Origin of the sequence: Streptomyces sp. NPDC026589 (genome assembly GCF_040638385.1) — a bacterium.
Taxonomy (GTDB): Bacteria; Actinomycetota; Actinomycetes; order Streptomycetales; family Streptomycetaceae; genus Streptomyces.
In genome coordinates this window covers 64032-120394 of sequence record NZ_JBEZYG010000022.1, presented here as the reverse complement: position 1 = coordinate 120394, position 56363 = coordinate 64032, and the positions used below count along the sequence as shown (strand labels likewise).

Annotated in this window: 51 protein-coding genes, 2 tRNA genes, 1 pseudogene and 1 riboswitch (1 of these 55 only partly in view); of the genes and pseudogenes, 34 read left to right on the top strand and 20 right to left on the bottom strand. The window is 71.1% G+C overall.

Going from position 1 to position 56363, the window contains the following annotated elements:
- The 3 genes in view from AB0F29_RS31345 to AB0F29_RS31335 are tightly spaced (at most 19 nt apart) and all read left to right on the top strand, a layout consistent with a single transcriptional unit that may run on beyond the window.
- Positions 1–1376 carry the 3' portion of a TerD family protein gene (locus AB0F29_RS31345; RefSeq protein WP_361879132.1) on the top strand. It extends 259 nt beyond the left edge of the window, so only the last 1376 of its 1635 coding nucleotides appear in the window; the start codon falls outside the window, past its left edge; the stop codon is at positions 1374–1376.
- Positions 1377–1387: 11 nt separating this feature from the next.
- On the top strand, positions 1388–2068 hold the full coding sequence (locus AB0F29_RS31340; RefSeq protein WP_018959169.1) for an AIM24 family protein: 681 nt from the start codon (positions 1388–1390) through the stop codon (positions 2066–2068).
- A gap of 19 nt (positions 2069–2087) precedes the next feature.
- Positions 2088–2843: an AIM24 family protein gene (locus tag AB0F29_RS31335; protein WP_361879129.1), complete on the top strand. Its 756-nt coding sequence runs from the start codon at positions 2088–2090 to the stop codon at positions 2841–2843.
- A gap of 75 nt (positions 2844–2918) precedes the next feature.
- On the opposite strand, the gene AB0F29_RS31330 is transcribed toward AB0F29_RS31335, so the two are convergent.
- A complete protein-coding gene (locus AB0F29_RS31330; protein WP_361879126.1) occupies positions 2919–3458 on the bottom strand; it encodes an NUDIX hydrolase in 540 nt (179 codons plus the stop codon).
- Positions 3455–4921 (bottom strand): zinc-dependent metalloprotease, encoded by a 1467-nt coding sequence (locus AB0F29_RS31325; protein WP_361879123.1) that lies wholly within the window; start codon positions 4919–4921, stop codon positions 3455–3457. Before AB0F29_RS31325 ends, AB0F29_RS31330 begins: the two co-directional genes overlap by 4 nt.
- 190 nt (positions 4922–5111) lie before the next feature.
- On the opposite strand from AB0F29_RS31325, the gene AB0F29_RS31320 reads away from it, so the two are divergent.
- From AB0F29_RS31320 to AB0F29_RS31310, 3 genes are all read left to right on the top strand, one after another.
- Positions 5112–6263 carry an SDR family oxidoreductase gene (locus tag AB0F29_RS31320; protein ID WP_361879120.1) on the top strand — a complete coding sequence of 384 codons (1152 nt, stop codon included), beginning with the start codon at positions 5112–5114 and terminating at the stop codon, positions 6261–6263.
- Positions 6264–6369: 106 nt separating this feature from the next.
- The gene (locus AB0F29_RS31315; protein ID WP_361879117.1) at positions 6370–6831 is read left to right on the top strand and encodes a molybdenum cofactor biosynthesis protein MoaE; all 462 of its coding nucleotides are present in this window, start codon (positions 6370–6372) and stop codon (positions 6829–6831) included.
- A gap of 399 nt (positions 6832–7230) precedes the next feature.
- The gene (locus tag AB0F29_RS31310) at positions 7231–8346 is read left to right on the top strand and encodes a PDZ domain-containing protein (RefSeq protein ID WP_361879114.1); all 1116 of its coding nucleotides are present in this window, start codon (positions 7231–7233) and stop codon (positions 8344–8346) included.
- 48 nt (positions 8347–8394) lie between these two features.
- On the opposite strand, the gene AB0F29_RS31305 is transcribed toward AB0F29_RS31310, so the two are convergent.
- The gene (locus tag AB0F29_RS31305; protein WP_032752853.1) at positions 8395–8955 is read right to left on the bottom strand and encodes a PPA1309 family protein; all 561 of its coding nucleotides are present in this window, start codon (positions 8953–8955) and stop codon (positions 8395–8397) included.
- Between the two features lie 135 nt (positions 8956–9090).
- On the opposite strand from AB0F29_RS31305, the gene AB0F29_RS31300 reads away from it, so the two are divergent.
- The 4 genes from AB0F29_RS31300 (at position 9091) to AB0F29_RS31285 (ending at position 14695) form a co-directional block, all read left to right on the top strand.
- Positions 9091–12126 carry a UPF0182 family protein gene (locus AB0F29_RS31300; protein ID WP_361879194.1) on the top strand — a complete coding sequence of 1012 codons (3036 nt, stop codon included), beginning with the start codon at positions 9091–9093 and terminating at the stop codon, positions 12124–12126.
- A gap of 42 nt (positions 12127–12168) precedes the next feature.
- Positions 12169–12242, top strand: a tRNA-Met gene (locus tag AB0F29_RS31295).
- A 225-nt stretch (positions 12243–12467) separates the two neighbouring features.
- Positions 12468–14537, top strand: coding sequence for a tetratricopeptide repeat protein (locus AB0F29_RS31290; protein ID WP_361879111.1), 2070 nt, complete (start codon positions 12468–12470; stop codon positions 14535–14537).
- 84 nt (positions 14538–14621) lie between these two features.
- Positions 14622–14695 (top strand) — tRNA-Met (locus AB0F29_RS31285).
- Positions 14696–14800: 105 nt separating this feature from the next.
- On the opposite strand, the gene AB0F29_RS31280 is transcribed toward AB0F29_RS31285, so the two are convergent.
- A complete protein-coding gene (locus tag AB0F29_RS31280; protein WP_026290746.1) occupies positions 14801–15220 on the bottom strand; it encodes a Fur family transcriptional regulator in 420 nt (139 codons plus the stop codon).
- Positions 15221–15391: 171 nt separating this feature from the next.
- On the opposite strand from AB0F29_RS31280, the gene AB0F29_RS31275 reads away from it, so the two are divergent.
- Positions 15392–16861, top strand: a complete 1470-nt coding sequence (locus AB0F29_RS31275) for a catalase (protein WP_361879107.1) — start codon at positions 15392–15394, stop codon at positions 16859–16861.
- Between the two features lie 90 nt (positions 16862–16951).
- On the opposite strand, the gene AB0F29_RS31270 is transcribed toward AB0F29_RS31275, so the two are convergent.
- Both AB0F29_RS31270 and hisN read right to left on the bottom strand, forming a co-directional pair.
- Positions 16952–17350 (bottom strand): CBS domain-containing protein, encoded by a 399-nt coding sequence (locus AB0F29_RS31270; RefSeq protein WP_018959157.1) that lies wholly within the window; start codon positions 17348–17350, stop codon positions 16952–16954.
- Between the two features lie 213 nt (positions 17351–17563).
- Positions 17564–18364 carry a histidinol-phosphatase gene (gene hisN / locus AB0F29_RS31265; RefSeq protein WP_018959156.1) on the bottom strand — a complete coding sequence of 267 codons (801 nt, stop codon included), beginning with the start codon at positions 18362–18364 and terminating at the stop codon, positions 17564–17566.
- Between the two features lie 124 nt (positions 18365–18488).
- Between hisN and AB0F29_RS31260 the strand changes: the two genes are divergently transcribed.
- A complete protein-coding gene (locus AB0F29_RS31260; protein WP_361879102.1) occupies positions 18489–19106 on the top strand; it encodes a TetR/AcrR family transcriptional regulator in 618 nt (205 codons plus the stop codon).
- On the opposite strand, the gene AB0F29_RS31255 is transcribed toward AB0F29_RS31260, so the two are convergent.
- The 4 genes from AB0F29_RS31255 to AB0F29_RS31240 form a co-directional block, all read right to left on the bottom strand.
- Positions 19063–19386: a multidrug efflux SMR transporter gene (locus tag AB0F29_RS31255; protein WP_010061553.1), complete on the bottom strand. Its 324-nt coding sequence runs from the start codon at positions 19384–19386 to the stop codon at positions 19063–19065. The two genes, AB0F29_RS31260 and AB0F29_RS31255, sit on opposite strands and share 44 nt — an antisense overlap.
- A gap of 158 nt (positions 19387–19544) precedes the next feature.
- The gene (gene rsgA / locus AB0F29_RS31250) at positions 19545–20561 is read right to left on the bottom strand and encodes a ribosome small subunit-dependent GTPase A (protein ID WP_361879094.1); all 1017 of its coding nucleotides are present in this window, start codon (positions 20559–20561) and stop codon (positions 19545–19547) included.
- Between the two features lie 3 nt (positions 20562–20564).
- Positions 20565–21917 (bottom strand): 3-phosphoshikimate 1-carboxyvinyltransferase, encoded by a 1353-nt coding sequence (aroA, locus tag AB0F29_RS31245; protein ID WP_361879091.1) that lies wholly within the window; start codon positions 21915–21917, stop codon positions 20565–20567.
- A 104-nt stretch (positions 21918–22021) separates the two neighbouring features.
- Positions 22022–22735, bottom strand: a complete 714-nt coding sequence (locus AB0F29_RS31240) for a M50 family metallopeptidase (RefSeq protein WP_361879088.1) — start codon at positions 22733–22735, stop codon at positions 22022–22024.
- Positions 22736–23181: 446 nt separating this feature from the next.
- On the opposite strand from AB0F29_RS31240, the gene AB0F29_RS31235 reads away from it, so the two are divergent.
- From AB0F29_RS31235 to AB0F29_RS31215, 5 genes are all read left to right on the top strand, one after another.
- Positions 23182–24156: a hypothetical protein gene (locus tag AB0F29_RS31235; RefSeq protein ID WP_361879085.1), complete on the top strand. Its 975-nt coding sequence runs from the start codon at positions 23182–23184 to the stop codon at positions 24154–24156.
- A 196-nt stretch (positions 24157–24352) separates the two neighbouring features.
- Positions 24353–25453: a hypothetical protein gene (locus AB0F29_RS31230; RefSeq protein ID WP_361879083.1), complete on the top strand. Its 1101-nt coding sequence runs from the start codon at positions 24353–24355 to the stop codon at positions 25451–25453.
- A 21-nt stretch (positions 25454–25474) separates the two neighbouring features.
- Positions 25475–26197 (top strand): hypothetical protein, encoded by a 723-nt coding sequence (locus AB0F29_RS31225; protein ID WP_361879080.1) that lies wholly within the window; start codon positions 25475–25477, stop codon positions 26195–26197.
- Positions 26198–26207: 10 nt separating this feature from the next.
- A complete protein-coding gene (locus AB0F29_RS31220) occupies positions 26208–26972 on the top strand; it encodes a hypothetical protein (protein WP_361879077.1) in 765 nt (254 codons plus the stop codon).
- A 92-nt stretch (positions 26973–27064) separates the two neighbouring features.
- A complete protein-coding gene (locus AB0F29_RS31215; protein ID WP_361879074.1) occupies positions 27065–28153 on the top strand; it encodes a M14 family metallopeptidase in 1089 nt (362 codons plus the stop codon).
- A gap of 101 nt (positions 28154–28254) precedes the next feature.
- Here the strand turns inward: AB0F29_RS31215 and AB0F29_RS31210 are convergent, their stop codons facing one another.
- Positions 28255–29499 carry an ATP-grasp domain-containing protein gene (locus tag AB0F29_RS31210; RefSeq protein ID WP_361879071.1) on the bottom strand — a complete coding sequence of 415 codons (1245 nt, stop codon included), beginning with the start codon at positions 29497–29499 and terminating at the stop codon, positions 28255–28257.
- Between the two features lie 104 nt (positions 29500–29603).
- A complete protein-coding gene (locus tag AB0F29_RS31205; protein ID WP_361879068.1) occupies positions 29604–30929 on the bottom strand; it encodes an MFS transporter in 1326 nt (441 codons plus the stop codon).
- A gap of 563 nt (positions 30930–31492) precedes the next feature.
- Here AB0F29_RS31205 and AB0F29_RS31200 point away from each other — a divergent pair.
- The 13 genes from AB0F29_RS31200 (at position 31493) to AB0F29_RS31140 (ending at position 44153) form a co-directional block, all read left to right on the top strand.
- Positions 31493–32803 (top strand): hydroxyacid-oxoacid transhydrogenase, encoded by a 1311-nt coding sequence (locus tag AB0F29_RS31200; protein WP_361879065.1) that lies wholly within the window; start codon positions 31493–31495, stop codon positions 32801–32803.
- A 36-nt stretch (positions 32804–32839) separates the two neighbouring features.
- Positions 32840–34309 (top strand): aldehyde dehydrogenase family protein, encoded by a 1470-nt coding sequence (locus AB0F29_RS31195; protein ID WP_361879062.1) that lies wholly within the window; start codon positions 32840–32842, stop codon positions 34307–34309.
- Between the two features lie 88 nt (positions 34310–34397).
- Positions 34398–34919 (top strand): LuxR C-terminal-related transcriptional regulator, encoded by a 522-nt coding sequence (locus AB0F29_RS31190; protein WP_361879060.1) that lies wholly within the window; start codon positions 34398–34400, stop codon positions 34917–34919.
- Between the two features lie 62 nt (positions 34920–34981).
- A complete protein-coding gene (locus AB0F29_RS31185; RefSeq protein WP_361879057.1) occupies positions 34982–35953 on the top strand; it encodes a helix-turn-helix domain-containing protein in 972 nt (323 codons plus the stop codon).
- A gap of 35 nt (positions 35954–35988) precedes the next feature.
- On the top strand, positions 35989–37035 hold the full coding sequence (locus tag AB0F29_RS31180) for an aspartate-semialdehyde dehydrogenase (protein ID WP_361879054.1): 1047 nt from the start codon (positions 35989–35991) through the stop codon (positions 37033–37035).
- Positions 37035–38222 (top strand): hypothetical protein, encoded by a 1188-nt coding sequence (locus tag AB0F29_RS31175; RefSeq protein WP_361879051.1) that lies wholly within the window; start codon positions 37035–37037, stop codon positions 38220–38222. The genes AB0F29_RS31180 and AB0F29_RS31175 overlap by 1 nt, the downstream gene beginning before the upstream one ends.
- Before the next feature lie 120 nt (positions 38223–38342).
- Complete coding sequence (locus AB0F29_RS31170; protein WP_361879049.1) at positions 38343–39158, top strand: SOS response-associated peptidase; 816 nt, start codon at positions 38343–38345, stop codon at positions 39156–39158.
- Between the two features lie 67 nt (positions 39159–39225).
- A complete protein-coding gene (locus AB0F29_RS31165) occupies positions 39226–39867 on the top strand; it encodes an alpha/beta family hydrolase (protein WP_361879046.1) in 642 nt (213 codons plus the stop codon).
- A 353-nt stretch (positions 39868–40220) separates the two neighbouring features.
- The gene (locus AB0F29_RS31160) at positions 40221–40877 is read left to right on the top strand and encodes a sigma-70 family RNA polymerase sigma factor (protein ID WP_007458152.1); all 657 of its coding nucleotides are present in this window, start codon (positions 40221–40223) and stop codon (positions 40875–40877) included.
- Positions 40874–41194, top strand: a complete 321-nt coding sequence (rsrA, locus tag AB0F29_RS31155; RefSeq protein WP_361879043.1) for a mycothiol system anti-sigma-R factor — start codon at positions 40874–40876, stop codon at positions 41192–41194. The genes AB0F29_RS31160 and rsrA overlap by 4 nt, the downstream gene beginning before the upstream one ends.
- Positions 41195–41492: 298 nt before the next feature.
- Positions 41493–42488: a hypothetical protein gene (locus AB0F29_RS31150; RefSeq protein ID WP_018959149.1), complete on the top strand. Its 996-nt coding sequence runs from the start codon at positions 41493–41495 to the stop codon at positions 42486–42488.
- A 115-nt stretch (positions 42489–42603) separates the two neighbouring features.
- Entirely contained in the window at positions 42604–43242 is a 639-nt protein-coding gene (def, locus tag AB0F29_RS31145; protein ID WP_018959148.1) for a peptide deformylase, read from the top strand.
- 173 nt (positions 43243–43415) lie between these two features.
- Positions 43416–44153 carry a D-Ala-D-Ala carboxypeptidase family metallohydrolase gene (locus AB0F29_RS31140; protein ID WP_361879038.1) on the top strand — a complete coding sequence of 246 codons (738 nt, stop codon included), beginning with the start codon at positions 43416–43418 and terminating at the stop codon, positions 44151–44153.
- Between the two features lie 58 nt (positions 44154–44211).
- Here AB0F29_RS31140 and AB0F29_RS31135 read toward each other — a convergent pair whose 3' ends face one another.
- On the bottom strand, positions 44212–45192 hold the full coding sequence (locus AB0F29_RS31135) for a helix-turn-helix domain-containing protein (RefSeq protein WP_361879035.1): 981 nt from the start codon (positions 45190–45192) through the stop codon (positions 44212–44214).
- Positions 45193–45273: 81 nt separating this feature from the next.
- Here AB0F29_RS31135 and AB0F29_RS31130 point away from each other — a divergent pair, with 81 nt between their 5' ends.
- Positions 45274–45489 (top strand): hypothetical protein, encoded by a 216-nt coding sequence (locus tag AB0F29_RS31130; RefSeq protein ID WP_361879032.1) that lies wholly within the window; start codon positions 45274–45276, stop codon positions 45487–45489.
- Positions 45490–45513: 24 nt separating this feature from the next.
- Here the strand turns inward: AB0F29_RS31130 and AB0F29_RS31125 are convergent, their stop codons facing one another.
- The 7 genes from AB0F29_RS31125 to AB0F29_RS31095 all read right to left on the bottom strand — a co-directional run bounded on the left by AB0F29_RS31125 (position 45514) and on the right by AB0F29_RS31095 (position 54283).
- The gene (locus AB0F29_RS31125; protein ID WP_361879029.1) at positions 45514–46530 is read right to left on the bottom strand and encodes a ribonucleotide-diphosphate reductase subunit beta; all 1017 of its coding nucleotides are present in this window, start codon (positions 46528–46530) and stop codon (positions 45514–45516) included.
- A complete protein-coding gene (locus AB0F29_RS31120) occupies positions 46530–48944 on the bottom strand; it encodes a ribonucleoside-diphosphate reductase subunit alpha (RefSeq protein WP_361879026.1) in 2415 nt (804 codons plus the stop codon). The genes AB0F29_RS31125 and AB0F29_RS31120 overlap by 1 nt, the downstream gene beginning before the upstream one ends.
- A gap of 135 nt (positions 48945–49079) precedes the next feature.
- A riboswitch (cobalamin riboswitch) is annotated at positions 49080–49216 on the bottom strand.
- A 52-nt stretch (positions 49217–49268) separates the two neighbouring features.
- On the bottom strand, positions 49269–49778 hold the full coding sequence (locus tag AB0F29_RS31115) for a GNAT family N-acetyltransferase (RefSeq protein WP_361879023.1): 510 nt from the start codon (positions 49776–49778) through the stop codon (positions 49269–49271).
- Between the two features lie 97 nt (positions 49779–49875).
- Positions 49876–50556 carry a hypothetical protein gene (locus AB0F29_RS31110; RefSeq protein ID WP_361879020.1) on the bottom strand — a complete coding sequence of 227 codons (681 nt, stop codon included), beginning with the start codon at positions 50554–50556 and terminating at the stop codon, positions 49876–49878.
- A gap of 133 nt (positions 50557–50689) precedes the next feature.
- A complete protein-coding gene (locus tag AB0F29_RS31105) occupies positions 50690–50893 on the bottom strand; it encodes a YbdD/YjiX family protein (RefSeq protein ID WP_361879017.1) in 204 nt (67 codons plus the stop codon).
- Complete coding sequence (locus AB0F29_RS31100) at positions 50890–53115, bottom strand: carbon starvation CstA family protein (RefSeq protein WP_361879011.1); 2226 nt, start codon at positions 53113–53115, stop codon at positions 50890–50892. Before AB0F29_RS31100 ends, AB0F29_RS31105 begins: the two co-directional genes overlap by 4 nt.
- 175 nt (positions 53116–53290) lie before the next feature.
- Positions 53291–54283: a LuxR C-terminal-related transcriptional regulator gene (locus tag AB0F29_RS31095; protein ID WP_361879008.1), complete on the bottom strand. Its 993-nt coding sequence runs from the start codon at positions 54281–54283 to the stop codon at positions 53291–53293.
- Positions 54284–54764: 481 nt separating this feature from the next.
- Here AB0F29_RS31095 and AB0F29_RS31090 point away from each other — a divergent pair, with 481 nt between their 5' ends.
- The 3 genes and pseudogenes from AB0F29_RS31090 to AB0F29_RS31080 all read left to right on the top strand — a co-directional run.
- Positions 54765–55175: a hypothetical protein gene (locus tag AB0F29_RS31090; RefSeq protein ID WP_361879005.1), complete on the top strand. Its 411-nt coding sequence runs from the start codon at positions 54765–54767 to the stop codon at positions 55173–55175.
- A complete protein-coding gene (locus AB0F29_RS31085) occupies positions 55172–56173 on the top strand; it encodes a glycosyltransferase family A protein (protein WP_361879190.1) in 1002 nt (333 codons plus the stop codon). The genes AB0F29_RS31090 and AB0F29_RS31085 overlap by 4 nt, the downstream gene beginning before the upstream one ends.
- Positions 56170–56363, top strand: a pseudogene (locus AB0F29_RS31080) (hypothetical protein); the annotation flags it as partial. The gene AB0F29_RS31085 and the pseudogene AB0F29_RS31080, both read left to right, overlap by 4 nt.

Genomic DNA, 56363 nt, shown 5'->3' with positions numbered 1-56363 from the left:
TTCCGGCAGCCATCCAGAAGCTCTCCTTCACCGCGACGCTCGACGGTTCCGGTCAGATGTCGCAGATCGGCCCGGGATACATCCGGATCGTCGCGGGCGGCGAGGAGGTGGTGAGGTACGCCTTCACCGGGTCGGAGTTCACCACCGAGCGCGCCGTGATGCTCGGCGACTTCTACCTGAAGGACGTCTGGCGCTTCGCCGCCGTCGGCCAGGGCTTCGACGGCGGACTCGACGCGCTCCTGAAGAACTTCGGGGGCGAGGTCGCCGAGGAAGAGGCGCCGCCCGCCGCCGCGCCGGCCGCCGCTCCGGGATTCGCCCCGCCGGCCCAGGCCGCAGCGCCCCCCGCCTTCGGCGCGCCGCCCGCGGCCCCGGCCCCGCAGCCCGCACCGGCCTTCGGCGCCCCGTCCGTGCCCACGCCGCCGCCCGCACCGCAGCAGCCGATGCACGCGGCACCGACGATCGCGGCCCCGCTCGCTCCCCAGGCGCCGTCCCCGTACGGCCAACCCCAGCAGCCGCAGCAGCCCCAGTTCGGCCAGGTCCCCGGCCAGGGCGCGCCGCCCGCCGCTCCCTTCGGCCAGCAGGCCCCGGCTCCCTACGGTCAGCAGGCCCCCGCCCCCTACGGTCAGCCCGCGCCGGCCCCGTACGGCCAGCAGCCTCCCGTCGGTATGCCGCCGGGTGCCCCGCAGGGCGTGCCCCAGGGAGTGCCGGCCACGGGCGCGGGTCTCCAGGCGGCTCTGCAGCCGTACAAGGAGACCGCGACCGGGCAGCGCTGGACCCCGCAGAACCAGCAGCTCATGCGGGTCGACCTGACCATGGGCGGATCCGGGGTCCTGGCGCGCCAGGGCAGCATGGTGATGTACCAGGGCAAGGTGGACTTCGGATACAAGAGCGCCGGATTCGTCGGCCGCGCCGTGGGCAACGCCACCGGCCAGGAAATGCAGCTGATGCGCTGCACGGGCCGCGGCCAGGTCTTCCTCGCCGAGGAGGGCTCGCACCTGCATCCGATCGAGCTGCAGGGCGATGCCATCTGCGTCTCCGCCGAGAGCGTCCTCGCCTTCGACGAATCCCTCCACTACGAGGTCCGCAGGGTCGAAGGGCACGGCATCCCCGGCGGCGCCCTGTTCACCATGCAGTTCCAGGGCACCGGCACCGTGATCGTGAAGACCCACGGCACCCCGGTCGTCCTGCCGGTCACGCCCACCACGTTCGCCGACTGCAACGCGGTGGTCGCCTGGTCGGCAGCCTCCCAGGTGATCGTCTCCAGCCAGGTCCGGCTGCGCCGCAACGCGTACCCCGGACACAGCGGGGAGACCGTGAACCTCCAGTTCCGGGGAGCGCCCGGCAACTTCATCGTCGTCCAGCCCTACGAGGTCTGAGGGAGCCCGTCATGAACCAGCAACTCGCGGGCTTCGCCCCGACCCCTGTCACGGCCCGTATGGAGAACCACGGCAAGACCATGCTCAAGGTCGCCATGGCCTCCGGGCAGGACCTCTTCGCGCGCACCGGCTCGATGGTCGCGTACGAGGGCTTCATCCAGTACGAGCCCAACCCGCCCGCCGCCCGGCAGATCGCCTCCCAGTGGATCACCGGCGAGGGCGCGCCCGTCATGAAGTGCTCCGGCGACGGACTGCTCTACCTCGCCGACTACGGCGCCGACGTGGTCGTCATCAACCTCGACAACGACTCCATCTCCGTCAACGGCTCCAACCTCCTCGCGTTCGACGCCCACCTCACCTGGGGCGTCGAGAAGGTCAAGGGGCTCGCCAAGTTCGCCGGACAGGGCCTGTGGAACGTCGTCGTCCAGGGCACCGGATGGGTCGCCGTCACCTCGCGCGGCACGCCGATCGTCGTCGACTGCGGACGCGGTGAGGACGAGACGTACGTCGACCCGGACGCGCTCGTCGCCTGGTCCCCGAACCTCAAGGTGAAGGGCAAGCGGAGCTTCAAGGCCGGCTCGCTGATCGGCCGCGGCAGCGGAGAGGCGTACCAGATGGCCTTCTCCGGCCAGGGCATCGTCGTCGTCCAGCCGAGCGAGGACAGTACGGACCGGCTGCGGATCCGGAACTGACGGGGAGGGAGAACACATCATGCAGAGTCCGCTTTTCAGCCACACCGAGCAGCAGACCCAGGACCGTTACGCGATCCAGAACCCGCAGCTCCTGCGGGTCTCGCTGACCGGCCACGACGACGTCCTCGCCCGCAAGGGCGCCATGGTCGCCTACCAGGGTCTGATGGACTTCGACGGGGAATACCAGTCCCAGGGTCAGCGCCGCGCCCGCGCCAACACCGGCGAGGGCCTCGACCTGATGCGCGTGTCCGGCCAGGGCACCGTCTACCTCGCCAACCTCGCGCAGTACATCCACGTCGTGGACGTCGACCGCGAGGGGATGACCGTGGACAGCTCCTACGTCCTCGCGCTCGACTCCTCGCTGCACACCGAGGTCATCGCGGTGGACAGCCAGTACGGGATCTCCGGCAGCGGCAAGTACCAGCTCAACATCTCCGGCTCGGGCAAGGTCGCCCTCATGACCTCGGGCCAGCCCCTGATGATGCAGGTCACGCCCGAGAAGTACGTCAACGTCGACGCGGACGCGATCGTCGCCTGGTCCAGCTCCCTGCGTGTGCAGATGCAGGCCCAGACGCACTCCTCGGGTGTCCTCAGGCGTCGCGGCAACACCGGAGAGGGCTGGGAGCTGAGCTTCCTCGGCCAGGGCTTCGCCCTGGTCCAGCCGAGCGAGGTCATGCCGCCGCAGAACGCCCAGATCGGCCAGGGCGCCCGCGCCCAGTTCGGCGTGGGCCAGCAGGGCTCCCACGGCCAGAACCAGAACAACGCCTGGAACTGACCCGCACCCGCAAGCCAGAGCGGTAAGGGGCGGCCTCCAGCGGCCGCCCCTTACGCACATCCCTGCGACCTGCCGCTACGACCGGGACCGCGTCGCCTCCAGCAGGCGCACCACGGACGCGTCGGCCACCCCCGGCACGTCCGCGTAGCCGAACCAGCGCAGCTCCAGGGACTCCTCGCTGATCCGCTCCGCCGCTCCGGGCGGGGCCAGCGCGGCGTACTGCACATCGAGGTGCCAGTTGCAGGGAGCCGGAATCGGGTGCCGGTCCAGCCGGACCGGTCCGCCGGGCAGCAGGGTGAGCCCCGTGATGCCGGACTCCTCCGTCGCCTCACGGAGCGCCGCCGCCTCCAGGGTGACGTCCCGCTCCTCGCAGTGGCCGCCCATCTGGAGCCACATCCGCAGCTTCCGGTGCAGGGTCAGCAGAACCCTCTCCCGCTCCGGATCGATCACCAGGGCGCTTGCCGTGACATGCCCGGCCCCGCACGCCTTCCACATGCCGTCCTCATGCTGTGCCAGGTGATCCAGATAGGCCTGACGCAGCTCCGCCTGGTCACCGGCCTCGTCCTCAGGGGCATAGCCCTTCAGCACGAGAACGGCGTCGTCGCGCAGGGTCACTGGTCGCGGCCGTCCTTGCCCTCGCCCGTGCCCTCGTCGCCGTCGTCCTCGCCCTCGACGGGCTTCGGCTTCGGCTCGTCCTCCGCCGCGGGCTTCCGTGAGCCCTTCGCCGCCTCGCCGAGCATCTTGTCCAGCTCGGAGAAGTCGGCCTGCTCGTGATGGACGAAGCCGTCCGGGTCGTCCAGGTCGTGGGCCGTCGGCAGCATGTCCGGGTGGGCCCAGAGCGCGTCCCGGCCCTCCAGACCCCGGGCGTCCGTGAGCGAGGCCCACAGGCGCGAGGCGTCCCGGAGCCGGCGCGGGCGCAGCTGGAGACCGATGAGCGTGGCGAACGTCTGCTCGGCCGGTCCCCCGGAGGCGCGGCGCCGGCGCATCGTCTCGCGCAGCGCGTCGGACGAGGTCAGCCGGGACTTCGCGGCCTCGTGGACCACCGCGTCCACCCAGCCCTCCACCAGCGCGAGAGCAGTCTCCAGACGGGCCAGGGAGGCTTTCTGCTCGGGTGTGTCCTCCGGCTGGAACATGCCCTGCTGAAGGGCGTCCTGCAACTGCTCCGGCTGGGAGGGGTCGAACTGGCCGACGACGTCCTCCAGCTTGCTGGTGTCGACCTTGATGCCGCGGGCGTACGCCTCGACAGCACCGAACAGATGCGACCGCAGCCACGGCACATGGGCGAAGAGCCGCTGGTGAGCGGCCTCGCGCAGGGCCAGATACAGCCGCACCTCGTCCTGCGGGACGCTGAGGTCCTTGCCGAACTTCTCCACGTTCAGCGGGAGCAGCGCGGCCTTGCCCGCCGGTCCCAGCGGCAGCCCGATGTCGGTGGAACCGACCACCTCACCGGCCAGCACGCCCACGGCCTGCCCGATCTGCTGGCCGAACATGGCGCCGCCCATCGACCGCATCATGCCGATCAGCGGGCCCGCCATGGCCTGCATCTCCTCGGGCAGCACATCGCCCATCGCCAGGCCCACCCGCTCGGCCACCGGGTCGACCAGCTGCTGCCAGGCCGGCAGCGAGGCCTCGACCCACTCCGCGCGGCTCCACGCCACGGTGGAGACCGAACCGGACGGCATCGACGTCACGCCGTCCAGCCACAGGTCCGCCAGCCGCAGCGCCTCGTCGACCGCAGTGCGCTCGGACGGGCCCACACTGGCGTCCTTGGAGCCGTCCGGGGCGCCCTGCGAGACCGTCTGGCGGGCGATCTGCTTGGCCATGTCCCAGTTCACGGGACCGCCCTCATAGCTCAGCATCTGACCGAGCTGCTGGAAGGCCGCACCGAGATCGTTCGGATTCATCGAGCCGAACATTGCGGCGAACGGGTTGTCCCCGCCCGCTCCCGGCCCGAATCCGAACGGGCCCCCGGGCCCGCCAGCGCCCTGCCCACCTTCGGTGGGGTCCTTCTTCTTGCCCTCGTCGCCGTTCTCCGGCTCCTCCGGCGGAAGGCCGAATCCGAATGGGGTGTCACTCACGGGTTTCCTCGGCTCGTAGGGCCGCCGGCTCGAACCGACGGCGACTGCCCGACATCACCATCCAGCGTAGACACCACGCCCGCTTCGGGCCTCAGTGCTCCGCCGACTCCCGGCCTGCGGCAGGATGGACGCCACCTGGTACGTACGCGTCATTCGGGTACGTACTGAAGACAACCGCTGGAGACGCCCGGTGAGTTCCCCAGATCCGCAGGTTCGCGCAGCGCGAAACCTGACCGACCCCTCGCCCGAGAGCACACCCGAGACGAAACGCCCCAGGACCCCCAGAAACCGGGGCCCCGTCGTCGCGGTCACCGGCGCGGCCACCGGCATCGGCGAACTGCTGACCGCCCATCTCGCCGCATCCGACGCGATCAAGCAGGTCATCGCGATCGACGAGCGCCGGGGAGAGGTGTCCGAGGCGACGTGGCACATCCTGGACGTACGCGATCCGGCGATCGCCGAGAAGCTGCGCGGCGCGGACGTCGTCGTCCACCTGGCCCTCGACCTCGACCTGGAGACCGACCCCGCGGCCCGCACCGCGTACAACGTACGTGGTACCCAGACCGTGCTCACCGCCGCGGCGGCCGTCGGGGTCCACCGGGTCGTGCTGTGCACCTCGGCGATGGTCTACGGGGCGCTCGCCGACAACGATGTGCCGCTCTCCGAGGACGCCGAACTGCGGGCCACCGCCGAGGCCACCGGCGTCGGCGACCTCCTGGAGATCGAGCGGCTCGGCCGCCGGGCCCCACGCGCTCACCCCGGGCTCCATGTCACCGTCGTGCGCCCCACCGTCCTGGTCGGCGGCACCGACACCGCCCTGACCCGCTACTTCGAGTCACCGCGCCTCCTGGTCGTCGCCGGATCGCGCCCCACCTGGCAGTTCTGCCACGTCGAGGACCTGGTGACGGCGCTGGAGTACGCCGCCCTGGAGAAGATCGACGGCGAGTTCGCGGTCGGCTGCGACGGCTGGCTGGAGCAGGAGGAGGTCGAGGAGCTCAGCGGTGTGCGACGGATGGAGCTGCCCTCCGCCGTGGCGCTCGGGGCCGCCGCCCGGCTGCACCGGATCGGCCTCACCCCGTCCCCGGCCGGTGACCTGGCGTACACGATGCACCCCTGGGTGGTCAGCGTCAGCAGGCTGCACGACGTGGGCTGGCGGCCGAAGTGGACGAACGAGGCGGTGCTCGGAGCCCTCCTCGAAGAGGTCGAGGGCCGCCACACGCTCGCCGGGCGCCGCCTCGGGCGCAAGGACGCCACCGCCGCAGGAGCCGCCGGAGCGACGGTCGCCCTGCTCGGCGCGGCCGCCGTGGTGCGCCGCGCCCGCAAGGCCCGTCGCCGCATCTGACCGCCCAACGGCGCCCGAGGCCCTGTAGGAGGCTCCAAAGCGGCCGGCCGGCCGCCGGAAGAACAGGCAATTCCGGGATGTCGGAGCCGTACGGCACGATGGGAGCATGGCACCCACCCACGACCATCCCGGCGAGCACGCGGCGGCCGACCCCATCCGGCTGCTGGCGATCCGGGACACCCCGCTCTCCGTCGACGAGGTCTTCCGCGCGGTCGGCGACGACGCGGCGGGCGGCATCGCGCTCTTCGTCGGCACCGTGCGCAACCACGACGCGGGACAGGACGTCGGCGCGCTCGGCTATTCCTGTCACCCCTCGGCCGGGGACGAACTGCGCCGAGTGGCGGAGAAGGTCGTCGCCGACCACCCGGTCCGCGCACTGGCGGCCGTCCACCGAGTGGGTGAACTGGAGGTGGGCGACCTGGCCGTGGTCGTCGCCGTCGCCTGCCCGCACCGCGCCGAGGCCTTCGACGCCTGCCGCAAGCTCATCGACGACCTCAAGCACGAGGTTCCGATCTGGAAACACCAGCGCTTCTCGGACGGCACGGAGGAGTGGGTCGGAGCTTGCTGAGCGCAAACCGGACCGGAGCGCATCCGCCCCGATTTGCGTAACGGCACCCCCGCCATGAGCGTTGGTCTTCCGGATCGTTAATCTGCTGATCGGGCATCCGGTCGCTCATGGGGTAGGGAGGTCGTGATGGCGGCACTCGCTTGGCTGTTGATTCCACTTTTCGCTGCTGTCGGTGGTGCGATATGGGCGAGTTGGGCTGCCCGCAATCGCACGACCGGCGATGTCACCGAACTCGCCGGCTACGCCAGGTTCCGTGACGCGATGGAGAAATCGCACTCCGGTTCCGGGGCTCTCTGAAGACCGACGCACGCCGCGTGACCACCTTCCGCCGCGTTCCGGTCTCCCCGTACGGACCGGCCCCGGCGGTGCACTGACAGGCCCTTCCCGTACTGTCGTTCCATGCCACGCAGCACCGCGACGATGCTCGCCTCCGCCCTCGTCCTCATCGCGCTGCTCTGCGCAGGCGTGCTGGTCAAAGTGCCGTATTCGGAGATGTCCCCCGGACCGACGGTGAACACGCTGGGCGACGCGCGTGGCGAGCCCGTCCTGCAGATCTCCGGTCGCAAGACGTACCCGGCATCCGGGCACCTCAACATGACGACGGTCCGCGTCACCGGGGCGGACTACCGGATGAACATCTTCGAGGCGGTCTACGGCTGGCTGGCACACGACAGCGTCGTGGTGCCGCACGACACGCTCTACCCGGACGGCAAGACCGAGGAGCAGTCCACCCAGGAGAACGCCGAGGAGTTCAGCCAGTCCCAGGAGAGCGCCAAGGTGGCCGCCCTGAAGGAGCTGGACATCCCGGTCGCCACCCAGGTCGTGGTCTCCACGGTGGTCAAGGACAGCCCCTCCGAGGACAAGCTGCACGCGGGCGACGTGATCAAGGCCGTCGACGGCACCGCGGTCAAGGAGCCCGGCGACGTCGCGAAACTCGTCACCAAGCACCAGCCCGGCGAAGACGTCACCTTCACCATCATCCCGGCGAAGACCGCCGCCGCGGCCGAGAAGGCCGGGCGCGCCCCCGAGGGCGGCGAGGAGATCACCATCAGGACCGCGAAAGCCCCCGCCGCCGAGGGCGACGGCGAGGCGGGCGGGAAGGACCGGGCGATCGTCGGCATCAGGGCCGGGACGGACCACACGTTCCCGTTCGAGATCGACATCAAGCTCGCCGACGTCGGCGGGCCGAGCGCCGGCCTGATGTTCTCCCTCGGCATCATCGACAAGCTCACCCCCGGTGACCTGACCGGCGGCAGGTTCGTCGCGGGCACCGGCACCATCGACGACGCGGGCGCGGTCGGCCCGATCGGCGGCATCAACATGAAGCTGGTCGGCGCCCGGAACGCCGGCGCCCGCTACTTCCTCACGCCCGACGACAACTGCGCGTCGGCCGCCGCCGACACCCCCGACGGGCTGACCCTGGTGCGGGTCAAGACCATCGAGGACGCCACGAAGTCGATGGAACAGATCCGCAACGGGAAGACCGCGGGTCTGCCGAGCTGCTCGACCGGCTGACGGCCGCGCCGCCCGGGAACCGTACGACGGCCCCGGGCAGCGGCCCGATCAGGACTCGAACGTCGCCGCCAGCGCCTCGGCGAGGCCGGGCACCAGACCGGCGCCGGTCAGCACCTCGGTGGGGGAGTCCTTCTCGCGCAGCCGTACGGCGGACTCGCGGGCCCCGTCCCGCAGGACGGCCACGGTCATCCGCACCTCCTGCCGGTCGGGGTGCTTGGCGACCCACTGGGTCAGCTGCTTGTCGTTCAGACCGTCCGGCACGGAGGTCTCGGCGGACGGCGGCAGCATCAGCCGCTCCACCGTCATGGCGCAGCCGACCACGGCGTCGGGCCAGGCGATCGTGCCGAGGAAGTCGTCGAGCGCGGTGCCCGGCGGAAGTTCGTCCTGCTCGATCGGGGTGAGTGCCGCGACGGAGGAGCTGGGGTCCTCAAGGCCCAGCTGACGGGCGAGGCCGGGCTCCTGGACCCGCAGCTGGGCGGTGTCGACCAGGGCGAACAGCCGGGCGGGCTGGTCCCAGCCGAGGTTGGAGGCATAGGCGTCGATTTCGAGGACGGCGACGGTGAGCGGACTCGCGGCCATCGGGGGTCCTGCGGGGGAAACGTTGGGCATGGGTAATATCCTGCCTCCTTCCGCCCCCGGAACGGGAACTAGGTAAAGCCTCAGTAAGTTGCATAGGTGGGCTCCAGGATCGCTGGGCCCGTCCACACGACCGCGAACTACGAGGTGCGCACGTTGGCTTTCCAGATGCCGGACCGCGGCGGAGGCCCGACCGGGCCACGGATCAGAGTCGGCCGCCCGTCCCGGCGCGCCCGTACCCTGCTCATGACTTTGGGTGTCCTGGCGGTTCTCGCCATGGCCTTCGTCATGTTCGCCGGGTTCTGGACGGACTGGCTCTGGTACAGGTCGGTCGCGTATTCATCCGTCTTCACCACCACCCTGTGGACCAAGATCGGGCTGTTCCTCGTCTTCGGACTGCTGATGGCGGTCGCCATCGGAGTGAACATCTGGCTCGCGCACCGGCTCCGGCCGCCGCTGAGCGCGATGTCCCTGGAGCAGCAGAGCCTGGACCGCTACCGGATGAGCATCGCCCCCTACAAGAAGTGGGTGCTGCTCGCCGTCACGGCGCTCGTCGCGCTGATCGGCGGAGCTTCCGCCTCCGGTCAGTGGCGTACGTGGCTCCTGTACGTCAACGGCGTGCCGTTCGGGCAGAAGGACCCCCAGTTCCAGCTGGACGTCGCCTTCTTCGCTTTCGACCTGCCGTGGTACCGCTTCATGCTGGGCTTCGGCTTCGCGGCGACCGTGCTCTCGCTGATCGCCGCCGCGCTGACCCACTATCTGTACGGTGGGCTGCGCATCACCAGCCCCGGCGCCCGCGCCACCGGGGCGGCCACCGGCCACCTCTCGGTGCTGCTGGGCATCTTCGTCTCCCTGAAGGCCGTGGCGTACTGGCTCGACCGGTACGGGCTGGCGGTGAAGTCCAGTGACTTCAAGGCCGCGGACAACTGGACGGGCCTGCGGTACGTCGACGCCAACGCCTACCTCCCGGCGAAGACCATCCTGTTCTGCATCGCGGCCATCTGCGCCGTGCTGTTCTTCGCGACGCTGTGGCGCCGCACCTGGCAGCTCCCGGTCATCGGCTTCGGCCTGATGGTGCTCTCGGCGATCCTGATCGGCGGGCTCTACCCGGCGATCGTGCAGAAGTTCCAGGTCCAGCCGAACGAGCAGGCCAAGGAAGCCGAGTTCATCCAGAAGAACATCAATGCCACACGCGACGCGTACGACATCGATGATGCCAAGGTGGACGACTACGACGGCCAGGCGACCACCAAGGACGACACCAAGTTGCGGGCCGCGGCCAACACCGCCGCCAGCTACCGCGTGATGGACCCCAACGTCGTCTCCCCGGCCTTCCAGCAGCTCCAGCAGCGGAGGAACTACTACCAGTTCCCCAAGACGCTGGACGTCGACCGCTACAAGGACAAGGACGGCAAGGAGCAGGACACCGTCATCGGTCTGCGTGAGCTGAACATCCAGGGCCTGCCCAAGCGGAACTGGATCAACGACCACTTCACGTACACCCACGGCTACGGCGCCATCGCGGCCCGGGGCACGACCACCGGGACGAATCCGCCGGGGTCTCCGGACTTCAGCGAGTCGGGGCTGCCCACCACCGGTGAGCTCGGCAAGTACGAGCAGCGGATCTACTACGGCGAGAACACCCAGCAGTACTCCATCGTCGGCGGGCCCCAGAAGGAGCTCGACTACGAGGAGGACGGCGAGAAGACCACCAGCTACAAGGGCGACAGCGGGGTCAACCTCTCCAACACCTTCAACCGTGCCGCGTACGCGGTCTCGTTCAGCGAGCCGCAGATCATGTACTCGGGAGCCATCGGTGAAGGCTCGCGGATCCTGTACAACCGCACGCCCAAGGAGCGCGTCGAGGCGGTCGCCCCGTGGCTGACCATCGACGGCGACGCCTACCCGGCGGTCGTCGACGGTCGGATCCAGTGGATCGTCGACGCGTACACCACGAGCAACGGCTACCCGTACGCGTCCCGGACCACGCTCGGCGACACCACGGCCGACTCGCTGACCACCAACCAGCGCGCGGTGGTCGCCCAGCAGAACCAGGTCAACTACATCCGCAACTCGGTGAAGGCCACCGTCGACGCCTATGACGGCAAGGTCAAACTCTACGAGTGGGACACCAAGGACCCGGTTCTCAAGACCTGGCGCAAGGCGTTCCCGGGAACGGTCGAGTCCCGCGGGGAGATTCCGCAGGAGCTCATGGACCACCTGCGGTATCCGCAGGACCTCTTCAAGGTGCAGCGCGAGCTGCTCACCCGCTACCACGTCGAGGACCCCGCGCAGTTCTACAGCGGCAGTGACGCGTGGCAGGTGCCGGACGACCCGACCAACAAGGAGCCCGGCTCGGTCCCGCCCTACTACCTGAGCATGAAGATGCCGGGCCAGGACGAGCAGCAGTTCTCGCTGACCACCACGTTCACTCCCCGAGGGCGTCCCAACCTGGGTGCCTTCATGGCGGTGAACGCGGACGCGGCCAGCAAGGACTACGGCGAGATGCGGCTGCTACGGGTGACCTCCACCGTGAAGGGCCCGGGCCAGGTGCAGAGTGAGCTCAACGGCAACGACGACGTCGCCGAGTTCGTGAGGAACCTCAAGGGCACCGACTCGGACATCGAGTACGGCAACCTGCTGACGGTTCCGCTGGAGGGCGGGTTCCTCTACATCGAGCCGGTCTACACGCGCGGTGGCAACCAGAACTACCCGCTGCTGCGCAAGGTGGCCGCCTCGTACGGTTCGAAGATCGTCTTTGAGAACAGCCTCGGGGAGGCGCTCAACGCCGTCTTCGGGGTCGAGGACGACGGGGCCACGACGCCGCCCGACCCCGATGTGCCGCCGGGCGAGACCGATGAGCCGCCGGCCACCGGCAGCGCGGCGCTCAAGAAGGCCATCGCGGACGCCCAGAAGGCGTACTCCGACGGTGAGAAGGCGCTGCAGGAGCAGGACTGGCCGGCCTACGGCAAGGCTCAGGAGGCTCTTCAGGACGCCCTGGAGCGAGCCGCCGCCGCGCAGCCCAAGGCGGGCAGTGAGGGGGACAAGGCCGACGGCGCCGAGAAGCCGGCGGGCGATGCCAAGCCGGACAGCTCGGCCGAGCCCGCGAGCGCCGGTGAGCCGGCGGACGCGGACAAGGGGGATCCGGCGAGGAAGCCGGATGCGGCCGAAGGGGCCGACAAGGGCTCCGACCAGGGCAGCTGAGCAGAGTCCATCCCGCGTCGTGGTACGGTTTGAACACAACGACGCGGGGTGGAGCAGCTCGGTAGCTCGCTGGGCTCATAACCCAGAGGTCGCAGGTTCAAATCCTGTCCCCGCTACTGAAAAGACGAAGGCCCGGATCCCAAGGGATCCGGGCCTTCGTCGTGCCTGTTGTGCGTGCAGCCGTGTCGGTCCCAAGCTGTGGGCGTGAAGTGCGTTTCGCTGGGCAGCAGTTGCTTCCGAACGTGTTTGACTTGTCTCTCTGTGGGCATGTCGACAAAACGCTGTAGTGACCTCACTGGCCGCGATATACCAGGTGTACGCGGGTTACAGGTGGTGCGACGATGGTATTTATGGGGGACAGGGCAACTCTGTTGGAGACAGGGCGGTTTGTGCAGCGGCGCGGCCAAGATGGGGAAAGCGCGGTAGACGCGGCTTTCGCTGCTGCCATCGCCGGGGCGGGCGCACCGGTCCAGCGGACCGGCGCCATCGACGCGAGCGCCACCGCGACCGCGTCCGACGAGGACACCACGGACGCGGTCGACGCCGCGGACAGCGCCGAGAGCGAGGCGCGCCACCGGCGCGCCGCCGACGCGGGGGACACCGCGTCCATGAGCGTCCTGGGCGCGCTGCTGCTGCGCCGCGGCGAGCTGGACGGCGCCGAGCGGTATCTGCGCGCCGCCACCGCCGACGGGGACCGCGCCGCCGCGAACAACCTGGGCGTCCTGCTGCACCAGCGCGGCTACCCGGACGAGGCCGCCGGCTGGTGGCGTATCGCCGCCGTGGCCGGATCCGCCGCCGCCGCGCATGCGCTCGGCCGGCACTTCCGCGAGCGTGGCGACGAGCCCGGCGCGGAGTACTGGCTGCGCCAGTCCGCCGAGCAGGGCCACGCGCTGGGCGCGTACGCGCTGGCCGACCTGCTGGAGCACCGCGGCGACGTCGGCGCCGAGCGCTGGCTGCGCGCCGCCGCCGAACAGGGGCACCGTGAGGCCGCCTACCGGCTGGCCCGCGCCCTGGAGCGGAAGGCCGTCAAGGACCCGCACGAGGCCTTCGGCCTGGGCCGAGGCCCCGCTTCCGGGCGAACCGGAACGGGCCTCGGCCTGCCGGGCGACCCGCCCGCATCCGCTCGTGGCCGGGCGGCGGGCCCCGCGGGCGTCAGGAACGCGGCCGACGGCGACAGCCCCGTGGCGGGACCCGCCGCCGGCCGGGTCGGCGAGGCCGAGCAGTGGTACCGCCAGGCCGCCGCCCGGGGCCACCGGCGCGCCGCTCTGCACCTCGGCGCGATCCTGGAGCAGCGCGGCGAGCTCAAGGAGGCCGGACGCTGGTACCTCACCTCCGCCAAGGACGGCGAGCCGCGCGCCGCCTGTGCGCTCGGGTTCCTGCTGCGCGACGCCGGCGACGAGGAGAGCGCCGCCGTGTGGTGGCTGCGCGCCGCCCAGGACGGTGACGGCAACGCCGCCAACGCGCTCGGCGCGCTGCACGCCGCACGCGGTGAGCAGCAGACCGCCGAGCGCTGGTACCGGGCCGCCATGGACGCGGGCGACGTCAACGGGGCGTACAACCTCGGCCTGCTCTGTGCCGCCCAGGACCGCACCCCGCAGGCCGAGCAGTGGTACCGCCGCGCCGCGTACGCCGGACACCGCGAGGCCGCCAACGCGCTCGCGGTGCTCCTCCTCCAGGCCGGCGACCACACCGGGGCCGAGCCCTGGTTCTCCAAGGCGGCCGAGGCGGGCAGCGTCGACGCGGCCTTCAACCTCGGCATCCTGCACGCCGGACGCGACGAGGACCGTACGGCGCTGGGCTGGTACGAGCGCGCCGCGGCGGCCGGGCACACCGACGCCGCGCTCCAGGTCGGCATGGCCCTGCTGCGCGACGGCGAGGACCGGGAGGCCGAGCGGCACCTGCGCTGCGCCGCGGGCGGCGGCAGCGCCGAGGCCGCGTTCCGGCTGGCCGGAGTGCTGGACGCACGCCAGCCGCCGCCGGGACCGCCCGCGCTGGGCGAGCCGATGCCGGAGAAGACCGAGTGCGAGGAGTGGTACGAGCGGGCCGCCCAGCAGGGTCACCGCCGCGCCCAGGTCCGGGTCGGCATGCTCGCCGCCGCCCGCGGGGACGTGGAGAGCGCCGCCCACTGGTACCGGGAGGCCGCCGAGGCGGGCAGCCGCAACGGGGCCTTCAACCTCGGGCTGCTGCTGGCCCGCGAGGGCAGCGAGCGCGAGGCCGCCCTGTGGTGGAGCCGTGCGGCCGCCGCCGGGCACGGCCGTGCCGCACTGCGCCTGGCGCTCCTCGCCGCCCGCCGGGGCGAGCTGACCGAGGGGCAGCGCTGGTGCGCCCGGGCGGTGGAGCTGGGCCCGGCCGAGGTGGCCGAGCGGGCCGCGCGGCTGCGCGAGGCGCTGCACCAGGAGCTGACGGCGTAACCCGGTGTAGCCCCGTCGGGCCCACGGACCGGCGTGAATGAATTTGCGCCGCCCGACCTGCTGACGTAATGTTGCATTCACCGACGCGGGGTGGAGCAGCTCGGTAGCTCGCTGGGCTCATAACCCAGAGGTCGCAGGTTCAAATCCTGTCCCCGCTACTGAAAAGACGAAGGCCCGGATCTCATGGAGATCCGGGCCTTCGTCATGTCCGGCGACCTGAGAAGCAGGGCCCGCCCGGAGGCGGGCCCGAAGAAGCGTTCGGGTCAGGCGGTGGCGGCGCAACTCGGGCAGATGCCGCGGTACGTCACCTCGACGCCGGAGACCATGAAGCCGTAGCGCTCGTCCGCCGGCAGGTCTGCCAGCGGGTTGCCCGCGGGGTGTACGTCCCTGATGGCGCCGCACCGGGCGCATACCAGGTGATGGTGCGGGTGGTGCGCGTTCGGGTCGTAGCGCTTGGCCCGGCGGTCGGTGGAGACCTCCAGCACCTCACCGAGGGACACCATCTCGCCGAGGGTGTTGTAGACGGTGGCGCGCGAGATCTCGGGCAGCCGGGAAACGGCCCTCGCGTGGACCTCGTCCGCCGTCAGGTGTACGTGGTCCCCGTCGAGGACCTCGGCCACGACGCGCCGCTGTGCCGTCATACGCCAGCCGCGTCCACGAAGTCGTTCCAGCAGGTCGCTCATGGAGCCCAGCCTAACAGTGGGGGAACCGAGTCCCGATCGGGTGTGACTTTGGATGTTCACTTGACTTGGACAATGTCCATTGTAGGATCGAGACCGGCATACGCCAAGGGACAGGCTGTGCGGAACATCGGACCGACGATCGAGGTCGGCCGATCCCGGAAAGTGCAGGACATGACGCAGGAGGCGCACGTGACGCAGGGACCGCTCACTACGGAGGCCGGCGCGCCGGTAGCCGACAACCAGAACAGCGAGACCGCTGGCGTCGGCGGTCCGGTTCTCGTCCAGGACCAGGCGCTGCTGGAGAAGCTCGCCCACTTCAACCGCGAGCGCATCCCGGAGCGGATCGTGCACGCCCGCGGCGCCGGCGCGTACGGCACCTTCACGCTGACCCGCGACGTCTCGCAGTGGACCCGGGCGAAGTTCCTCTCCGAGGTCGGCAAGCAGACCGAGACCTTCCTGCGCTTCTCCACCGTCGCGGGCAACCTCGGCTCGGCCGACGCCGCGCGCGACCCCCGCGGCTTCGCGCTGAAGTTCTACACCGAAGAGGGCAACTACGACCTCGTCGGCAACAACACCCCGGTGTTCTTCATCAAGGACGCCATCAAGTTCCCCGACTTCATCCACACCCAGAAGCGCGACCCGTACACCGGCTCGCAGGAGGCGGACAACGTCTGGGACTTCTGGGGTCTTTCGCCCGAGTCGACGCACCAGGTGACCTGGCTCTTCGGCGACCGGGGCATCCCGGCCACGCTGCGCCACATGAACGGGTACGGCTCGCACACGTTCCAGTGGAACAACGAGGCCGGCGAGGTCTTCTGGGTCAAGTACCACTTCAAGACCGACCAGGGGATCAAGAACCTCACCACCGAGGAGGCCGTCCGGCTCTCCGGTGTCGACCCCGACAGCCACCAGCGCGATCTGCGCGAGTCGATCGAGCGCGGTGACTTCCCGTCCTGGACGGTGCAGGTCCAGATCATGCCCGCGGCGGACGCGGCCGGCTACCGCTTCAACCCGTTCGACCTCACCAAGGTGTGGCCGCACGCGGACTACCCGCCGATCGAGATCGGCAAGCTGGAGCTCAACCGCAACCCGCAGAACATCTTCGCCGAGGTCGAGCAGTCGATCTTCAGCCCCGCGCACTTCGTGCCGGGCATCGGCCCGTCCCCCGACAAGATGCTCCAGGGCCGGCTCTTCGCGTACGGCGACGCCCACCGCTACCGCGTCGGCATCAACGCCGACCACCTGCCGGTGAACCGCCCGCACGCCACCGAGGCGCGGACCAACAGCCGGGACGGCTTCCTCTACGACGGCCGTCACCAGGGCGCCAAGAACTACGAGCCGAACAGCTTCGGCGGCCCGTCCCAGACGGACCGCCCGCTGTGGCAGCCGCTCCCGGTCACCGGCACCACCGGTAACACCGAGGCCCCCGTCCACGCCGAGGACAACGACTTCGTGCAGGCGGGCAACCTCTACCGGCTCTACTCGGAGGACGAGAAGACCCGGCTGATCGAGAACCTCGCCGGTTTCATCGCCAAGGTCTCGCGCGACGACATCGCCGAGCGCGCGATCAACAACTTCCGCCAGGCGGACGGCGACTTCGGCAAGCGGCTGGAAGCCGCGGTCCAGGCCCTCCGCGGCTGACCGGACGCCTGCCGTCGACGGTGGGCCGGATCCCCTCGCGGGGTCCGGCCCACCGGTCGTTCCCGCGCCGACCGCACGCCGGGCGAGCGGTCAGCCGGCGGCCGCGACCGTACGCCGGACGGGCGCCCAGCAGCGGATGATGTCGCGCACCGACACGATGCCCACCGGCCCGTCGCCGTCCAGCACGATCAGATGCCGGAACCCGCCGTGCGTCATGGCCTCCGCGGCCTCCTCCAGCGTCCAGGCCGGGGCGGCGAACACCACGTCGGTGGTGGTGTGGGCGGACGCGGTCTCCCGGTCGGGGTCCAGCCCCGATCCGAGCGCGTCGAGGATGTCGCGCTCGGTGATGATGCCGAGCCCGCAGGTGTCCGGATCGTGGACGACAGCTGCCCCGATGCGGCGGGCCGACATCAGCCGGGCCGCCTGGCGGAGCGTATGCGTGGGGCCGATGGTGAGGACCACCGTGCTCATGGCGTCACGGACGAGCATGTAACGAGCCACCTCCTCGGCGAGCCGACTCTGTGAGTCGATTCACAAGTTCACAAGTGGGGGGACTCTCAGAGTTGCACCCTTGGGGCGGGTCGACAAGGGGTGGGTGAAGCGTGGGGAGGGCGCCCGAAAAGCACACAACGCGCCCCCGGCACGTCTTGCGGACCGTACAGTTGCGGACCGTACGGTTTCGGACAGACCCGAAAGGGGCGGTCAGTACCGCTGGTTCAGATAGCCCAGCAGCTCGTCGTGGAGCGGCCCGTTGGAGGCCGCCGCGTTTCCGCCGCCCGGACCGTCCACCCCGTCCAGCGAGGTGAACCGGCCGCCCGCCTCCTGCACGATGATCGCGGTCGCCGCCATGTCCCACAGCGAGAGCTCCGGCTCCGCGCAGATGTCCACGGAACCCTCGGCGACCATCATGTACGGCCAGAAGTCCCCGTACCCCCGCGTCCGCCAGCAGGCCCGGGTGAGGTCCAGGAGGCCGTCGAGCCGGCCCTGCGCCTCCCAGCCGGCCAGCGAGGAGAACGCGAACGAGGCGTCGGCGATCCGCTCCACCTTCGACACGTGCATCCGGGTCGCGGAGGTGAGGCTGCGGCCGGTGAAGGCGCCCGCGCCCTTCGCCGCCCACCAGCGCCGGTTCAGCGCCGGCGCGGAGACCACGCCCATCACCGGCTGGAAGCCTTCCTCGCCCGCCTCCATCAGCGAGATCAGCGTCGCCCACACCGGCACGCCGCGCACGTAGTTCTTGGTGCCGTCGATCGGGTCGATCACCCAGCGCCGCGGTCCGCTGCCCTCGATCCCGTACTCCTCGCCCAGGATCGCGTCTCTCGGGCGGGCCCGCTGCAGGTGGCCCCGGATCAGCTCCTCAGCGGCCTTGTCGGCCTCGCTCACCGGCGTCATGTCCGGCTTGGTCTCCACCTTCAGGTCGAGAGCCTTGAACCGGTCCATCGTCACCGCGTCGGCGGCGTCCGCCAGTACGTGGGCCAGGCGCAGATCATCGTGGTAGTCGGGCATGCCGTCACAGTATCCAGCGCCGCCGGGCGCGGGCTACAGCGCCCCCGTGCCTCCCGGGACCCTTGACAGCCCACGGGAGCGCGTCAACTCTGAACCGCAGGGTCCCGGGGCCGGGGAGGCGACGATGCCGACAGCGCGGCAGGCACTGCTGGACGCCGCCCTCAGGGCGCTGGACGAGGGGCCCTGGCGCACGGTGCGCATGGTTGACGTCGCGGCCCTGGCAGGAGTCTCACGGCAGACCCTCTACAACGAGTTCGGCACGAAGGGCGGACTGGCCGGGGCCCTGCTGCGACGGGCCGCCGACGGCTATCTCGCCGGGGTGGACCGTGCCCTGACCGCCCCCGTCCCCGACCGTCCGGCCGCCGTCGCGCTCTGGACCGTGCGGGCCGCCCGCCAGGACGCGCTGGTCAAGGCGCTGCTCACGGGGTACTGGGCGGAGGGGCTGCCCCGCCCGGAACATCTGCCGGGCCCCGGGGGAGGTACGGGCGGGAGACCGCCGCCGGCCCCCGGGGAGCTGCTCGCGCTCGTACGGGACCGGATGGTGGCGGTGTCGCCCGGGGCCGCCGCCGGGCGCTGCGAGATCGCGTTACGTCTCGCGCTGTCCTGTGTGATCGTTCCGGTGCCGGGCGACGACGCCGCGGACAACCGTGCGCTCGGGCTCGTACGGGAAGGGGCGCGGGCCGCGGTTCCGGTGGGCCTCAGTGGGCCGAGCCGGACAGCTGGAGGCCGATCACCCCGATGATCACCAGCGAGATCGACACCAGCTTCAGCGTGGAGACCACGTCACCGAGGAAGATCATGCCGTAGATCGCCGTCCCGGCCGCCCCGATCCCGGTCCACACCGCGTACGCCGGACCGACGTCGAGCTTCTTCAGCGCCAGGGTCAGCAGACCGAAACTGCCCAGCGCGAACGCGGCGAACGCGATCGTCGGCCAGAGCCGGGTGAATCCGTGGGAGAGCTTCAGACACACGGCGAAGCCGGTCTCCAGCAGTCCTGCGACCACGACCAGCAGCCAGGGCATCGTGAGTTGCCTCCCGCGTAGGTGACCGGCATCGGTTCGGGAACGTACCCGGTGGGCGGCAAGATGCACCGCCCGCTCGGTGCGATTATGCCTTTACCAATCGTTGAAGCCCGCAAACATGCCCGCGCCGCCCCGGCCGAATCCGGACGGACGCGCCGTCAGTCGCCCTCGCGCCGTTCCCGGGTCGCGAGCAGCCGGCGCAGGGAGTCCAGGCGTGCCGGGTCGGCGTGTCCCTCCGCCACCCAGGCGTCCAGCGCGCACTCCGGCTGGTTCTCGTCGTGGGTGCAGCCGCGCGGGCAGTTCTCGGTGCCCGGTTGCAGGTCCGGGAAGGCGTTGATGACCCGGGACGGGTCCACGTGGTGCAGCCCGAAGGAGCGCACTCCCGGGGTGTCGACCACCCAGCCCCGGTCGCCGGGCAGCGGCAGCGCGAGGGCCGAGGTGGTGGTGTGCCGCCCCCGGCCGGTGACCGCGTTGACGATGCCGGTGGTCCGTCGCCGCTCCGGCGGCACCAGGGCGTTGACCAGCGTCGTCTTGCCGACCCCGGAGTGCCCGACGAAAGCGGTGACGCGGTCGTTGAGGAACTCGCGCACCTGGTCCGCCGCGTCCCCGCTCTCCAGCTCCTCGCGGCTGGTCACGATGTACGGGACGCCCAGCGGGGTGTACGCCTCCAGCAGCTTGTCCGGAGACGCCAGGTCCGATTTGGTCAGTACCAGGAGCGGGGTGAGGCCGCCGTCGTACGCCGCCACCAGACAGCGGTCGATCATGCGCGGGCGGGGTTCCGGGTCGGCCAGCGCGGTGACGATCGCCAGCTGGTCCGCGTTGGCGACGACCACGCGCTCGTACGGATCGTCGTCGTCCGCCGTGCGGCGCAGCACCGTGCGACGCGGGGCGATGCGCACGATCCGGGCCAGGGTGTCCTTCTCGCCGGAGAGGTCGCCGACGATGGAGACGGTGTCGCCCACCACGGCGGCCTTGCGGCCCAGCTCGCGGGCCTTCATCGCCACCACGGTCCGGCCCTCGACGAGGCAGGTGAGCCGGCCGCGGTCGACGGTGAGGACCATGCCGTCCTCGGCGTCCTCGTGCTTGGGCCGGATGTGCGTACGCGGCCGGTTGCCCTTGCGGTTGGGGCGGACGCGGATGTCGTCCTCGTCGGGGTTCTTCCCGTAACGGCGCATCTTCTAGGCCCCGAGCATTCCGGTCCACATGTCCGGGAAGTCCGGCAGGGTCTTGGCGGTCGTGCCCACGTTCTCGATCTCCACGCCCTTCACCGCCAGGCCGATGATCGCCCCGGCGGTGGCCATGCGGTGGTCGTCGTACGTGTGGAAGACGCCGCCGTGCAGCGGGCGCGGGCGGATGTGCAGCCCGTCGGCCGTCTCGGTGACATCGCCGCCCAGTTCGTTGATCTCCTTGGTCAGCGCGGCCAGCCGGTCCGTCTCGTGCAGCCGCAGATGGGCGACGCCGCTCAGCGTGGAGGGGGAGTCGGCCAGCGCCGCGACCGCCGCGATGCCCGGGGTCAGCTCGCCGACCTCGCCGAGGTCCACGTCGATGCCGTGGACACGGCCCGTGCCGGTGAAGGTCAGGCCGTGCTCGGTCAGTTCGCAGCTGCCGCCCATCGCGGTGAAGATCTCGCGCAGCGCGTCGCCCGGCTGGGTGGTGCGCTCGGGCCAGTCGGGGATCGTGACCCGGCCGCCGGTCACCAGGGCCGCGGCCAGGAACGGCTGGGCGTTGGACAGGTCCGGCTCGATCGTCAGGTCCCGGCCGAGCAGCGCGGAGGGGGAGACCCGCCACACATTCGGCTCGCCGCCCGTCTCCGGTTCGTCCACCTGCGCGCCGACGGCCCGCAGCATGTCGACGGTCATCCGGATGTGCGGCATCGAGGGGAGCGTGGACCCGGTGTGCCGGACCTCCACGCCCTGGTTGAAGCGCGGTCCCGACAGCAGCAGCGCCGAGACGAACTGCGAGGAGGACGAGGCGTCGATCGCCACCGCGCCGCCCTCCAGCGCCCCGCCGCCGTGCACGGTCAGCGGCAGCGCCCCGCGCCCGTCGTCGTCGATCCGCGCGCCGAGCGCCCGCAGCCCCTCGATCACGCCGGTCAGCGGGCGCTCGTAGGACCGGGGGTCGCCGTCGAAGCGGACCGGGCCGTCGGAGAGTGTGGCGACGGGCGGCAGGAAGCGCATGACCGTGCCGGCGTTGCCGACGTCGACCGCCGCCGGGCCGTGCAGCCCCGCCGGGATGACCCGCCAGGCCTCGCCCGAACTGTCCGGGGAGGCCGCGGCGGACGGGCTGGAGGCGGACGAGGAGGAGACGGTCTCCTCGATCCCGACGCCCATGGCGCGCAGCGCGTCGGCCATGAGCAGGGTGTCGCGGGAGCGCAGCGGGCGGCGCAGCCAGCCCGGCTCGGCGGACAGCGAGGCGAGCACGAGCGCGCGGTTGGTGACCGATTTGGATCCGGGCACGGCGACGGTCGCGTCGACGGCGCCGCTCGCGTGGGGGGCGGGCCAGAGGGCGGGGTGCACGGAACTCTCGGTCATGGCCATCACTTTAGTGGCTTCCCGCCGACCTGGATCCTGATCAAAAGGGCGGAAACCGTCCCGTAGTGAAGGAGTGGTGCGGACCGCTGCGGCCCAACCCGCCCTCACCGCCCCAGCAGCCACCGCCCGCCGCCGATCAGCGAGCACAGCGACACCGCGTGGAAGAGGAACAGCCACAGCACCGCCGGGGCGTGGGTCAGCCGGGCCAGCTGGTCCGCGTCGGAGTCCGGGGCGCCGCCGTGGCGCCGCTTGGACTGGAGCTCGAACGGCGGCCGTACGCCGCCCAGCAGCAGGAACCACACCACCGCGTACGCGAACGCCGACTGGACGTCCGAGGAGGCCAGCCAGGACACCAGCAGGAACGCGGTGCCGGTCAGGATGACGGTGAGGGCCCCGTACACATTGCGGATCATCACCAGCATCACCGCGAGCAGGGCCGTCGCCACCCACAGCAGGAGGGTGATCCTGCCGTTGGTCAGCAGCCAGGCACCGCCCAGGCCCAGGAGCGAGGGGGCCGTGTAGCCGGCTGCCGCCGTGAGGATCATGCCGATCCCCGTCGGCTTGCCGCGGCTCACGGTCAGGCCGCTCGTGTCCGAGTGCAGGCGGATGCCGGAGAGCTGCCGCCCGGTGAGCAGCGCCACCAGACCGTGACCGCCCTCGTGCGCGATGGTGATGGTGTTGCGCGCGAGCCGCCATATCGGATTCGGCACGACGGCGATGAGCGCCAAGGTGGCCGTCACCACCACCAGCCACTGCTCGGGAGCGGACTGGGTTCCGGTGACGCGATCCCACAGATCGCCCAATTCGGTGCTGTTCATCGGACGGGCGACTCCTCGCGGTCGGGGCGGGCGGTCGTGGCAGTCTGGCATCTACGCGCGGACGGTGTCGTGGACGTCCTGGCAGCGCTGTCCCGCGGGGGTGACCGTTCCTGGTCCGGGGGGTGCGCCGTGCGGCCCCCGGCGAGCTGCGGGCGATCAGGGATCGGCCTTCTCGTCCAGGACCTAGCGCCGGCTCCGCGGGACCCGGCCCAGCCGTGACGCGGCCGCTCCCGGGTCCGCCCCTGGCGGCGGGGCCCGGAGCGGGACCATCTTCCTATAGCCCGTCCACCTTTCCGCACGACATATTGGTGACCACGGCGAGGGAATAGCCGGAAGCCGAGACGGGAGTGATCGTGTCCGCACGGATAACCATTGATCCCAGCCGCTTCAGCCAATTCGGTGAAGCCACTGGTAGTTCCTTCTGCCTGATCACGAATTCTGATCTGGTGGGTCAGCTGGAAGTCGCCGGAACTGCTTCCTACCGAGAATTCCTCACCATCACGATGGATGCCGGAGATCACTTCGAGGACATCCTCGACAAGCAGATTCCGGAGCCGGCTCACGTGCTGGTGATCTCGCCGGGAAGATTCTTCGAGTCACCGGATCCCGATCTGGTCGGGCAGCGGAAGATCATGGGAATGGCGTGCAACTCGACGCCCACCACCGCTGAGGAGATCCGTCACTTCCTCGGTGTGATGGAGCGGACCTCGGCGGCCGACCAGGCCGCGTTCTGCGACACCTTCTTCGAGCTCGCCGAGGACGCGGAACACCTGGCGTACGTCGATACCGTCCACGGGACCCGTGCCACCCTCGACCACCTGCGCGACGGCCTGGTGTGGAACCAGCAGGCCGGACCGCTGGACTGGGGCGACCAGCAGATCGTCCCCTCCGGCGAGATCAGTGTGCTGCCGGTGGAGATCAGGGAGTTCGACGAGGCCCTGAAACTGCCGCTGGAGGGCGAGATCACGCTGCGCGGCTACCCGATCCTGCACAGTGGCACCCCCTCCTTCTCCCGGGCGGACCAGGCTCGCATCCATGCCCAGCTCTGGGCGATGCACGACAGTGCGATCAAGGCCACCGTCGAGGACGGCAGGATCAGACGCCTGGAGGCCCTGGACGCCGGTGCGGCGCCGGCCGTGGCGATGCTGGAGCAGATGTTCGCCGTGGACTCCCGCTACCGCATCGTGTGGGAGATCGGGCACGCCCTCAACACCTCCCACGACATCCTGCCCGGCAACCACGCCATGAACGAGGTGTACGGCGGAGACGAGGGGTGCCTGCACGTCGGCCTCGGACTCACGCCGTACACCCAGTACCACCTGGACATCATCCTGCCCGACACCCGCGTGCTGACCAGCAATGGAGTCGCGGTGATCGGCCACCCGGACCACCCCACGGTGGAGAGGATCGTCTCCGCATAGCGGATGTACGAATCCCTTCCCCCCGGGGTGAACGCAAGGAAATAAAACAAACAGGAGGTGACTCGTCATGAAGAAGATCAAGGTGCAGAAGAACCGTAACTACCTGGGCACGCTCCTGGGCTGATCGCCGACCCGGGGCGGGGCATGTCACATGCCCCGCCCCGGGGTACCCCATCATGTCCTAGGGAGGGCTCCCGTGTCGCCGCTGGAAATCACGACCAAGGACTTCGAGCAGTTCGGTGAGCCGGTCGGGACGTTCTGCCTGATCACGGGGGAACCGCACGGCGAACAGTACGGCGAGATACTTTCCCCGATTTCCGGCGAGGGATATTCGCACGTACTCCACCTGACCCTTCCGCCCGGCACACGCCTGGGCGAGCTGATCGCCCGGGACGTCCCCGCGGACGCTCACGTGCTGGCGGTCTGCCCCGGGCGGTTCCTCGACTCGCCGACCGAGCGGGAACTGGGCGGGCGCAAGCTGGCCGTGCTGCCGGCCGGGTCCACGCCGCTGACCGGCGAACACGTCCGGTACCTCCTGCGTACCGCTGCCCGCACCGACGTCGCGCGGCACAGCCGGGTGGCCGAGGAGTTCTTCGACCTGGTCGGCGGCAGCGACCGGCTGACGATCGTCGACGACGACTCCGGTACCGAGGCGGAATTCGACCACACGGTCGGGGACTGCGTCTGGAACCAGCAGGCGGGTGTTCTGGAACCGGGCGATCAGCAGATCTTCCCCTCGGGCAAGCTCAGCGTCACCGCCGCGGAGATCACCACCTTCGCACCGGAGGCCCGGCTGCTCGGCCTGAACGGGGACCTGACCCTGCGCGGATGGCCGGTCGTGCACCGCCACGAGGACCCGGCCGACGGCGAGGACCAGCAACGGCTGTTCGCGGCGCTCGCGCCGCTCGTCTCCCACCCCGTGACGCTGCGCGTCGCCGCCGGAAGGATCGAGGCGCTCTCCCCGGGGACGCCCGCCGCGACGCCGGTCGCCACGGAGCTGGAGAAGCTCCTCACCGACGACCCGCGCTACCGCGTCATCTGGGAACTCGGCTTCGGCATCAACACCACCACGGAGATCATTCCGGCGAACTGCGGCCCCAACGAGGTGTACGGCTCGACCGACGGCGTGGTGAACATCGGGCTGGGGATCACGCCGGCCACGCGCTTCGCCCTGGCCTTCCTGTGCCCTCGCAGCTCCCTGGTGACATCGGACGGGACCCCTGTCCTCGGCGCCCGGAAAGCGACCCCCCGCGGCAGGATGCGGCGCGTTTCCAGCGCCGGTTGCGGCTGTCACTGACCCCAAGAAGGGAAGCACGCCATGACGACCGAACTGCGCACGAAGGTCGACGCGATACTCGACACCTTCATCAAGGACTTCTACGAGACGGTCCCCTACGCCCAGCACCAGAGGAACGCGTCCGAGCTGAATCTCGACTACTACAAGCGCCACAACATCGAGACGATCCTGCGGCTCCGCCGCAAGCGGACCGTGGACGCGCTGGCCATCAAGTACTTCACCAAGGTGGACCCGGTACAGGCCAAGGCATGGGCGCACTACACCGACGACGAGATGCTGCACGACCGGCTGTTCGCCGCCGACCTCGCCAAGGTCGGGGTCACCAAGGACCAGATCTACTCCACGGAGCCGCTGCTCTCCACCAAACTGCTCACCGGATACCTGCAGTACGGAATGGAGTTCGAGGACAGCCCGCTGGCGCTGATCACCAGCGTGTACTTCGTGGAGTACGTCACCACACGGACCCAGCCCGAGTGGCTGGACAACCTGGGCGACGTCCTCGGCGAGGAGCACGTCAAGGGCGCCCGCGCCCACGTCAACACCGACCTCGACGACGACCACGACGACTTCGTGTGGCGGGTGCTGTCCACGCTGATCGCGTCGGACGCCGACGAGCGAAAGGTCGTCGAGCACCTCGAACACGTCTACTGGCTGTGGAAGCTGTACTTCGTGGAACTGCACCAGCTCACCGTCCTCGGCAGGAGCGACGCACAGATCCCGCTGCCCACGGCGACCGAGGGCTGAGCGGGAAGAGGTGACCGAAGACCGCATCGGGCGGCCCGACGGGCGGCGGGGGGTGGAGCTCCTGGCCCTGCCGCCCGGCCGGCTCCTGCCGGCCGACACCGAGAAACGCATCGTGGACGGCCTGGTCCTCGCCATGCCGGGACTGCGCGCCCGGCAGCTGTTCACGCTCCGCCGCGAGATGCTGACCGAGGCCGACCACATCGTCGTCGGGGTGGACCGCGAGCACGACCGGGTCGTCACCCTGCTCACCTCGCGCTGGGTGGAGATCCCGTCGGGACGGCCCTGTCTGCACACCATGATCCAGTTCGTGGGTGACGCCTACCGCAACGGCACGGTGTTCAAGGAGAGCTGGGCGCTGCACTTCGCGCGGCTGCTCGCCGAGGGCCGCCCGTTCCCCGAGGTCATCGCGCTCAAGACGTACAACCCCGTGGTGCACTGCGCGATGTCGGCGTTCAGCGGCCATCCGGACACCGCCCTGTACCCGGATCTCTCGGGCAGGGACGTCAGCCGGTCCGCGCTGGCGGCCGAGGTGGCCGCCGCCCTCGCTCCCCGGGCCGTGTTCGACCCGGCGCGCGGGGTCATCGCGGGCATCGGCCGTCCTCTCGACCTCTACCGGGAACGGCCGCTGAGCCATGTCCCCGAGGCCAACCGGTACTTCGCCGACCACACCGAACCAGGTGACCGGGTCCTCTGCATGCTGCACGTGCCCACCCGGGCGGCGGCAGGCTCGATCCTCACGGCCCTGGGCGTGCCGTCGCCCCTCGTACGGAGCTGACGCACGGCCACCCGGACCCCGGCAGAACCTGCCGGGGTCCGGGGCCGTCGCCCGCGACCGACCTCAGTGACCCCCCGAGAACGCGAGGCAGCATGGCAGCGACATTTCCCCTCGACTACTCCCGGGCCCGCTCCGGCTTCCTGGGCGCCGCCGAGGAGGCCGGAGCGCGCCTGAGAACCTTCACCCTGCCCGGACACCGGGGGCCCGACGGCGGCGAGCTCTGCGTCGACACCGCCTACCTGGGGCCACCCGACCCGGTCGAGCTCCTGGTGACCGTATCCGGGACCCACGGGATCGAGGGCTTCGCCGGTTCGGCCTGCCAGACCGGGATCCTGTTGCGGGAAGGCGTCGCGAGGGCGGCCGCCGGGCCCACGACCGGTGTGCTGCTCGTCCACGCCCTCAACCCCTACGGCTTCGCCTACCTGCGGCGGGTCAACGAGGACAACGTCGACGTCAACCGCAACTTCGTCGACCACGACGCCCCGCCCCACAACAACGCCTACGACGCCGTGCACGGCACCCTGGTGGGGGCCGCCGACGACGCCGAGCTGATGGCCGCTCTCACGGAGCTCCGGGGGAAGCTCGGCCCGGAGCGGCTGCAGGAGGCGGTCACGCGGGGCCAGTACCGCCACCCCGACGGGCTGTTCTACGGTGGAGACGCGCCGGCCTGGTCCCGGCAGGTGTTCCGGACCGTGGTGGCCGAGCAGATCACCGGCGCCGCCGACATCGGCTACATCGACCTGCACACCGGACTGGGCGAGCGCGGGGTGGGCGAACCCATCTTCCGCGGCGGTCCGGACGCCGACGCCCACCAGCGGGCACGCCGTTGGTACGGCGACGCCCTCACCGCGTCGGAGCACGGCACGTCCTCCTCCACGCCGATCGTGGGCAACACGGCCACGGCGGTGGCGGACGGCCTGGGCGCGGACGGCCGGCTCACCGCGATCACGCTGGAGTTCGGCACCCAGCCAGGCCCCGCGGTGCTCCTGGCGCTCTGCGCCGACACCGGACTGCACCGGCGCTCTCCGCCGGCCGAGGCCGTCCGCTCGGACCGCAAGCGGCTGATCCGCGACGCCTTCTGCCCCACGGACGACGCCCGTTGGTGCGAGCAGGTGCTCGACCGGGCCCGCGAGGTCTTCGACCAGGCCCGCGTCGGCCTCGCGGCCGGCGAGCGCGGGTAGCTCGTGCGTCTCGTTCCGCGCCCCGCCGGGGAGGCGCGCGGAACGAGCCGCCGCGGGACCGCTGTCAGGGCGCCACCGGTCTCACGGCACCACGGTCGGCGTCACGGAGCCGACGGGTCGATGACCACCTTGGCCTCGATCTCCCGCACCTGCTGGGTGTCCTGATCGAGCACCTCCTGGTCCGGGGCGGAGAGGAGCACCCAGCCCAGAGTGGTGAAGAGGTCCTCGGTCTTCGGTACCCGGGAACCGTTGGGGTAGCGACAGCCCAGCTTCTGGAACGAGGTCAGCTCGCGCATCGCGTCGAGCACCTCCGCGTTGCGCATGGTGCCGCTGTTCGCCGCGGAGAGCCAGGCCACCCGGGTGGGCCGCACGATCTCGAACCCGGGGACGAAGACGGAGTCCAGGTGATGCCGTACCGCGCGGTCGATCTGGGAGTCCCCGGTCGCGAGCCGTGCGGCCTGCTGCGCACAGCCCCCGTCGAGGCGTGCCGCGATCTCGATCAGCCGGGGACCGTCCTCTGTCAGCATGATCTCGGTGTGCGTGCATCCCGTGCGGACGCCGACCGCCCGGGCGACCTTCCGTGTGTACGACTCCAGTACGCCGACCAGCGGATCACCGGGCAGGAGGTAGTCCTCCGCGTCGTAGACCCCGATGCGATCCCCCCGGGACGACTTGCTGTAGCGGACCACGGCCGAGAGGCCGAGCTCCCCGTCGACGGAGTAGGTGTCCACGACGAACTCGGTCCCCGCCGCGAACTCCTGGAGCAGAATGCTGTCGTTGGTCAGGTCGAACATGTTGACGGAGCCCAGCAGCCGCCGGAACGCCGGCCGCCAGTCATCGCCGGCCTCCACCTTGTGCACCCCGTCGGTTCCTCCGCTGCACCGGGGCTTGAGCACCAGCGCCCGGCCTTCCAGGCCGGTCTCCCGCAACCAGTCGGCCGCCTCCTCCTCGGTCTCGGCGGCGAACGTACGGAGGTGCGGAATGCCTGCCTTCGCCACGGCCTGGGCCATGGGCCACTTGTCCCGCCGCGCCGCGGAGAGCTCGGGGGCGTTTCCCGTCCCCGGTGCCAGCTCCTCGATCAGCGCGTCCACGAGTCTGACCGCGTGCTCGTTGCCCGGGATGACGGCGACCGGGTCGTAGCCGCGCACGATCCGTGTGAGCTTGGCGAAGTCACCGTCATGGAAGTGCGTCGCGGCGAACGTCTCGGGTTTCCAGCCGTGCAGATACGACTTCAGCGGCGCCGGCGTGCTCAGCACGGCCACCGATTCGACGCCCCGCTCCCGAAAGGCGTGTGCGTACTCGGCAGCCTCGGAATAAGGATCGACCAGGATTACATGGCGTGGCATCTTACGTCCCTTCTACGATGGGTCCCGCTGCTGGCCCGTTGGCCCGTTGGCCCGTTGGTCCGTCGGACCGTCGGGCGTGTCCACGCCGCTCCACGGGCGGCCGCTCAGGGCCCAGCCCGGACCTCGGCGTCGGCTGCTCCGGCGTCACCGAGCCCGTCCTTCCCGGCCTCGTCCGCCGCGGTGGCCGGGCGCACACCGCCCCAGGCGGCGGCCCCCGCGATGAGGCCCACCACCCCGCAGGCGATCCACAGCCCCTCCTCGAAGCGATTCCAGATCATCACGCCGATGAACGGACCGATCGCGCTGCCGAGTCCGTACAGCGCGTTCGAAGCTCCCAGATAGCGTCCCCGCAGCCCGGGAGGGCCCGCCTGGGCGGGATAGGCGAAGAACAGGGACGGATAGCCGATGATCTCCCCGAGCGACCAGACGAGGGTGGCGATCACCAGCGCGGCCACGCCCCAGGGCAGGGCGTACATGCTCATTCCGATGCCGGTCAGCAGCACACCCAGGATCACCGCCGTGCGCATCGCCCAGCGCTGCACCACCTTGGCGACGAGGAGTTCACAGGTGATGACCAGCAGGCCGTTCAGCGCGATCATCGCCGCGTAGACCTCGATCCCCAGCCCGAGGTGCTTCACGGTCAACGGCAGGGCCGCGATGTGCTGGATGTAGATGATGGAACTGACGAACATGGCGAGCAGGAACAGCAGATACCGGCGGTCGGCCAGTACCGCCAGATAGGAGGCCTTCGGGGCCTTCTTCCCGCCGCCCCCCGCTCCGTCTCCCGTGGAGTCCCCCGTCGGGCCCGCAGCCGTGCCGCGCGGCAGGGTGGTCGCGGCGACCGCGGAGAAGACCACCACGGCGAGCGCTTCCCCCCAGAACAGGAAGTCCCAGGAGATCTTGACGAGCGCGGCGCCCAGCAGGGGCGCGATCGTGCTGCCGAGGTTGATCGCCAGCCGCCCCATGGCGAAGATCATCATGTGGCGTTCCGGCGGGGTGAGGTTGCTGATCATGCTGGTGGAGGCCGGCTGATAGGCCAGACTCGCCGCACCGCTGATGGCGATGACGGCGAGGATGGCCGCGTAGTCGTCCAGATAGAGAACGCAGGGCAGCAGCACCGCCGAGCCCACCAGGGTGGACACGATCGTCAGCCGCGGTCCGAGCCGGTCGGACATCCAGCCCCCGACCAGGGTCCCGACCACGGCGCCCGCGCCGTACACACCGAGGGCCGCACCGGCCTGGGCGTCGGAGAATCCGCGCTGGGTCAGGTACAGCACCATGAATACCTGTACGAAGCCGCCGAGCCGATTGATCATCGTGCCGGCCAGCAGGGACTTCACCGCTGCCGGTGACTCTCGCCAGACCTGCCGTACTCCGGCGTGCTGTTTCCCGGCCCCGCTCGACGGTTTCGTCGCGTTGTCCTGTGCCATGCGACTCACTGTGCGGAAGGGTTCGCAACGCCAACAGTGTGAGCACGGACAAGCAACCGGGAATTACCGCCACCGACCCCCCGCCTACCGGGACAACCCCGCCGCCCCCGGCCGTCTCCGGGAGGCGGGCGGGCGCCCCTGAGGCTTGAACTGGTTCCTGTCGCAGAGGTGCCGTCGCGAAGCCTCGGGCCTCGGACGCGGTCGGGGGACAGCGGCGCGAAAACCCGCGGGACCTGTTGACTACCAGGTCGGACACCGTCCCGGAGGCGCGATACCCCGAGTCTCCGCACCATGAGCGCTGCCGGTTCGCGGTCGTCCGCCGCGCGAGGGGGCAGTGGGAGCACCGGGTTCACCGCGGCAGGACTGACCGATTCAGCCATAGGACTCCGGTCCTATGGCTGCGCGGAAAACGGCTGGCTAATATGAGGCCGCATCCGGCAGCCGCGCAGATATGAACGGCGATACCGTTCATGAGGCCGTGTTCGCCGCAGGCGGCGCGCCGCTGTTCCCTTACTGTATTCAGTCGCACTTCTCGATTCATTCCATGAAAACAGAGGGGGCAAATGATGTTATCCGGTTGGGGCGGTGAAGCAGTACCCGAACGGGAACGGATAATCGACTGGCGGGCTCCGTCGCTGAAATTCGGTGTCGGCGCCACCCGGGAGATCGGCTTCGCGGTGCGCAGCGCGGGGATCACCTCGGTGCTGCTGGTGACCGACCCCGTTCTCGCCTCTCTCGGACTGCCCGCGCGAGTCGCCAAGTCGATCGAGCAGGAGGGGATCGAGGTCACGGTCTTCGACCGGGCCCGCGTGGAGCCCACCGACGAGAGCTGCGCCGAGGCGGCCCGCGAGCTCGCGTCCCTCCAGGTGGACGGCTACGTGGGTCTCGGTGGCGGCAGCTCGATCGACACCGCCAAGATGCTGAATCTGCTGCTCAGCCATCCCGGCCGCCCGGTACGCGACTACCTGAACGCGCCGATCGGGGCCGGAGCCCCGGTCCCCGGCCCCCTCAAACCACTGGTGGCCGTGCCCACGACGGCCGGCAGCGGCAGCGAGTGCACCGCCATGGTCGCGCTCGGCGTGACGGGCCTGAACGTGAAGACGGGGATCAGCGATCCGCGGCTGCTCCCCGCGCTGGCACTGGTCGACCCGGCGAACACCCTGTCCCTGCCGCCGGCGGTCACCGCGGCCTCGGGGTACGACGTCCTGACGCACGCCTGCGAGTCGTACACGGCGCGGGCCTTCGACCGGCGGCCCGCGTACGCGACTCCCGAGGACCGCCCCCTGTACATCGGCGCCAACCCGATCAGCGATGTCTGGGCGGAGCAGGCGTTGAGCTTGGTGGGACGCTACCTCAGGCGGGCGGTGCTCAACCCGGACGATCTGGAGGCGCGTACCGGAATGAGCAGGGCCGCGAGCTTCGCGGGGATGGGGTTCGGCAACGCCGGCACCCATATTCCGCATGCCTGCGCCTATCCGGTGGCCGGGCTGGTCCGCGAGTACCGGCCGCGGGGTTACGAGGTCGAGCACGCGATGGTGCCGCACGGAGCCGCGGTCGTCTCCACGGCCGCCGCCGCCTTCGAGTTCACGTATCCGACCGCTCCCGAAAGGCACTTGAGGGCGGCCGAGTTGCTGGGGGCGAATCTCGACGGGGTGACCGGTGCCAACGGCTCGGACGTCCTTCCGGCCACTTTGCGGAGCATCGTGGCGGACACCGGAGGGCCTGCCGGGCTGGGGGACTTCGGCTACACCGCGAAGGACCTGCCCGAACTCGTCGCCGGAGCACTCAAGCAGCGGCGTCTGCTGGTGTGCTGTCCGCGCGACGTCGCCCCGGCCGATCTCCACAGGGTGCTCGCCGGCTCGATGACCGGCTGACACCGAAGCAGTGCTTCCCACCACGCAAGGAGCTGGATGAGGCACGCGAGCGAAGCAGAGTTGCCCGAGCACTCGGCCGTCATCGCGGGGAGGAAGGTCCCGACGGCGCGCTGGATCGACGTCGTCGACCCGGCGACCGCCCGGCCCTTCGCGCGTGTCGCCCGCTGTGGCCCGGCCGAGGTCCGGGCGGCGGTGGAGGCCGCCAGGCACACCTACGAGACGACCTGGCGGTTCACCTCGCCGGTGGAGCGCTCCGCTGTCTGCCACCGCATCGCCGGGGGCCTGCGCGCCCGGCGCCAGGAGCTGGCCCGCCTGGAGACACTCGACACGGGCAAGCCGCTCGGTCAGTCGCTGGCCGACGCCGGCATCGCCGCCCGGTACTTCGAGTTCTACGCCAACGCCCTGGAGGCCCTGGGCGGGGAGACGATCCAGCAGCGGCCCGACCGCCTCGCGTTCACGCTGCGGGAACCCTACGGTGTGTGCGGGCACATCATCCCCTGGAACTACCCGCTGCAGATCGCCGCGCGAACCTTGGCGCCGGCCCTCGCGGCCGGCAACTGCTGCGTCCTCAAGCCGGCCGAGGACGCGCCCCTGACCTCGCTCCGCCTGGCCGGGATCGCCGAGGAGGCGGGTCTCCCGGCAGGGGCCCTGAACGTCGTCCCGGGATACGGGGACGAAGCGGGAGCCGCGCTGGCCGCTCATCCCGACGTGGACCGCCTCGCCTTCACCGGCTCGCGGGAGGCGGGCGAGGCCGTGATGACGGCGGCGGCCCGGAACATCGTGCCGGTCACGCTGGAACTGGGCGGGAAGTCGCCGCACCTCGTGTTCCCCGACTACGACGCCGCGTCGGCGGTGCCGCAGATCGTGGAGTCGATCACCGAGCACGCGGGACAGAACTGCTCGGCCGGGAGCAGGCTGCTCGTCCACCGCTCCGTCCACGACGAGCTGGTGGCCGCGCTCGCCGAGAGGTTCCGTTCGCTGCGCCTCGGCCCGGGTCTCGACGACCCGGACATGGGCCCCCTCATCTCGGCGAAGCAGCGCGACAGGGTCCTGGGGTATCTGTCCGAGGTCTCCGACAGCTCCATCGAGGTCCGCGCCGGCGGCGGCGTACCCGGGGGAGAGGCGTTCGCCGACGGCTTCTACGTGGAACCGACCCTCCTCGATCGGGTGACCCCGGAGCACCGGGTCTTCAACGAGGAGATCTTCGGCCCGGTCCTGTGCGTCTCCGTGTTCGACTCGATGGACGAGGCGGTCGCACTCGCCGAACACACCACGTACGGCCTGGCCGCCGGTATCTGGACGCGGGATGTGACCGCCGCCCACTGGCTCGCCCAGCGGTTGCGGGTGGGGCAGGTGTTCGTGAACAACTACAGCGCGGCCGGAGGGGTCGAGCTGCCGTTCGGCGGCTATCGCCGCTCCGGGGTGGGAGTGGAGAAGGGGCTGGAGGCGCTGCGCGAGTACACGCGGTGCAAGACCGTGGCGATTCACGCACGGCTGCCTTCCTGACCCCTCGTACCGGGGCGCCGAACCGCCCCGGGGCACTTGAGGAGAAGAGCGATCCAGTTCGTCCACTTCGGTGCAGGGAGTCCATCTGATGTCGCATGTCGCGCACGGTCCGGCCGTGGCGGTGAGAGCCCATCAGCCGTGCCCGTTCTGTGGAGCGGTGGCACAGCCGGCGGCGGCCCTCGCCGAGATCGTCACCAGGGCGCAGCAGGCGCTCGACGAGATGAGGGGCGCCCTCGAAGCGCAGGAGCAGCTGCACAAGAGCCTTCGCGCCGCCCCCGCCCACCCGGGTTCCTCCGAGGGGCTGGTGGAGGCACGGGAGGCGCTCGCGCTGCTGACGAACCGCGAACGGGAGATTCTCGTGCTCATCGCGCAGGGAAATGCGAATCGTCAGGTGGCGAAGGAGCTCGGCATTTCCGAGAAGACGGTGAAGAATCACCTGTCCGCCGTCTTCGCGAAGATCGGGGCATCCGATCGTACCCAGGCCGTGGTCATGGGAATTCGTTGCGGGTTCCTGCACATTGGCGCGTCTCTCGATGACGACTGTGTGGTCATGGCTACGGGTGAACGGCTGCCGGCTGCTTCAGGGCCATGCCATGAGTATGAGGCCTGATCCGGACGCGGAACAGCGGATGGGCTGTCAGATCCCCATGGTTTACTGCCACATTGGGCCCCATGCTGAAGAACGTAGCCGCAGTTCTGCTCGACAACGTGCACCCGTTCGAGCTGGGTGTCGTATGCGAAGTATTCGGGATCGACCGCCAGGAAGAAGGGCTGCCCGGCTACGATTTCGCCCTCGTCGCCGCGGAATCCTCGTCCGTGCGGGCGGTTCCCGGATTCACCATCAGCACGCCCCACGGGCTCGACCGGCTGGACGCCGCCGACCTCATCGCCATCCCCGTGGGGGACGACTTCCACACCCGGGACTTCCCGCCCGCGCTCCTGGAGGCGTTGCGGCAGGCGGTGGCCCGCGGAGCACGGGTGGTCAGCGTCTGCGTCGGGGCCTTCGTCCTGGGCGCCGCCGGGTTGCTCGACGGACGGCGCTGCACCACGCACTGGAGGTACGCCGCGGCACTCGCCGAGCGCTACCCCAAGGCCGAGGTCGAACCGGGGGTGCTCTACGTCGACGAGGACCCGATCCTGACCTCGGCCGGCACCTCCGCGGGAATCGACGCCTGTCTCCACCTGGTGCGCAAGCTCCAGGGCAGCGACGTGGCCAACGCCATCGCCCGGCGCATGGTGGTGCCCCCCCACCGGGAGGGCGGCCAGGCCCAGTACATCGAACGGCCCGTGGCGCACTTCGGGGAAGTCGGTGTGCGCCTGGCACTGGCCTGGGCCGAGGAGCACCTGGACCAGGAGATCAGCGTCGACCAGTGGTCGGCGCTGGCCTGCATGTCGCCGCGTACCTTCGCCCGCCGCTTCCGGATGGAGACGGGGACCACCCCCTACCGCTGGTTGCTCGCCCAGCGGCTGCTGGGAGCCCAGCGGCTGCTGGAGAACACCGACGCGACGATGGAGGCCGTGGCGGTGCGTACGGGATTCCCCAACGCCGCGGCGTTGCGGCACCAGTTCGTGCGCTCCCTCGACATCACCCCCAACGCTTACCGGCGAGCCTTCCGGGGCCGCTCACCCGGCACGACCAGGTAGTGAGCCCCGGCCCGGGGCCGAACGGAGGACGACGCATGCTGCGCATCGCGATAGTGGGAGCCACCGGAGCCGTGGGCCGGGAGTGCCTGGCCCTGTTGGACGGCGGGATCGTACCCGTGGAACAGGTGGTGCCGGTCGGCTCGGCCCGCAGCGTCGGCCGGGATCTAGGAACCGAGCTGGGGATCTCGCTGCCGATGGCCGACCTGGTCACCCTCGACGACCTGGACCTCCGGGGCCTGGACGTCGCCGTGTTCTCCGCGGGCGCGGAGGTGAGCGGCCGGGAGGCGGAGCGGCTCGCCTCGGCCGGGGTGCTGGTCGTCGACAACAGTTCGTACTTCCGGATGCGGTCTGACGTCCCACTGGTGGTACCGCAGGTCAACCCCGGCGTGCTCGCCGACCGACCGGAGCGCGGCCTCGTGGCCAACCCCAACTGCTCGACCATCCAACTGGTCCGGGCCCTGCACCCGTTGCATGGACTGGCGGGCCTGGAGAGCGTCGTGGTGGCGACCTACCAGGCAGCGTCCGGTGGCGGGTTGCGGGGCCTGCGCGAACTGGCGGAGGGATCCAGGGCCATCCTGGACGATCCCCGGGCCCAGGGCGCTCCGGGCGGGCGCTTCGGACAGCCCCTCTCCTTCGACCTCGTCCCCGAGATAGGGCTGCGGGACGATTCCGGGCTCACCCACGAGGAACGCAAACTGGTCCGCGAGCCACGCAAGATCCTGGGTCTGCCGGAGCTCCGGGTGAGCGCCACGGCGGTGCGGGTACCGGTCTTCGACTGCCACTCCGAGGCCGTGCACGTCCGGCTGCGCGAGCCGGTCACGACCGAGTCCGTCGAGGCCGCCCTGGCCGCGACGCCCGGACTGCGCGTCCACGGCCGGTCGGACAGTCCCTCGTACCCCACGCCCCGCGCCGTCTTCGCCCGGCCCGAGGACCGTGCCCTGGTGCACGTCGGGCGCATACGCGTCGAGCCGGAGGACGACCGGGCGGTGGCCCTGTGGGTGGTCGCGGACAACCTGTGGGTGGGGGCCGCCCTGAACGCCTTGGACATCGTGGCACTCGCGACGAAGAACGGGTGGCTGTGATGACCGGTCCCCGCACCCCCGGCGGCCCGCCGGTGCTGAAGTTCGGCGGCTCGGCCTTCGCGGACCTCGACGGATACCGCCGCGTGGCCCGCTACCTGGTGGGCCGCAGTGGCGAGGAGGGCCGCCCGCTGGTCGTCGTGGTGAGCGCGATGTCCGGCACGACGGGCAGACTCCAGCAGACCCTGGACGCTGTTTCCGCCGACCCGCCGGCCGCTGCCGCCGCGATGCTCCTGACCACGGGTGAGACGGTCGGCGTCGCCCTGCTCGCGGCCGCCCTCCACGCCGAGGGCCTGTCCGCGTGCCCCGTCCCGGCGGCGGGCGCCGGGCTCCTCGCCGAGGGGCACGGCGACCGGGCGGAGCTGACGTCGGCCGGTCCCGCCGCGCTGTCCGACGTCCTGGCCGACTGCCGGGTCGCGGTGGTCCCCGGTGGCCAGGCGGTCGACCGGGCCGGGCGGACCGTCATGCTGGGCCGCAACAGCTCGGACCTCTCGGCGGCGGCACTGGCGGCGGCGCTGGGCTCCGGCACCTGTGAGATCTTCTCCGACGTGACCGGCGTGTGCACCGCCGACCCCTATCTGGTGCCGGAGGCCCGCACCCTCTCCCGGATCAGTTACGAGGGGGTCCGCCGGATGTCCCGCCACGGGGCCAAGGTGGTCCACGAGCGTGCCGTGGACCGGGCGGAGCGCGCGGGGGTGCGGCTGTGGTGCCGGCCCTTCCCCTGGAGCGCGTCCCCCGGGGACGGCACCGTCGTGGGGGAGGGCGGCCCGGAGGCCGCCGCGGTCGTCGTGCACCAGGACGACGTATGGAGCTTCCGGTCGGCCCGGGAACGCCGGACGGCACAGGGACTGCTGCGGGCCGAGGGACTGGGAACCACCGCGTTCGAGACCGTGGACGGGACGTGCCTGACGGTCCCCGCCGGAGCCCGGGGCGCCGCCCGGCACCTGCGGACCGCGCGCCGCCTCGACGAACGGTGTCTGGTCACCGTGCTGCGGGCGGACGGCGACGCCGAGCACACCGTGGTGCCGCGCTCCGACGCCGCCGCCGAGGCCCGCCGTCGCCACGGGCTGCTGTACCCGGAGCCCGAGGGCGCCCCGCGGCCAGCCGCCGCCCCGCCGCCCAAGGCCCGTTCCCCGCACAGCGACGTCCTGGTCGCCCCGGCCCCGGCTCCCGGGAGGCAGGCGCCCTGACCGGAGCGGGACGGGGGTCTCCTTTCCCGCATCCCGCCGGTGCTGCCACTCTTGGACGTGTCCCGACGGCCGGGACACCAGAACACTGGGTGTTCCCGCGGTTCGGATGGGTGGATCGAGATGTGCGGACGGTATGCGGCGAGCCGGAATCCCGAGGAGCTGACCGGGCTCTTCGGCGTCGAGAAGTGGGAACCCACCGAGGCCCTGGAGCCGGACTGGAACGTGGCGCCGACCAAAGAGGTCTACGCGGTTCTGGAGCGTCCTGTTAAGGACGCCGACGACCAGCGTCCGGTTCGCCAGCTGCGCGCCCTGAAGTGGGGGCTCGTGCCGTCCTGGTCGAAGTCCCCCGAAGGCGCCGCCCGGATGATCAACGCCCGCGCGGAGACCGTGCACGAGAAGCCCTCCTTCCGCCGCGCCTTCGCCCAGCGCCGCTGCATCCTGCCCGCCGACGGCTACTACGAGTGGGTCACCGGCTCGGAGGAACGGCGGCTGGAGGAGACGAAGGGCAAGAAGCGGGCCCGCAAGCAGCCGTACTTCGTGACCCCCGCCGACGGGTCGGTCTTCGCCATGGCCGGACTGTACGAGTTCTGGCGCGACGCGACCCTGCCCGGCGACCACGGACACGCCTGGTGGGTGACGTGCTCGGTGATCACCACCGAGGCGGAGACCACCCCGCTGGCCGTCGCCCCCGCCGAGGGGCCCGGCGCGCTGGCCGACATCCACCCCCGGATGCCGCTGATGCTCACCCCCGACCGCTGGGACGCCTGGCTGGACCCCACGCACACGGGCCCCGACGAGCTGCGCGCGCTGCTGGAGCCGCCGCCCGGCGGGCTGATGCGCGCCTACCCGGTCGCCACCACGGTCAGCAATGTGCGCAACAACGGACCCGAACTGCTGGAGGAGCTGGCCGCGCCGGAGGAGTCCACGCTGTTCTGAGCGGCGCGTGGGAGCTCTTCCGGGCGGCGCACGGGATCCGGGCGGCCGCGCGGGAGAGGATGGCGGCGTGAGCCGTCAACCACGTACGCAGAACGTCACCACCGACGCCGGTGAGGCCCGGATCACCTGGGTCCGAGCGCCCGCGCCCCGCCTCGTGCTGGCCGTGAGCCACGGGGCGGGCGGCGGCATCGAGGCCCGCGATCTGAAGGCCCTGGCCGCGACCCTGCCCGGGCACGGCGTCACCGTCGCCCTGGTGGAGCAACCCTGGCGGGTGGCCGGAAAGAAGGTCGCGCCCGCCCCGAAGACCCTGGACACGGGCTGGCGCGGTCTGTGGCCCGCCCTGGCTGCCCCCGGGCTTCCCGTCGTCTCCGGGGGCCGCAGCGCCGGGGCCCGGGTCGCCTGCCGTACGGCGACGGAGCTGGGCGCGGCCGCCGTCCTCGCGCTCAGCTTCCCGCTGCACCCCCCGGGCAGGCCGGAGAAGTCCCGCGCCGACGAACTGCTCGGCGCCGGAGTGCCCACCCTGGTGGTGCAGGGCGGCAACGATCCGTTCGGCCGGCCCGACGAGTTCCCGCCCGGCCCCTACGAGCTGGCCGAAGTGGCCCACGGCGACCACGGGTTCGCGGTGCCGAAGAGGTCCGGGGCGACCGAGGAGCAGACGATGCGCGTCCTCACCGACGCGGTGGCCGGGTGGATCGCGTCACTCGGCTGACCGGATCGGCCCCGGGGTGACCCGGGCCTCACGCACGTGGCCCAGGCCCCGGGAATGCTCCGCCCGGGGGCGCTGTTGTTCGGGACGTCGGTACAGGTACAGGTACAGGTACAGGTACAGGTACGGACACGTGGTACCCCGAACAACGTGGAGAGGGAGTCCGTCGCATGGGTTCGACCATCTGCCCCAGCCGCTCGAACGCCGCTGACCTGGAGTGGACCGTGCTGCCCGCGGCGAGGACCAGCCACGAGCGGCCGCCGGGCGGTGCTGATCGACAGCCCGTCTCGAAGCAAGGTCGACTATTCTCCGATGCGAGCGGGTCCGGTTTCGGCTCCGCCACATCGTTGGAGGAGGTGGGTCCGGTCACTGGGACCGACACAGGGACCGACGACGGCCGTGCACCGGAGACGTCCGCCGAGCGCAACGCGCGCTTCGAGCGGGACGCCCTCGGTTTTCTCGACCAGATGTACTCGGCCGCGCTGCGCATGACGCGTAACCCGGCCGATGCCGAGGACCTGGTCCAGGAGACCTACGCCAAGGCGTACGGCTCCTTCCACCAGTTCCGTGAGGGTACGAACCTCAAGGCGTGGATGTACCGCATTCTGACCAACACCTTCATCAACTCGTACCGCAAGAAGCAGCGGGAGCCCCAGCGCAGTGCCGCCGAGGAGATCGAGGACTGGCAGCTGGCACGGGCCGAGTCGCACATGTCGACCGGTCTGCGTTCGGCGGAGTCCCAGGCGCTCGACCATCTCCCGGACTCCGACGTGAAGTCGGCGCTCCAGGCGATTCCCGAGGAGTTCCGCATCGCCGTGTATCTCGCCGATGTCGAGGGCTTTGCCTACAAGGAGATCGCGGACATCATGGGGACTCCCATCGGTACGGTGATGTCCCGGCTGCACCGTGGCCGCCGCCAGCTGCGCGGCATGCTGGAGGACTATGCCCGTGAGCGCGGGCTCGTCGCGGCCGGCGCCGGTGACTCGGACGATCGGAAGGGCTCGGCCTCATGAGTTGCGGAGAGCCGCACGAGACGGATTGCTCGGAGGTCCTCGACCATCTCTACGAGTTTCTCGACCGGGAGATGCCCGAGGGCGACTGCACCAAGTTCGAGGTGCACTTCGAGGAGTGCTCCCCGTGCCTGGAGAAGTACGGCCTCGAACAGGCCGTGAAGAAGCTGGTCAAGCGCTGCTGCGGGCAGGACGACGTCCCCACCGACCTGCGCTCCAAGGTGATGGGCCGGATCGACCTGATCCGGGCCGGCGAGGCCGTGCCCGAGCAGGATCTGACCGTGCAGGACCCCGACCGGTCGGCGTCCGCCGCCGAGTAGTCCACCCGCAGACGCACCGGCGGATCCCTGAGGTCCGGTGGGACGGCCGCTGTGCCCCGATCGCCCGGGCACAGCGGCCCCCGCATGTCCGGGGCGGCGCTGGAGCGGTTCGGCCCCGGCACCGGGCGGAGCCACCGGCAACCGGTGGGCGAGGCGTCTGGGACGCGCCCTCGCGCGGGCGGTCTGACTTGGCCGGAGCTGGGTAACCCATGGGTAATGAGCGGGCGTCCGGCCGGGCATGGTTGGATGCGAAAGCAGAGCGAATGACGAGGGTGTCCAGTCGGGACAGGCGGGAATCGTGAGGATCTTCGGGAAGGTACGGCATCGGCCGTCCGCCTCTTGGCGGCAGGCCACGGACCGCGCGTTCACGCTGATCGGCGACGGCCGGTACGAGGACGCGGGGGCGCTGCTGACGCGCGCGGCGGATCTGGAGCCCTGGCTCTCGGAGTCCTGGTTCAATCTGGCGCTGCTGCACAAGTTCCGGCACGACTGGGAGCAGGCGAGGGCGGCGGGCCTGCGGGCCGTCGCGCTGCTCGACCGGGAGTCGGGCGCCCCGGACTGGTGGAACGTCGGGATCGCGGCCACCGCGCTCCAGGACTGGCCGCTGGCGCGGCGGGCCTGGCAGGCGTACGGCCTGAAGGTCCCCGGCGGCGGTCAGCACAGCGCGGCCACCACCGAGCCGACCGGTATGGAGCTGGGCAGCGCCGCCGTGCGGCTCTCGCCGGAGGGCGAGGCCGAGGTGGTCTGGGGCCGCCGGCTCGACCCGGCCCGGATCGAGGTGCTCTCGATCCCTCTGCCGTCCTCCGGGCGGCGCTGGGGCGAGGTCGTCCTGCACGACGGGGTGCCCAACGGCGAGCGGGTCACCGCGGCGGGGCCCTCGTATCCGGTGTTCGACGAGATCGAGCTGTGGGCTCCCTCACCGGTGCCGACCTGGGTGGTGCTGCTGGAGGCGGCGACCGAGGACGACCGGGACGCGCTGGAGAAGCTGGCCTCGGACGCCGGGTTCGCCGCCGAGGACTGGTCCTCCTCCGTACGGCTGCTGTGCCGGGCGTGCTCGGAGAGCCGGATGGAGAGCGACGAGGGCGACGGGGAGCACCTGGACCCCCACGATCACAGCGAGCCGGGCCACCCCGGGCCGCTGGGCCACCGCACCGCGGGCGCCGGAGACCTGTGGGTCCCGGAGCGCGAGTGCGGTCTCGCGGCCCCTGCCGGGCTGGTGCGCGGGCTGCTGGACGGCTGGGTCGCCGACAGCCCGGACAGCCGTGAGTGGCGGGATCTCGAAGAAGTCTGCTGACCTCTGCCCGTAGGCTGTACGCGCACCGATCGCGGTGCTGTTCCTCCGAGCGCCCCGAGTACCCGGGCGCTCGGGTCACCGAGTCTGAGGTTTTGCAGGAAGGCGTACGGCGGACATGTCGCAGCAGGAGACGGACGGGCGGATCGGAGTGGACGACGAGGGGTTCCTCGTCGACACGGAGGACTGCGAGGAGCGCGAGGCGGCCTACCGCGAGCGCGGCACCTCCCGTCCGATCACGGTCGTGGGCAACCCGGTGCTGCACAAGGAGTGCAAGGACGTCACCGCGTTCGACGACGAGCTGGCGCGGCTGATCGACGACATGTTCGCCAGCCAGAAGACGGCCGAGGGCGTCGGCCTGGCCGCCAACCAGATCGGCGTGGACCTCAAGGTCTTCGTCTACGACTGCCCCGACGACGACGGGGTGCGCCACACGGGTGTCATCTGCAACCCGGTCCTGGAGGAGCTGGCCCCCGAGGCGCGAGTGCTGGACGACTCCAACGAGGGCTGCCTCTCGGTCCCGACCGCGTACGCCTCGCTCGCCCGCCCGGACTACGCGGTGGTGCGCGGGCAGGACGCGCAGGGCAATCCGGTCAAGGTGCGGGGCAGCGGCTACTTCGCGCGGTGCCTCCAGCACGAGACGGACCACCTGTACGGCTACCTGTACATCGACCGGCTCTCCAAGCGGGAGCGCAAGGACGCGCTGCGGCAGATGGACGAGGGCACTCCGCGCTACGAGGTCGTCCCGAACGCCTGAGGACGCGGCCGCGGGGGCCCGGTACCGGTTCGCTTCGCCGGTGCCGGGTCCCTGTCGGTTTCCGATCCTCCCCCTGGCAGATAACTGCAGTTTCCCCAGGGGCAGTTGACGCGCGTAGCTGACTGGGCCAGGCTCGCCTGCACATCGACCGTGACGTTCAGAGGGAGACCCCTGTGCTGAGACGCACCGCACGCGTTCTGCTCGGACTTGTCATGACCATTACGTTCGCGCTGGGGGGTGCGGTGCTGACCGCCGGCACCGCCCAGGCCGACGGCTGCTACACCTGGACCCGCACCCTGAAGGCCGGGGCCACCGGCAACGATGTCACCCAGCTCCAGATCCGGGTGGCCGGCTACCCGGGCTACAACGCGGTGCTCGCCATCGACGGCTCCTACGGCCCCGCCACCACCGCCGCCGTCAAGCGGTTCCAGGCGGCCTACGGCCTGGCGGCCGACGGGGTCGCCGGTCCCGCCACCCAGTCCAAGCTCTACGCGCTCCAGGACAACGACTGCACCCCGGCCCACTTCACGTACCCCGAGCTGAACAAGTGCAACAGCACCTGGGCCGGCGGGAAGGTCGCCGCGGGCACGGCCAAGGCCAACGCGCTGAGCAGCATGTGGAAGCTGGAGGCACTGCGCCACGCGCTGGGCGACCAGTCCATCCGGGTCACCAGCGGCTTCCGCTCCGCCTCCTGCAACGCGGCCGTGGGCGGAGCCTCCAACAGCCGCCATATGTACGGCGACGCGGTCGACCTCGGCGCCTCCCCGCACTCGCTGTGCACGCTGGCCAAGCAGGCCCGCTACCACGGCTTCCGGGGCATCCTCGGCCCGGGCTACAGCGGCCACAACGACCACGTGCACGTCAACCAGGGCCCCAGCCGCTTCTGGTCGGCGCCCAGCTGCGGTATCTGACCCTCCCCTTCCCCGCACCTTCCCGCACGTCCCGCAGGCCCCTCCGTGCCCGGCGCGCTCAGGCGACCTCGGGCACGGAGGCGGTCGCCGGACCCCGGAAGGTGCGGCGGTAGGCGTTCGGCGTGGTGCCCAGCGACCGCACGAACTGGTGTCGCAGGGTCGCCGCCGTACCGAACCCCGTCTGCCCCGCGATCGTGTCGATCGTCAGGTCGGAGGTCTCCAGCAGATGCTGGGCCAGCAGCACCCGCTGCCGCAGCAGCCACCGGTAGGGCGTGGTCCCGGTCTCCTGCTGGAACCGCCGGGCGAAGGTGCGCGGCGACATGTGCGCCTGCGCCGCCAGCTGCTCCACGCTCGTCTCCTGGTCGAGGTGCGCTTCCATCCAGGCCAGGGTCGAGCCGACCGTGTCGCAGGAGCTCCGGGGCAACGGGCGGCTGATGTACTGCGCCTGCCCGCCGTCCCGGTGCGGCGGCACCACCATGCGCCGGGCGAGGGTGTTGGCGGCCTCCTGGCCGTACTCCTGCCGGATCAGATGCAGACACGCGTCGATCCCGGCGGCGGTGCCCGCCGAACTGATCACCGCGCCCTCGTCCACGTACAGCACGTCCGGCTCGACGACCGCCTTCGGGAAGCGCCGCGACAACTCCGCCGCGTGCCGCCAGTGCGTGGTGCAGCGGCGGCCGTCCAGCAGTCCGGCCGCGCCCAGCACGTACGCCCCCGAACACACGCTCAGCACCCGTGAGCCGCGCGCGACGGCCCGGCGCAGGGCGTCGAGCACCTCCTCGGGATACTCCCGCCGCATGAAGTGGCTGCCCGCCGGCACGGCGATGAGGTCGGCCTCCTCCAGCCGCTCCAGGCCGTGCGGCGTGGAGATGGTGAAGCCCGCGTGGGTGTTCAGGACGGGCCCCTCGGCGGAGACCACCGCGAAGTCGTGCACCGGCAGGCCCTCCTCGCTGCGGTCCAGGCCGAACACCTCGCACAGGACGCCGAGTTCGAAGGGGTGGACCTCGTCGAGGAGGAGGGCGGCGACATTGGTCAGCATGAGGTGAGTGTGGCAGCTATTTGATGCCTCATGGCAGTCCTGCCACTGATGATTCTCGTTCCGGCGGTCCAGAGTAGAGGCATGAACACATTCCTGAACTACCTGGTCGTAGCGGCGCTTTTCGCCCTCGTCCTCGCGCCCGTGGCCCTCGGCGTCGCCCGCGATCGCCGTATCGACCGCCAGCTGCGGGAGGCGGAACGCGGGCGGCGGGCGGCCGGGCCCCCGGAAACGCGGAGCGCCGCGCGACCGGTGACGGCTGCGCGGCGCCCCTACCTCAGGAACTGGGCCGGGGTCTGAGGACCCCCGTCGGGCCCAGCGCGTCTAGAAGTCGTCGTCGAACCCGACCGAGCCCTCCACGGCCACCTGGTAGGCGGACGGGCGGCGCTCGAAGAAGTTCGTCAGCTCCTGGACGCCCTGGAGCTCCATGAAGGAGAACGGGTTCTCCGAGCCGTACACCGTCGGGAAGCCGAGGCGGGCGAGCCGCTGGTCGGCGACGCACTCCAGGTACTGGCGCATCGACTCCGTGTTCATGCCCGGCAGGCCCTCGCCGCACAGGTCGCGGCCGAACTGCAGCTCCGCCTCGACCGCTTCCCGCAGCATGTCGGTGACCTGCTGCTCCAGCGCGTCGTCGAAGAGCTCCGGCTCCTCCTTGCGGACGGTGTCCACGACCTCGAACGCGAAGTTCATGTGCATCGTCTCGTCACGGAACACCCAGTTGGTGCCCGTGGCGAGACCGTGCAGCAGACCGCGCGAGCGGAACCAGTACACGTACGCGAACGCGCCGTAGAAGAACAGCCCCTCGATGCAGGCCGCGAAGCAGATCAGGTTCAGCAGGAAACGGCGGCGGTCGGCCTTCGTCTCCAGCCGGTCGATCTTCTCGACCGAATCCATCCACTTGAAGCAGAACTGCGCCTTCTCACGGATCGAGGGGATCTCCTCGACCGCGTCGAACGCCGCCGCCCGGTCGTCCGGGTCGGGCAGATAGGTGTCCAGCAGCGTCAGATAGAACTGGACGTGTACGGCCTCCTCGAAGAGCTGCCGCGACAGGTACAGCCGCGCCTCGGGGGAGTTGATGTGCTTGTACAGCGTCAGCACGAGGTTGTTGGAGACGATCGAGTCACCGGTCGCGAAGAACGCCACCAGTCGGCCGATCATGTGCTGCTCGCCCGGCGACAGCTTGGCGAGGTCGGAGACGTCCGAGTGGAGGTCGACCTCCTCCACGGTCCAGGTGTTCTTGATCGCGTCCCGGTAGCGCTCGTAGAAGTCCGGGTAGCGCATGGGACGCAGGGTCAGTTCGAAGCCCGGGTCGAGCAGGTTCTTGGTGTCGTTGGTGCTCATTACTGGCAGGCCTCGCAGGACTCGGGGTTTTCCAGGGAGCAGGCGATGGCGTCCGCGTCGGGAGCCGACGCCTGCTGTACGGGAATGGGGGCGGCGGCCGACGCCTGGCCGGACGCGGCACGGGCGATCCGGGTCGCCGGGCGCGAACGCAGGTAGTACGTCGTCTTCAGCCCCTGCTTCCAGGCGTACGCGTACATCGAGGAGAGCTTGCCGATCGTCGGCGTCTCCAGGAACAGGTTGAGCGACTGGCTCTGGTCGAGGAACGGCGTACGGGCCGCCGCCATGTCGATCAGGCCGCGCTGCGGGATCTCCCACGCCGTGCGGTAGAGCGCCCGCACGTCGTCGGGGATCCAGGCGAAGCCCTGGACGGAGCCGCTCGCCTCGCGCAGCGCCTCACGGGTGCGGGAGTCCCACACGCCGAGCTTCTTCAGCTCGTCCACCAGATAGGCGTTGACCTGGAGGAACTCACCGCTGAGCGTCTCGCGCTTGAACAGGTTGGAGACCTGCGGCTCGATGCACTCGTACACCCCGGCGATCGAGGCGATCGTGGCGGTCGGGGCGATGGCCAGCAGCAGCGAGTTGCGCATGCCGGTCTTCGCGATCCGGGCGCGCAGGGCGTCCCAGCGCTCCGGCCAGTTCAGCTCGGTGTCGTAGTGGTCGGGGTGCAGCACCCCGCGCGCGGCCCGGGTCTCGGACCAGGCCGGCAGCGGGCCGGAGCGCTCCGCCAGGTCGCAGGACGCCTCGTACGCGGCCAGCATGATCCGCTCGGAGATCTTCGTGGAGAGCGCCCGGGCCCCAGGGGAGTCGAAGGGCAGGCGCAGCTGGAAGAAGACGTCCTGGAGGCCCATCGCGCCCAGGCCCACGGGCCGCCAGCGGGAGTTGGAGCGCCCGGCCTGCTCGGTCGGGTAGAAGTTGATGTCGACGACCCGGTCGAGGAAGGTCACGGCGGTCCGCACGGTGGCGTCCAGGCGGTCCCAGTCGATCGAGCCGTCCGCCACGAACGCGCCGAGGTTGACCGAGCCCAGGTTGCAGACGGCCGTCTCGCCGTCGTCCGTGACTTCGAGGATCTCCGTGCACAGGTTGGAGGAGTGCACGACCCGGCCCGGCTCGGCGGTCTGGTTCGCGGTCCGGTTGGAGGCGTCCTTGAACGTCATCCAGCCCTGGCCTGTCTGCGCGAGGGTCCGCATCATCCGGCCGTACAGCTCACGTGCCGGAATCGTCCTGCGCGCCAGGCCCTTGGCCTCGGCCGCCCGGTAGGCCGCGTCGAACGCGTCGCCCCACAGGTCGACCAGCTCGGGCACGTCGGCGGGGGAGAACAGCGACCACTCGGTGTCCGCGTCGACCCGGCGCATGAACTCGTCCGGGATCCAGTGCGCCAGGTTCAGGTTGTGCGTACGCCGCTGGTCCTCGCCCGTGTTGTCGCGGAGCTCCAGGAACTCCTCGATGTCCGCGTGCCAGGTCTCCAGGTAGACCGCCGCCGCGCCCTTGCGCCGGCCGCCCTGGTTCACCGCCGCGACGGAGGCGTCCAGCGTCTTCAGGAACGGCACGATGCCGTTGGAGTGCCCGTTGGTGCCCCGGATCAGCGACCCCCGGGCGCGGATGCGGGAGTACGAGAGACCGATGCCGCCCGCGTGCTTGGAGAGCCGCGCCACCTGGTGGTAGCGGTCGTAGATCGAGTCCAGCTCGTCCTTGGGCGAGTCCAGCAGATAGCAGGAGGACATCTGCGGGTGCCGGGTGCCGGAGTTGAAGAGCGTGGGGGAGGAGGGGAGGTAGTCCAGCCGGCTCATCAGCCCGTAGAGCGCGGCGACCTCGTCCAGCGCCCGCACCGACTCGTCCTCGGCGAGGCCCGCGGCCACGCGCAGCATGAAGTGCTGCGGGGTCTCGATGACCTGCCGGGAGATCGGGTGGCGCAGCAGGTAGCGGCTGTGCAGCGTCCGCAGACCGAAGTAGCCGAAGCGGTCGTCGGCGCCGTCCGCCAGGGCCTGTTCGACGAGCTTGTCCAGGGCGGCCGAGTGGAGCGCGACGAACGCGGCGGTGCGCTCCGCGATCAGGCCCTCGCGGTGGCCCACGGCGACCGAGGCGGAGAAGGACGTCGCGCCCTGGCCCGCGGCCTCGTCCGCGATCGTGCGGGTCAGCAGCCTGGCCGCCAGCCGGGAGTACGCCGGGTCCTCGGAGATGAGCCCCGCGGCGGCCTCGGTGGCCAGCGAGCGCAGCTCGGCCTCGTCGGAGCGGGCGTTGCGTCCGCGCAGCGCGGCGGCGGCGACCCGTCCGGGGTCGGTGTCGGGAAGATCGACGGTGAGGTCGGTCAGGGTCCGCAGCAGGGCGGTCCCGGGTCCGTCGTTCGTGCCTGCTCCGGACGTGGTGGAGGCAGCGGATTCGGTGGCTGAAACCGGATCGGCGGGCGCGATGGTCACTGGGCTTTCCCTCGCTCGGCAGGGGCCGGCGGCAGGCGGGGAAGCCGGGCAGCGCGAAACCCGGGGCAGGGCAGCACAGCTGACGGCGTCCACCGGCCTATCCGCGAGACCCGGACGTCTGGCGTCCGGTTCGGTCGAGCCGGACGCGCTGTCGACAGGTCTTCGGACTTGCGGGTGCGCAAAAGCGCACCGATCACACCGTTGCGGGACAGTTCCGGATTCGCACCGGATTCCCCTGCGGCGACAGCGAGGTCGAGCATACATGTGGGGGCCGCCGGATGAAGCGGCCCCCACATGTTGTGTCGCGGCGATTCAACGCGCCCCTCAGGAAGGCGCCTCCAGCTCCAGTCGGAAGGTCATGAGCCGTAGTGCCGGCACCGGTTCCCAGTCCCGTTCGGGGGTCCGTACGAAGCCGAGCCGACGGTAGATCCTATGGGCTCCGAGCATGCCCGGCCGCGTCGACAGCACCAGCGCCCGCACGCCGTCGGCGGACCGGGCGCGCTCGACGCACGCCCGCACGAGAGCCTCTCCCACGCCCCGCCCACGCCCATCGAGGGCCACCGCCAGCATCCGGAACTCGGCCTCGTCCGGACCGGCGATGTCGCGCCACGGGGTGCCGGGTGCGGCATACGTCACGCCGCCGAGCACCGCCCCGTCCACGTCGAGCGCGACGAGGACCTCGGCCTCGGCCGCACGCTGCTCCACCGCCCGCAGCTTGAGCAGATACGGATCCCGCGGGCCGTCCAGCAGACCGTCGCCGAGATACGCCTCGGCGATGATCCCGCCGAGGGCGGCGTACTCGCCGGGCTCCGCCGCCCTGATCGTCAGATCCATCAGCCACTCGCTCCCACGTCAACACCCACGTCAACACCCACGTCAACACCCACGTCAACACCCACGCCGGCTCCCACGTCGGCCCCTCGTTCCCCTGTCAGCCACTTGCTCCCACGCCGTTGTCGGGCGCGCCGTCGCCCACCGGCGGCAGGTCGCCGCGTTCGACCGGCTGCCGCCCCCCGGCCTCGTCGGCAGGCGGCAGCACCTGGTCCAGCTCGCGGTCGTCGGCGCGGTGGGCGGCCCGTGCCGCCGACCGCAGCGTCGCCCGGTCCACCTCGTCGGGCGCCCCGCTCACGGTGACCACGAGTCCGCCCTGTTCCCGTGCGTACGCGTGGCCCGAATCCGTGGCCCGGTACCACTGTTCGCCGTCCCGCTCGCACGTCTTCAGGGGCTCCTGGCCGCCGGCGGGCGCGGGGTCCTTCGTACAGTCGGCCCCGGCGTGCGCCCGGCGCTCCACCCGCAGCTGGATCTGCCCGCCGTCGGGCGTGGTGTAGACGCTGCCGAACCCGTCGTCGCCGATTGCCCCGACCGACTGGCGGGCCAGGGCGTACCCCGGGACTTCGGTCACCCACACGTGCTCCGCGACGGTCTGCGCGGCCAGCGCCCGCGCCTCCAGCTCCGCCCGGTCGGGCGCGGGGTCCGCCGAGGCGCTCCGGTCGGCCGTCTCCGTGCCGGTCGCCACCTCGGTGCCGCAGCCCGTCGCCGCCGCCAGGCTCAGCGCCAGCGCCAGGGTGGTGAGTACGGGACGGAGCCGGGGCTGCCGGGGATGCGGTGTCATGGGCACATCCTTTCGTACGGTGAGGGCTCCGCGCACCGGGAAATCGAGCGGCGCCCGAGCCGGTGCGAGGGTGCGAAAAAGGGGCCGCCGCGCCCCCGGCAGGGGTGCGGCGGCCCCGATCGGCCGGTGGTGCTCAGCAGCAGCGGAAGCCCTCGCGGGGATCCGCCTCGCGGGCGTCCATGCGGCTGCGTTCGAAGGCGCGACGGCTCATCACCGGCGTGTCCGGATCGTGGGTCCTCGCGTGCGCCACATAGCGGTCGTACGTCGACTCGCCGGTCAGCTCACGGACGTACCAGCGGATCCGTCCGGCCACCCGTCGTACGTCCGCGACCGTCATGTCCGGCTCCCCGTCTCCGCCGCCTCCTTGCGGATGCCGCCCTCGGGGCCGACTCCGGCGGCGGCCAGCTCGGCCTTCTCCTCCTTGGTCGCGAAGAGCGAGGCCGGGGCGACGAGCTTGGACTCGACGTACGGCGTCTCGTGCAGTTTGACGCTCTCCGGGTCGCGGATGGCTTTGTAACAGACCCGCCCGGCGTCCACGAGCACCACGATGATGAGGAGCGCGAAGAGCGCGCTCAGCACCCCGTCGACGGTGGAGTTGGTGACGACGGTCCGCATGTCGTCCATGTTCTTCGCGGGGGCCAGCACCTCGCCCGCGTCGATGCCCGCCTGGTACTTGTCGCGCTGGGCGAAGAAGCCGATCTTGACGTCGTCGGAGAAGATCTTCTGCCAGCTCGCGGTGAGGGTGACCGCCACGTCCCAGGCGAGCGGGACCGCGGTGACCCACGCCCACTTCAGGCGGCCGGACTTGACGAGCAGGGTGGTGCAGACGGCCAGCGCGACGGCCGCCAGCAACTGGTTGGCGATGCCGAAGAGCGGGAACAGCTGGTTGATGCCGCCCAGCGGGTCGTGCACGCCGACCCAGAGGAAGTAGCCCCAGCCGCCGACCACGACGGCGCTGGCGAACCAGACGCCCGGCTTCCAGCTGACCTCACGGAACGGCTTGTAGACGTTGCCCAGCATGTCCTGGAGCATGAAACGCCCGACCCGGGTGCCGGCGTCCACGGTGGTGAGGATGAAGAGCGCCTCGAACATGATGGCGAAGTGGTACCAGAACGCCTTCATCGCGGTCCCGCCGACCACCGCGGAGAAGATCTCCGCCATGCCGAGCGCGAACGTGGGCGCGCCACCGGTCCGGGAGAGCAGGCTCGCCTCCTCGACGTCCTTGGCGGCCTGGGCCAGGGCGTCCGGGGTGATGGTGAAGCCGAAGTTGGCCACGGCCTGGGAGGCGGACTGGACGCTGTCGCCGATCACGCCGGCGGGTGCGTTGATGGCGAAGTAGAGGCCGGGGTCGATGATGCAGGCGGCGATCATCGCCATGATCGCCACGAACGACTCGACCAGCATGGCGCCGTAGCCGATCATCCGGATCTGCGACTCCTTCTGGACCATCTTCGGCGTGGTGCCGGAGGAGACCAGGGAGTGGAAGCCGGAGAGCGCGCCGCAGGCGATGGTGATGAAGACGAACGGGAACATCGAGCCGGCGAAGACCGGGCCCGAGCCACTGGAGGCGAAGTCGGTGACCGCGGGCATCTTCAGCGTCGGCAGGGCGACGACCACGCCCAGGGCCAGCAGCCCGATCGTGCCGACCTTCATGAAGGTGGAGAGGTAGTCCCGCGGGGCCAGCAGCAGCCAGACGGGGAGCACGGAGGCGAAGAACCCGTACACGATCATCCAGATGACCAGCGTGCCCGGCTCCAGCGTGAAGAAGTCCGCCCATGACGACTCGGCGACCCAACCGCCCGAGACGATCGCGAGGAGCAGCAGCGCGACGCCGATGAAGGAGACCTCGCTGACCTTGCCGGGCCGCAGGGTGCGCAGATAGACGCCCATGAAGAGGGCGATCGGGATCGTCATGCCGATGGAGAAGACGCCCCACGGCGAGTGCGCGAGCGCGTTCACGATGACCAGCGCGAGGACCGCGAGCAGGATGATCATGATGATGAAGACCGCGACCAGGGCGGCGATCCCGCCCACCGGGCCGATCTCGTCGCGCGCCATCTGGCCGAGCGAACGGCCGTTGCGGCGGGTGGAGAAGAAGAGCGTCACCATGTCCTGGACGGCGCCGGCGAAGATGACGCCGACGACGAGCCAGATCGTGCCGGGCAGGTAACCCATCTGCGCGGCGAGCACCGGGCCGACCAGAGGCCCCGCCCCGGCGATGGCGGCGAAATGGTGGCCGAACAGGACCCGGCGGTCGGTGGGGTGGAAGTCGACGCCGTTGTCCAGCCGTTCGGCGGGGGTCGCGCGGTTCTTGTCGGCCTTCAGGACCCGGTTGGCGATGAACCGGGAGTAGAAGCGGTACGCGATGGCGTACGAGCCGAGGGCCGCTGCCAGCATCCAGGCGGCGGAGACCTCCTCACCCCGCGAGAGCGCGAGGGTGGCCCAGCCGGCGGCGCCGACCAGGGCGACCAGGCTCCAGACCACTACGGCCCTGGGGGAGATGCCCCGTTTCCCCGGCACCTGCGGTGCCGATGGTGCTGGTGTGGGCGTGTTCGCCATGTGGTGACTCCGTCCCCTCGCTGATCACCGGTGCAATGGGCAGGAAATCTAGGGGACGCGTCCGCCCAGCGTCACCCCCCGTCCGCATTGCGGTCCGGCAACGGTGATGTATCGCACGGGGACACGGGCGCCGACACGTTTCGGTTCACCGGGGATACGCCGACTTTCCGGCCGGTCAGATCCAGCCCCGGCGCGCCGCCTCCGCGCCCGCCTGGAATCTGCTGCGGGCCTGCATCCTGGCCGTCAGCTCCGCGTTCATCCGGCGCACCGTGCGCAGGGACACCCCCAGCCTGCGGGCGGCCGTCGCGTCCGTGTGCCCCTTCGCCAGCAGGGACAGCAACTCGTCCTCCTGCGGGGTCAGCCCGTTGCCGTCGCGGCGGGGAGCGGGGCCGAGCGGGGTGGCGGCGGCCCACAGCTGCTCGAACAGGAGCCGGGCCACCGCGACGGCCCCCTTGCTCCGCAACTCCAGCGCGCCCGCCCGGCCGTCGTCGGGGTCCAGTGGCACCAGGGCCACCTCCCCGTCGACCACGACCATGACCAGCGGCAGGGTGGGCAGCGTACGGCTCTCCGCGCCGAGCAGGCCCAGCCGGTTCACATAGCGCAGGGTCGAAGGATCATTGCGGAAGCTGTCCTGATAGATGCTGCGGAGCCGTACGCCGCGCTCCAACGCCCGCCGGTCCAGCGGCCCGCTGGCCTCCAGCGTGTCCGGGGACTGCGCGCCGCCGGGCAGCAGCGAGAGGCACTCCACCCGGGCCAGCTCGGCCAGCTCGGTCAGCCGCTCGCGCACCGCGTCGAGCCCCTCCAGCCGTTTGACGACGTCGAAGCCGCCGCCCGTCCGCCGCCCCCGGTCCGTCGTGAGGGCCGACATCGCGTCCCGCGCGACCTCGAGTCCCCGCTGCTGCCGGGCCAGTTCGGCCTCCCGGCGGGAGAGGAGGAAGGGCAGACTCGCCGCCGGGTCCAGCGCGCGGAAGACCGGCGGGCCCTGCTCCGTACAGCGAGGGTCGTCATCCAGCAGGCAGAGTTCGGCCAGCTGGTCCAGAGCCCGGCGCACATCGTCCTCGCTCCGCCCGAGCCGCGCCACGATCTCGTCCAGCCGCAGCTCCGGCTCCTCCAGAACGAGCCGATAAACCAGCTCCGTCCGTGCGTCCAGCCCCAGTACCTCTAACATCTCTGGCTCCCCCGCAGATGTCACGCCGTCCCCGCACTCCGGTACGGGACGCCACTTCAGCACCGGGCGCGAGTGTAGGGCCGACCCGTTGTGAAGGTATAGACCAGGTCCACGGGATGGATGGGCCCCGAGAGGCCGCACATGGCCGGAAAGGCCGGGGCGGGCGAGCGGCCGGGTGGGGCGCCGGGCCGCGGCACGCATGGCCGCAAGGTGTCTGGCAGTTGCCTGCCACCACCGCATCGTCCCAGGCGGCGGGCCCCGTACGGCCGCCCGCGGAGCTGGCACCCTGCTGCCCCGCAACTCCCGGCCACCCGGAGACCGTGGCCTCCGGGGAGGCGATGGCGACAGGATCAGGCCGTCACAAGCCATTCACACACCGCTACATCTTCGAGGAGCTCCCGATGCGTGCGTTCCGTTCCCCGACCCGCCGCACCTCGCCGGCCGTTCTCGCCGCCACGGGCCGGGAGGGCTTCTCCTGGGGGTGACCCCGGGAGGACGGGACGCCTCCGTGTTCCTGGTGACCGCGCTCCTGGTGCGTACCGAACCCCCGCACCCCGACCGCTGGACGGCACGGGACCTGGCCGGGCGGCTGCGCGCCCACCGCGTCGGCGCCCGCTTCCAACGCGCCGGACCGCACCCCGGGGGCCCGGTCCATGTGTACGTCTCCGAGAGCCCGGACGGCTCGGTCCGCGCCGCGCTCTACATGGAGAGCCCCGACTTCGTGCATGCCGAACTGGCCGCGCTGGACTTCCTCCTGGCCCTCCTGGGCGCCGCGCGCCCCGCCTCCCTCGGCTGGCGGCCCGCGGCCCTGGGAGGCCCGGATCCGCACCGACCCCCCGAACCGAAAGGACCGGACCCGCCATGCCACGGGAGCGCCCCACCGTGTCAGTGATCATCCCCAACCACAACTACGAGAAGACCCTGCGGGCCTGCCTGGAATCCGTCTACGCCCAGACCCTGCGCCCCCGGGACGTGGTCGTCGTGGACGACGCCAGCACCGACCGCTCGCGCGACATCGCCCGCGAGTTCCCCTGTGTGCTCGTCGCCCGCCCGGAGAACGCGGGGGTCTCCGCCGCCCGCAACCTCGGCGTCGCCGCCTCCGCCGGCCAGGTGCTGTTCTTCCTCGACTCCGACATCGCGCTGGCCCCCGACGCGATCGAGAACGCCGTCGACCTGCTCATGGACGACCCGGAGACCGGCTGCGTCCACGGCGTCCTCGACCCCGAACCGCTCTTCGACGACGGCCCGGTGGAGGTCTACCACTGCCTGCACGCCCACTTCTGGCGACACCGCAGCGCCGGAGTCGTCGGCACCGCCTTCTTCGCGCTGGCCGCGATCGAGCGCCGCGTCTTCGAGGCGACCGGGCCCTTCGACGAGAACCTCCGCGACTCCGAGGACGTCGAGTACAGCGACCGCCTCGCCGCCACCCACCGCATCCGCCTCAGCGAGCGGGTGACCGGCCGCCACGACGACGTGGACCGGCTGCTGCCGATGCTCGCCGAGCAGTACCGCCGCTCCCAACTGCTCGTCCCCGTCGCCGCCGTCGAGCGCCGGCGCGGCGGTGGGCTGCGCGCCAACCGCACCGGCGGCGTCCTGGCCGCCGGTCTGGTCCCGCTCACCCTCCCGCTCGCCCTGCTCACCCCCTGGCTGCTTGCCGTCCCGCTGGCCTGCGCCGTGGCCTTCGCGCTGGCGGACCCCGGGCTGTCGCGTTTCGTGGCCCGCCGCAAGGGGTGGCCCTTCCTGCTCCGCTTCACCGCGCTGCACTTCGCGGTCCACCTGGCGCTCGTCCTCGGCGCGGTGGTCGGCGGACTGCGCTGGCTGGTCGACCCCCGCTTCGGCCCCTCCGTCCGGGGCCGCCGCGACCGGCCCGCCCCGGTGGCCGCCCCGTGAGCGCCGGAGTGCACCAGGGGCGCGGGGGCGCCGACGCGGGGACGCCCGGGGCCGGGGTGCCCGGGACCGCAGCGCCCGAGGCCGGAGCGGCAGTAGCCGGGCCCGCAGCGCACGGGACCGCAGCGCCCGAGGCCGCAGCGCACGGGGCCGGGGCGTCCGGGGCCGGGCCAGGGACGCCCGAGTCCGCGGT

Coding starts and splice junctions, on each gene's coding strand:
- AB0F29_RS31125 (WP_361879029.1), bottom strand. CDS start 46,530: ATGAGCACCAACGACACCAAGAACCTGCTCGACCCGGGCTTCGAACTG.
- AB0F29_RS31175 (WP_361879051.1), top strand. CDS start 37,035: ATGACCGGTCCCCGCACCCCCGGCGGCCCGCCGGTGCTGAAGTTCGGC.
- AB0F29_RS31210 (WP_361879071.1), bottom strand. CDS start 29,499: ATGCCACGCCATGTAATCCTGGTCGATCCTTATTCCGAGGCTGCCGAG.
- AB0F29_RS31200 (WP_361879065.1), top strand. CDS start 31,493: ATGATGTTATCCGGTTGGGGCGGTGAAGCAGTACCCGAACGGGAACGG.
- AB0F29_RS31195 (WP_361879062.1), top strand. CDS start 32,840: ATGAGGCACGCGAGCGAAGCAGAGTTGCCCGAGCACTCGGCCGTCATC.
- AB0F29_RS31255 (WP_010061553.1), bottom strand. CDS start 19,386: ATGCCCTGGCTGCTGGTCGTGGTCGCAGGACTGCTGGAGACCGGCTTC.
- AB0F29_RS31340 (WP_018959169.1), top strand. CDS start 1,388: ATGAACCAGCAACTCGCGGGCTTCGCCCCGACCCCTGTCACGGCCCGT.
- aroA (WP_361879091.1), bottom strand. CDS start 21,917: ATGACCGAGAGTTCCGTGCACCCCGCCCTCTGGCCCGCCCCCCACGCG.
- AB0F29_RS31275 (WP_361879107.1), top strand. CDS start 15,392: ATGACGCAGGAGGCGCACGTGACGCAGGGACCGCTCACTACGGAGGCC.
- AB0F29_RS31180 (WP_361879054.1), top strand. CDS start 35,989: ATGCTGCGCATCGCGATAGTGGGAGCCACCGGAGCCGTGGGCCGGGAG.
- rsgA (WP_361879094.1), bottom strand. CDS start 20,561: ATGCGCCGTTACGGGAAGAACCCCGACGAGGACGACATCCGCGTCCGC.
- AB0F29_RS31190 (WP_361879060.1), top strand. CDS start 34,398: ATGTCGCATGTCGCGCACGGTCCGGCCGTGGCGGTGAGAGCCCATCAG.
- AB0F29_RS31095 (WP_361879008.1), bottom strand. CDS start 54,283: ATGTTAGAGGTACTGGGGCTGGACGCACGGACGGAGCTGGTTTATCGG.
- AB0F29_RS31315 (WP_361879117.1), top strand. CDS start 6,370: ATGGCACCCACCCACGACCATCCCGGCGAGCACGCGGCGGCCGACCCC.
- AB0F29_RS31260 (WP_361879102.1), top strand. CDS start 18,489: ATGCCGACAGCGCGGCAGGCACTGCTGGACGCCGCCCTCAGGGCGCTG.
- AB0F29_RS31135 (WP_361879035.1), bottom strand. CDS start 45,192: ATGCTGACCAATGTCGCCGCCCTCCTCCTCGACGAGGTCCACCCCTTC.
- AB0F29_RS31270 (WP_018959157.1), bottom strand. CDS start 17,350: ATGCTCGTCCGTGACGCCATGAGCACGGTGGTCCTCACCATCGGCCCC.
- AB0F29_RS31170 (WP_361879049.1), top strand. CDS start 38,343: ATGTGCGGACGGTATGCGGCGAGCCGGAATCCCGAGGAGCTGACCGGG.
- AB0F29_RS31130 (WP_361879032.1), top strand. CDS start 45,274: ATGAACACATTCCTGAACTACCTGGTCGTAGCGGCGCTTTTCGCCCTC.
- AB0F29_RS31110 (WP_361879020.1), bottom strand. CDS start 50,556: ATGACACCGCATCCCCGGCAGCCCCGGCTCCGTCCCGTACTCACCACC.
- AB0F29_RS31185 (WP_361879057.1), top strand. CDS start 34,982: ATGCTGAAGAACGTAGCCGCAGTTCTGCTCGACAACGTGCACCCGTTC.
- AB0F29_RS31280 (WP_026290746.1), bottom strand. CDS start 15,220: ATGAGCGACCTGCTGGAACGACTTCGTGGACGCGGCTGGCGTATGACG.
- AB0F29_RS31310 (WP_361879114.1), top strand. CDS start 7,231: ATGCCACGCAGCACCGCGACGATGCTCGCCTCCGCCCTCGTCCTCATC.
- AB0F29_RS31105 (WP_361879017.1), bottom strand. CDS start 50,893: ATGACGGTCGCGGACGTACGACGGGTGGCCGGACGGATCCGCTGGTAC.
- rsrA (WP_361879043.1), top strand. CDS start 40,874: ATGAGTTGCGGAGAGCCGCACGAGACGGATTGCTCGGAGGTCCTCGAC.
- AB0F29_RS31100 (WP_361879011.1), bottom strand. CDS start 53,115: ATGGCGAACACGCCCACACCAGCACCATCGGCACCGCAGGTGCCGGGG.
- AB0F29_RS31115 (WP_361879023.1), bottom strand. CDS start 49,778: ATGGATCTGACGATCAGGGCGGCGGAGCCCGGCGAGTACGCCGCCCTC.
- AB0F29_RS31290 (WP_361879111.1), top strand. CDS start 12,468: ATGGTATTTATGGGGGACAGGGCAACTCTGTTGGAGACAGGGCGGTTT.
- AB0F29_RS31305 (WP_032752853.1), bottom strand. CDS start 8,955: ATGCCCAACGTTTCCCCCGCAGGACCCCCGATGGCCGCGAGTCCGCTC.
- AB0F29_RS31335 (WP_361879129.1), top strand. CDS start 2,088: ATGCAGAGTCCGCTTTTCAGCCACACCGAGCAGCAGACCCAGGACCGT.
- AB0F29_RS31215 (WP_361879074.1), top strand. CDS start 27,065: ATGGCAGCGACATTTCCCCTCGACTACTCCCGGGCCCGCTCCGGCTTC.
- AB0F29_RS31240 (WP_361879088.1), bottom strand. CDS start 22,735: ATGAACAGCACCGAATTGGGCGATCTGTGGGATCGCGTCACCGGAACC.
- hisN (WP_018959156.1), bottom strand. CDS start 18,364: ATGCCCGACTACCACGATGATCTGCGCCTGGCCCACGTACTGGCGGAC.
- def (WP_018959148.1), top strand. CDS start 42,604: ATGTCGCAGCAGGAGACGGACGGGCGGATCGGAGTGGACGACGAGGGG.
- AB0F29_RS31225 (WP_361879080.1), top strand. CDS start 25,475: ATGACGACCGAACTGCGCACGAAGGTCGACGCGATACTCGACACCTTC.
- AB0F29_RS31300 (WP_361879194.1), top strand. CDS start 9,091: ATGCCGGACCGCGGCGGAGGCCCGACCGGGCCACGGATCAGAGTCGGC.
- AB0F29_RS31205 (WP_361879068.1), bottom strand. CDS start 30,929: ATGGCACAGGACAACGCGACGAAACCGTCGAGCGGGGCCGGGAAACAG.